Origin of the sequence: Pantoea sp. UYEF8 (genome assembly GCF_040546285.1) — a bacterium.
In the GTDB taxonomy this organism is placed as follows: Bacteria; Pseudomonadota; Gammaproteobacteria; order Enterobacterales; family Enterobacteriaceae; genus Pantoea; species Pantoea brenneri.
On sequence record NZ_JBEPNM010000004.1, the window covers coordinates 1 to 56,482 of the forward strand.

Annotated in this window: 57 protein-coding genes (1 of these 57 cut by a window edge); 21 read left to right on the forward strand and 36 right to left on the reverse strand. The window is 54.1% G+C overall.

Annotation, left to right across the window (positions count from 1 at the left end; genetic code table 11):
- Positions 1-80: 80 nt before the first annotated feature.
- The 14 genes from ABIB18_RS08970 to copC form a co-directional block, all read right to left on the reverse strand.
- Complete coding sequence (locus tag ABIB18_RS08970; RefSeq protein ID WP_354473998.1) at positions 81-629, reverse strand: class I SAM-dependent methyltransferase; 549 nt, start codon at positions 627-629, stop codon at positions 81-83.
- Positions 630-1,871: an HAD-IB family phosphatase gene (locus tag ABIB18_RS08975; RefSeq protein ID WP_354473999.1), complete on the reverse strand. Its 1,242-nt coding sequence runs from the start codon at positions 1,869-1,871 to the stop codon at positions 630-632.
- 58 nt (positions 1,872-1,929) lie between these two features.
- Positions 1,930-3,135, reverse strand: a complete 1,206-nt coding sequence (locus ABIB18_RS08980) for an acyl-CoA reductase (RefSeq protein ID WP_354474000.1) — start codon at positions 3,133-3,135, stop codon at positions 1,930-1,932.
- Positions 3,119-4,198 carry a LuxE/PaaK family acyltransferase gene (locus ABIB18_RS08985; RefSeq protein ID WP_354474001.1) on the reverse strand — a complete coding sequence of 360 codons (1,080 nt, stop codon included), beginning with the start codon at positions 4,196-4,198 and terminating at the stop codon, positions 3,119-3,121. Before ABIB18_RS08985 ends, ABIB18_RS08980 begins: the two co-directional genes overlap by 17 nt.
- The gene (locus tag ABIB18_RS08990; RefSeq protein WP_354474002.1) at positions 4,185-5,597 is read right to left on the reverse strand and encodes an AMP-binding protein; all 1,413 of its coding nucleotides are present in this window, start codon (positions 5,595-5,597) and stop codon (positions 4,185-4,187) included. The genes ABIB18_RS08985 and ABIB18_RS08990 overlap by 14 nt, the downstream gene beginning before the upstream one ends.
- A gap of 32 nt (positions 5,598-5,629) precedes the next feature.
- Positions 5,630-6,376, reverse strand: a complete 747-nt coding sequence (locus ABIB18_RS08995; RefSeq protein WP_354474003.1) for an SDR family NAD(P)-dependent oxidoreductase — start codon at positions 6,374-6,376, stop codon at positions 5,630-5,632.
- A gap of 3 nt (positions 6,377-6,379) precedes the next feature.
- Positions 6,380-6,616 carry an acyl carrier protein gene (locus ABIB18_RS09000; protein ID WP_354474004.1) on the reverse strand — a complete coding sequence of 79 codons (237 nt, stop codon included), beginning with the start codon at positions 6,614-6,616 and terminating at the stop codon, positions 6,380-6,382.
- 2 nt (positions 6,617-6,618) lie between these two features.
- Positions 6,619-7,227: an acetyltransferase gene (locus ABIB18_RS09005; RefSeq protein ID WP_354474005.1), complete on the reverse strand. Its 609-nt coding sequence runs from the start codon at positions 7,225-7,227 to the stop codon at positions 6,619-6,621.
- 55 nt (positions 7,228-7,282) lie between these two features.
- Entirely contained in the window at positions 7,283-8,440 is a 1,158-nt protein-coding gene (locus tag ABIB18_RS09010) for a DegT/DnrJ/EryC1/StrS family aminotransferase (RefSeq protein ID WP_354474006.1), read from the reverse strand.
- A gap of 755 nt (positions 8,441-9,195) precedes the next feature.
- Positions 9,196-9,333, reverse strand: a complete 138-nt coding sequence (locus tag ABIB18_RS09015; RefSeq protein WP_354474007.1) for a hypothetical protein — start codon at positions 9,331-9,333, stop codon at positions 9,196-9,198.
- 235 nt (positions 9,334-9,568) lie between these two features.
- Entirely contained in the window at positions 9,569-10,588 is a 1,020-nt protein-coding gene (adhP, locus tag ABIB18_RS09020; RefSeq protein ID WP_069728592.1) for an alcohol dehydrogenase AdhP, read from the reverse strand.
- Between the two features lie 516 nt (positions 10,589-11,104).
- The gene (locus ABIB18_RS09025; protein ID WP_031377483.1) at positions 11,105-11,452 is read right to left on the reverse strand and encodes a YebY family protein; all 348 of its coding nucleotides are present in this window, start codon (positions 11,450-11,452) and stop codon (positions 11,105-11,107) included.
- Between the two features lie 30 nt (positions 11,453-11,482).
- The gene (gene copD, locus ABIB18_RS09030; protein WP_354474162.1) at positions 11,483-12,358 is read right to left on the reverse strand and encodes a copper homeostasis membrane protein CopD; all 876 of its coding nucleotides are present in this window, start codon (positions 12,356-12,358) and stop codon (positions 11,483-11,485) included.
- A gap of 5 nt (positions 12,359-12,363) precedes the next feature.
- Complete coding sequence (gene copC / locus ABIB18_RS09035) at positions 12,364-12,741, reverse strand: copper homeostasis periplasmic binding protein CopC (protein ID WP_354474008.1); 378 nt, start codon at positions 12,739-12,741, stop codon at positions 12,364-12,366.
- Positions 12,742-12,892: 151 nt separating this feature from the next.
- Here copC and ABIB18_RS09040 point away from each other — a divergent pair, with 151 nt between their 5' ends.
- Both ABIB18_RS09040 and exoX read left to right on the forward strand, forming a co-directional pair.
- Positions 12,893-13,123: a DNA polymerase III subunit theta gene (locus ABIB18_RS09040; protein WP_031377485.1), complete on the forward strand. Its 231-nt coding sequence runs from the start codon at positions 12,893-12,895 to the stop codon at positions 13,121-13,123.
- A complete protein-coding gene (gene exoX / locus ABIB18_RS09045) occupies positions 13,123-13,794 on the forward strand; it encodes an exodeoxyribonuclease X (RefSeq protein WP_031377486.1) in 672 nt (223 codons plus the stop codon). Before ABIB18_RS09040 ends, exoX begins: the two co-directional genes overlap by 1 nt.
- On the opposite strand, the gene ABIB18_RS09050 is transcribed toward exoX, so the two are convergent.
- Positions 13,788-15,851, reverse strand: coding sequence for a prolyl oligopeptidase family serine peptidase (locus ABIB18_RS09050; protein ID WP_354474009.1), 2,064 nt, complete (start codon positions 15,849-15,851; stop codon positions 13,788-13,790). The genes exoX and ABIB18_RS09050 overlap by 7 nt on opposite strands.
- Positions 15,852-15,965: 114 nt before the next feature.
- Positions 15,966-16,622 (reverse strand): tellurite resistance TerB family protein, encoded by a 657-nt coding sequence (locus ABIB18_RS09055; protein WP_089561412.1) that lies wholly within the window; start codon positions 16,620-16,622, stop codon positions 15,966-15,968.
- 166 nt (positions 16,623-16,788) lie between these two features.
- Between ABIB18_RS09055 and purT the strand changes: the two genes are divergently transcribed.
- On the forward strand, positions 16,789-17,967 hold the full coding sequence (gene purT, locus ABIB18_RS09060) for a formate-dependent phosphoribosylglycinamide formyltransferase (protein ID WP_031377489.1): 1,179 nt from the start codon (positions 16,789-16,791) through the stop codon (positions 17,965-17,967).
- Positions 17,968-18,002: 35 nt separating this feature from the next.
- On the opposite strand, the gene ABIB18_RS09065 is transcribed toward purT, so the two are convergent.
- Positions 18,003-18,641, reverse strand: coding sequence for a bifunctional 4-hydroxy-2-oxoglutarate aldolase/2-dehydro-3-deoxy-phosphogluconate aldolase (locus ABIB18_RS09065; protein ID WP_069728594.1), 639 nt, complete (start codon positions 18,639-18,641; stop codon positions 18,003-18,005).
- Between the two features lie 201 nt (positions 18,642-18,842).
- Positions 18,843-20,318, reverse strand: coding sequence for a glucose-6-phosphate dehydrogenase (gene zwf / locus ABIB18_RS09070; protein ID WP_031377491.1), 1,476 nt, complete (start codon positions 20,316-20,318; stop codon positions 18,843-18,845).
- A gap of 366 nt (positions 20,319-20,684) precedes the next feature.
- On the opposite strand from zwf, the gene ABIB18_RS09075 reads away from it, so the two are divergent.
- The 3 genes from ABIB18_RS09075 (at position 20,685) to ABIB18_RS09085 (ending at position 24,432) form a co-directional block, all read left to right on the forward strand.
- On the forward strand, positions 20,685-21,563 hold the full coding sequence (locus ABIB18_RS09075; RefSeq protein ID WP_354474010.1) for a MurR/RpiR family transcriptional regulator: 879 nt from the start codon (positions 20,685-20,687) through the stop codon (positions 21,561-21,563).
- A gap of 107 nt (positions 21,564-21,670) precedes the next feature.
- On the forward strand, positions 21,671-23,113 hold the full coding sequence (gene pyk, locus ABIB18_RS09080; protein WP_031377493.1) for a pyruvate kinase: 1,443 nt from the start codon (positions 21,671-21,673) through the stop codon (positions 23,111-23,113).
- A gap of 86 nt (positions 23,114-23,199) precedes the next feature.
- The gene (locus ABIB18_RS09085) at positions 23,200-24,432 is read left to right on the forward strand and encodes an MFS transporter (RefSeq protein ID WP_089562028.1); all 1,233 of its coding nucleotides are present in this window, start codon (positions 23,200-23,202) and stop codon (positions 24,430-24,432) included.
- A gap of 331 nt (positions 24,433-24,763) precedes the next feature.
- On the opposite strand, the gene lpxM is transcribed toward ABIB18_RS09085, so the two are convergent.
- The 3 genes from lpxM to znuA form a co-directional block, all read right to left on the reverse strand.
- Positions 24,764-25,738 (reverse strand): lauroyl-Kdo(2)-lipid IV(A) myristoyltransferase, encoded by a 975-nt coding sequence (lpxM, locus tag ABIB18_RS09090; RefSeq protein WP_031377440.1) that lies wholly within the window; start codon positions 25,736-25,738, stop codon positions 24,764-24,766.
- Positions 25,739-25,863: 125 nt separating this feature from the next.
- A complete protein-coding gene (gene mepM / locus ABIB18_RS09095) occupies positions 25,864-27,195 on the reverse strand; it encodes a murein DD-endopeptidase MepM (protein WP_031377441.1) in 1,332 nt (443 codons plus the stop codon).
- A 13-nt stretch (positions 27,196-27,208) separates the two neighbouring features.
- Positions 27,209-28,156: a zinc ABC transporter substrate-binding protein ZnuA gene (znuA, locus tag ABIB18_RS09100; RefSeq protein WP_354474011.1), complete on the reverse strand. Its 948-nt coding sequence runs from the start codon at positions 28,154-28,156 to the stop codon at positions 27,209-27,211.
- 77 nt (positions 28,157-28,233) lie between these two features.
- Here znuA and znuC point away from each other — a divergent pair, with 77 nt between their 5' ends.
- Both znuC and znuB read left to right on the forward strand, forming a co-directional pair.
- The gene (gene znuC / locus ABIB18_RS09105; protein ID WP_031377443.1) at positions 28,234-28,989 is read left to right on the forward strand and encodes a zinc ABC transporter ATP-binding protein ZnuC; all 756 of its coding nucleotides are present in this window, start codon (positions 28,234-28,236) and stop codon (positions 28,987-28,989) included.
- Positions 28,986-29,771, forward strand: coding sequence for a zinc ABC transporter permease subunit ZnuB (znuB, locus tag ABIB18_RS09110; RefSeq protein ID WP_354474012.1), 786 nt, complete (start codon positions 28,986-28,988; stop codon positions 29,769-29,771). The genes znuC and znuB overlap by 4 nt, the downstream gene beginning before the upstream one ends.
- Here znuB and ruvB read toward each other — a convergent pair whose 3' ends face one another.
- The 6 genes from ruvB to aspS form a co-directional block, all read right to left on the reverse strand.
- On the reverse strand, positions 29,772-30,776 hold the full coding sequence (gene ruvB, locus ABIB18_RS09115) for a Holliday junction branch migration DNA helicase RuvB (protein WP_031377444.1): 1,005 nt from the start codon (positions 30,774-30,776) through the stop codon (positions 29,772-29,774). It lies immediately after the preceding gene.
- An 8-nt stretch (positions 30,777-30,784) separates the two neighbouring features.
- On the reverse strand, positions 30,785-31,399 hold the full coding sequence (ruvA, locus tag ABIB18_RS09120) for a Holliday junction branch migration protein RuvA (protein ID WP_031377445.1): 615 nt from the start codon (positions 31,397-31,399) through the stop codon (positions 30,785-30,787).
- A gap of 95 nt (positions 31,400-31,494) precedes the next feature.
- Positions 31,495-32,022, reverse strand: coding sequence for a crossover junction endodeoxyribonuclease RuvC (gene ruvC, locus ABIB18_RS09125; protein WP_031377446.1), 528 nt, complete (start codon positions 32,020-32,022; stop codon positions 31,495-31,497).
- Positions 32,023-32,058: 36 nt separating this feature from the next.
- The gene (locus ABIB18_RS09130) at positions 32,059-32,802 is read right to left on the reverse strand and encodes a YebC/PmpR family DNA-binding transcriptional regulator (protein WP_031377447.1); all 744 of its coding nucleotides are present in this window, start codon (positions 32,800-32,802) and stop codon (positions 32,059-32,061) included.
- A 233-nt stretch (positions 32,803-33,035) separates the two neighbouring features.
- Positions 33,036-33,467, reverse strand: coding sequence for a dihydroneopterin triphosphate diphosphatase (gene nudB, locus ABIB18_RS09135; protein WP_354474013.1), 432 nt, complete (start codon positions 33,465-33,467; stop codon positions 33,036-33,038).
- On the reverse strand, positions 33,467-35,245 hold the full coding sequence (gene aspS / locus ABIB18_RS09140) for an aspartate--tRNA ligase (protein ID WP_046288271.1): 1,779 nt from the start codon (positions 35,243-35,245) through the stop codon (positions 33,467-33,469). The genes nudB and aspS overlap by 1 nt, the downstream gene beginning before the upstream one ends.
- A 220-nt stretch (positions 35,246-35,465) precedes the next feature.
- Between aspS and ABIB18_RS09145 the strand changes: the two genes are divergently transcribed.
- The 4 genes from ABIB18_RS09145 to cmoB all read left to right on the forward strand — a co-directional run bounded on the left by ABIB18_RS09145 (position 35,466) and on the right by cmoB (position 38,526).
- Entirely contained in the window at positions 35,466-36,287 is an 822-nt protein-coding gene (locus ABIB18_RS09145; RefSeq protein WP_354474014.1) for a DUF72 domain-containing protein, read from the forward strand.
- A 68-nt stretch (positions 36,288-36,355) separates the two neighbouring features.
- Positions 36,356-36,751 carry an MAPEG family protein gene (locus tag ABIB18_RS09150; RefSeq protein WP_031376661.1) on the forward strand — a complete coding sequence of 132 codons (396 nt, stop codon included), beginning with the start codon at positions 36,356-36,358 and terminating at the stop codon, positions 36,749-36,751.
- An 81-nt stretch (positions 36,752-36,832) separates the two neighbouring features.
- A complete protein-coding gene (gene cmoA / locus ABIB18_RS09155; RefSeq protein WP_031376660.1) occupies positions 36,833-37,561 on the forward strand; it encodes a carboxy-S-adenosyl-L-methionine synthase CmoA in 729 nt (242 codons plus the stop codon).
- Positions 37,558-38,526 (forward strand): tRNA 5-methoxyuridine(34)/uridine 5-oxyacetic acid(34) synthase CmoB, encoded by a 969-nt coding sequence (gene cmoB / locus ABIB18_RS09160; RefSeq protein ID WP_354474015.1) that lies wholly within the window; start codon positions 37,558-37,560, stop codon positions 38,524-38,526. Before cmoA ends, cmoB begins: the two co-directional genes overlap by 4 nt.
- Before the next feature lie 16 nt (positions 38,527-38,542).
- On the opposite strand, the gene ABIB18_RS09165 is transcribed toward cmoB, so the two are convergent.
- The gene (locus tag ABIB18_RS09165; RefSeq protein ID WP_354474016.1) at positions 38,543-39,166 is read right to left on the reverse strand and encodes a LysE family translocator; all 624 of its coding nucleotides are present in this window, start codon (positions 39,164-39,166) and stop codon (positions 38,543-38,545) included.
- Between the two features lie 137 nt (positions 39,167-39,303).
- Between ABIB18_RS09165 and ABIB18_RS09170 the strand changes: the two genes are divergently transcribed.
- On the forward strand, positions 39,304-40,401 hold the full coding sequence (locus ABIB18_RS09170) for a glycerol dehydrogenase (RefSeq protein ID WP_031376657.1): 1,098 nt from the start codon (positions 39,304-39,306) through the stop codon (positions 40,399-40,401).
- A 33-nt stretch (positions 40,402-40,434) separates the two neighbouring features.
- On the opposite strand, the gene ABIB18_RS09175 is transcribed toward ABIB18_RS09170, so the two are convergent.
- Positions 40,435-41,283: a hypothetical protein gene (locus tag ABIB18_RS09175; RefSeq protein ID WP_046288269.1), complete on the reverse strand. Its 849-nt coding sequence runs from the start codon at positions 41,281-41,283 to the stop codon at positions 40,435-40,437.
- A 267-nt stretch (positions 41,284-41,550) separates the two neighbouring features.
- Here ABIB18_RS09175 and ABIB18_RS09180 point away from each other — a divergent pair, with 267 nt between their 5' ends.
- The 3 genes from ABIB18_RS09180 (at position 41,551) to ABIB18_RS09190 (ending at position 44,465) form a co-directional block, all read left to right on the forward strand.
- Positions 41,551-42,249: a DUF421 domain-containing protein gene (locus ABIB18_RS09180; protein ID WP_159223688.1), complete on the forward strand. Its 699-nt coding sequence runs from the start codon at positions 41,551-41,553 to the stop codon at positions 42,247-42,249.
- A 2-nt stretch (positions 42,250-42,251) separates the two neighbouring features.
- Positions 42,252-42,983, forward strand: a complete 732-nt coding sequence (locus tag ABIB18_RS09185; RefSeq protein ID WP_089562022.1) for a DUF421 domain-containing protein — start codon at positions 42,252-42,254, stop codon at positions 42,981-42,983.
- Between the two features lie 978 nt (positions 42,984-43,961).
- A complete protein-coding gene (locus ABIB18_RS09190; RefSeq protein WP_354474017.1) occupies positions 43,962-44,465 on the forward strand; it encodes a hypothetical protein in 504 nt (167 codons plus the stop codon).
- Between the two features lie 431 nt (positions 44,466-44,896).
- Here the strand turns inward: ABIB18_RS09190 and ABIB18_RS09195 are convergent, their stop codons facing one another.
- Both ABIB18_RS09195 and cutC read right to left on the reverse strand, forming a co-directional pair.
- Positions 44,897-44,989, reverse strand: coding sequence for a hypothetical protein (locus ABIB18_RS09195; RefSeq protein ID WP_354474018.1), 93 nt, complete (start codon positions 44,987-44,989; stop codon positions 44,897-44,899).
- A 328-nt stretch (positions 44,990-45,317) separates the two neighbouring features.
- A complete protein-coding gene (gene cutC / locus ABIB18_RS09200) occupies positions 45,318-46,070 on the reverse strand; it encodes a copper homeostasis protein CutC (RefSeq protein ID WP_046288268.1) in 753 nt (250 codons plus the stop codon).
- Between the two features lie 85 nt (positions 46,071-46,155).
- Between cutC and ABIB18_RS09205 the strand changes: the two genes are divergently transcribed.
- Positions 46,156-47,301, forward strand: a complete 1,146-nt coding sequence (locus tag ABIB18_RS09205; RefSeq protein WP_069728576.1) for a MalY/PatB family protein — start codon at positions 46,156-46,158, stop codon at positions 47,299-47,301.
- On the opposite strand, the gene ABIB18_RS09210 is transcribed toward ABIB18_RS09205, so the two are convergent.
- Positions 47,298-47,858 (reverse strand): VOC family protein, encoded by a 561-nt coding sequence (locus ABIB18_RS09210; RefSeq protein ID WP_046288266.1) that lies wholly within the window; start codon positions 47,856-47,858, stop codon positions 47,298-47,300. The two genes, ABIB18_RS09205 and ABIB18_RS09210, sit on opposite strands and share 4 nt — an antisense overlap.
- Positions 47,859-48,172: 314 nt before the next feature.
- Here ABIB18_RS09210 and ABIB18_RS09215 point away from each other — a divergent pair, with 314 nt between their 5' ends.
- From ABIB18_RS09215 to ABIB18_RS09230, 4 genes are all read left to right on the forward strand, one after another.
- Positions 48,173-48,295 (forward strand): hypothetical protein, encoded by a 123-nt coding sequence (locus ABIB18_RS09215; RefSeq protein ID WP_009089698.1) that lies wholly within the window; start codon positions 48,173-48,175, stop codon positions 48,293-48,295.
- A gap of 208 nt (positions 48,296-48,503) precedes the next feature.
- Positions 48,504-50,234 (forward strand): arginine--tRNA ligase, encoded by a 1,731-nt coding sequence (argS, locus tag ABIB18_RS09220; RefSeq protein WP_354474019.1) that lies wholly within the window; start codon positions 48,504-48,506, stop codon positions 50,232-50,234.
- A gap of 113 nt (positions 50,235-50,347) precedes the next feature.
- Positions 50,348-51,274, forward strand: a complete 927-nt coding sequence (locus ABIB18_RS09225; protein ID WP_354474020.1) for a LysR family transcriptional regulator — start codon at positions 50,348-50,350, stop codon at positions 51,272-51,274.
- A gap of 234 nt (positions 51,275-51,508) precedes the next feature.
- Complete coding sequence (locus ABIB18_RS09230; protein ID WP_354474163.1) at positions 51,509-52,507, forward strand: aldo/keto reductase; 999 nt, start codon at positions 51,509-51,511, stop codon at positions 52,505-52,507.
- 17 nt (positions 52,508-52,524) lie between these two features.
- Here the strand turns inward: ABIB18_RS09230 and flhE are convergent, their stop codons facing one another.
- The 4 genes from flhE to cheZ form a co-directional block, all read right to left on the reverse strand.
- Complete coding sequence (gene flhE / locus ABIB18_RS09235) at positions 52,525-52,917, reverse strand: flagellar protein FlhE (RefSeq protein ID WP_354474021.1); 393 nt, start codon at positions 52,915-52,917, stop codon at positions 52,525-52,527.
- Positions 52,917-55,013 carry a flagellar biosynthesis protein FlhA gene (gene flhA, locus ABIB18_RS09240; protein ID WP_031376444.1) on the reverse strand — a complete coding sequence of 699 codons (2,097 nt, stop codon included), beginning with the start codon at positions 55,011-55,013 and terminating at the stop codon, positions 52,917-52,919. The genes flhE and flhA overlap by 1 nt, the downstream gene beginning before the upstream one ends.
- Positions 55,006-56,157: a flagellar biosynthesis protein FlhB gene (gene flhB, locus ABIB18_RS09245; RefSeq protein WP_031376443.1), complete on the reverse strand. Its 1,152-nt coding sequence runs from the start codon at positions 56,155-56,157 to the stop codon at positions 55,006-55,008. Before flhB ends, flhA begins: the two co-directional genes overlap by 8 nt.
- A gap of 194 nt (positions 56,158-56,351) precedes the next feature.
- Positions 56,352-56,482: the final stretch of a protein phosphatase CheZ gene (cheZ, locus tag ABIB18_RS09250; protein WP_031376442.1), read on the reverse strand. The gene runs 511 nt beyond the window's last position; the window shows 131 of its 642 coding nt (coding positions 512-642); its start codon lies off the right edge, out of view — the gene reads right to left on this strand; it ends in the stop codon at positions 56,352-56,354.

Sequence of the window (56,482 nt, forward strand, 5' to 3'; positions counted from 1 at the left end):
ACGAAAGCAGGTATACCTGAAAGCGTGCGTATTGCCTGAAAACACAACCCGCTACGGGGGAGACTTACCCGAAATCTGATTTATTCAACAAAGCCCATCTCCATTTCAAGATCAACATGTCGATATTCAGCATAATAATTTTTATTTAACTCCTCTGACCAACCGTTGACGGTAAAACTTTCTCTCAGTCCCATCTGATGTTTGACAATCGAAACAAATTTATTGTTTTTATGTAAAAGCCCCGCAATTTTTTTATATAGTTCCTCAGCCTCCTTTTGGTTAAAATAATTCATAACACCAAAAATTGATATCACATCAAATGACCGGGTTGTAGTAAAATCCATAATATCAGTATTAATTATTTCTACGGAAGAGCTTTTGGAAATAAACTCGGTAAACCCTTGGTATTTTTCAATTGCGACGATGGTCCTGAAATCATCGACCAGAGGATTTATCATTAAGCCAGTGCCGGTTCCCAGATCCAATAAATCGTAATTTTTATCAGCAAAACCTCTCATTAGCGCAACATCGTAACAGGTAGAATCCTTTGCTTTGTTACGAGTTTCCAGCGGAGATTTGATTGTTTTAGCCATTTCCTCGTAATAATTAAGAATGTGTTTTTTACTCATCTAACCCCACTTCTCTATTAGTATTTTTGCATTGATATAGTCAGCATAGGTGTCAATATCCTGAGCTTTTATTTTTAGTGCTGGCAATGGTAGTAGATCGATAATTTGATCGAACACATTCATCGTCGTGTACTTTATTTTGTTTTTCTTCAAACAAGCAGGACCAGACCATTCATAATCCCCTGATGAATGAGAAAAATTAACAACATAACCCTTCTCGTTTACATTAACATAAACCGGGTCATCTGAAATAACCCTGCTACATCCAACATACTCACCATCGTATTCAAGGCAACGGGTAATATCATCTGGATGAACAATCAGATCGCCATCCCACGCAAGAATATATTCTTTAGCATGTCTGGCGCCAAGAAAAAGACTGGTTCCAGTTTTTGTATGAAAGTAGTCATGATTAAAAACAAAAATGACATCCTGCCTGATCTTAAGCACCGTTTCAATGACATCAGAATACTGGAAGCCGACAACAATTCGTACATCTTCGACACGTGTGAATTTCTCTAACTGCAATTCAATCAGCGACTTGTGGTTGAACTCAATTAATGCCTTTGTTTTCGCAAGCCCTAACCGTGAACCTATGCCGGCGCAACTTAATACTAATGATTTACCTGGCGAAGGCGTTTTAATTTGCTCCAGTAACCTTACCAGCGCCTTCTGGCTATATACGCAATGACTGGCGACAGTCAATAGTGTTTTTGCAGGTTCATGAACTATACCACTTGCAATGGCGATATCCGCACAGCGCATCGCTTCACTGTCATTATGCCCATCACCAATAAAAACGACGTAATAACCAGACTCTTTATAACGCAATACAATCTCTTCTTTTTTTAAAATCTTCGTTAATCTGACTAATTTATCATCAACCACCAATCCTTCTGAAGAATAATATTTGCAGCCAATATTCTTGGTTAAATCAGCGATCCATGCATCTACATTGCTGGTAACGACGCGACAAACATCAGAATTTTTTTCGATGAAGTTAACAACATCCGTTAGTAATGCAATTTTCGTCATTCTCTCCCGGATAGATGACACCGGAATTTTCTTAAGTATCTCCACCCGGCGGATAAAGCTTTCTACAAAAGGAACATTGCCTTTTATTGTCTGATTTGTGAGATCAACCATTTCTGGAGAAAGGTGAAATGACTCCCCAATTTCAGCTAAAGACTCCTCTGCTGTTATTGTGCCGTCCAGGTCGAAAAGAAAAATTATTTTTTCCATGGTTGTCTATTCCAGGCAGAAAATTCATCGTATATTTTGCATGCGTAATTTTTCATTATTAATCTGCAAACGTTGTATATCGTGATAACGAGTAGATCAGATCGTAGCCATCCCATTTGAGATTAAAATCCAGCGTCTGGCCAAGTGGAACCACCCTGTCAACGCCTGCAGGGCGATACCGTTTTAGAAAGTCTTCTATATGTTTTGAGCTAACGCCCGAAAAAGCAAGTGTCTGACAACGATTACCGCATACAGGTAAAATTTCACTGATATCATCGGCAAGATACTCCAGAAAGTATCCGCCGGCTTCAGTTTGCGTCATTGTAGACTTATCAAGTTTGTCCAGCAGAAGGCGAAAGATCAGATTAGATGCCGTTGAGGCTTTTTTTACACTGCCGCTCATTGCAGCATGGTGGCAAAAACGATCAAACTTTCTTAATGCAGTAATCGGCTGTAGTTGATATCGTTTGTTTACTAAAATTTCTAATTCAGCCCAAAAATGTGTGCGCGCTTGCTCCTTATCAGCCTTTGTTCCCAACCATACGACAAGCTGAGGAGAGGTACAGGCATTCTGATCCATCAGGTAGGTATCGTTATAGAATCCGTCTGCGACTGCACGTTTATTGATCAGTGTAAGATAATGACTGGCATCAATCAGCATCAGGGAATGACGTTTTGTAAAAGTTAAATCGAGACTACGCGAGGGTATCGGTGATTTTCGAACAGCTGAAATAGTTTCGTCCCCGCCCCAGATCAGGCGGGTATCACACCAGCCAGAGAAGATATCGGTCAAACCAGATTCTCTGGCATAACGTACCAGACAGAGATAAGGCACAATGTCAGGGCGATTTCGCAGTACATTATTTAGCTCTTCACAGATAACAGAGACCTGTGGAAAGGAGCGTGACGGCACCCGAACAAGATTACAGTTACCACTGAGTAAACCTGCAACTAAGGACCATGCAAAGTTTGTTGCAACGTTCGAGGGTGCAATATGGAAGGCTAAACCTCGTCCGGTTCGTCTCGATAAATCTGGATATGCAGACTTCTGTTTTAATAACGCCTTTTTTCGACACCAGAACGCCAGCGTAATGACATCAGGCCAGGCCTTAGCAATCGGGTTTCTAAACAGTCTCCGCGAAAACTCATCCAGAAAATCAATGATAAAATTTTCAAATGGCTGAAATGTCCGCTGAGCAAGCATCCCGTTCGCAACATGTTGATCACCCACCAAAAAGGTGACATTTTCAAAACTGTTCGGCATAGGTATCACTGCACCCTCTTAATTCGGCATTCTCTACTCGCCCGATTACGCTAAAATATTTCCCATATCGACCGCAGGGGCAATCGTCGATACCCAGAATGACCCCTCTATCTTCTGTGAGTAAAGCGTGTCCAGGATAAGATACAGGAATGACGGAGAGCACCTGAATGATGCCGGGTTCTCCATGCCGACACACTGAAAAATCGATAGGATTTCGAATAATAATGTCTGAGAAAACACTGGCATGGAGATGACCATACTCACATTGCATAAAGATTGTTCCGGTCTGTTCAACCATCCCATAATAATCGTGATTATGTGCTATTCCACACTGTCGCTGTAACGCAGCTGAAAAATACTCTGGAGATACGGCGGCTGAAATCAACTTTTTCCAGCCGCCTCCGTGTATTAATATTCCTGATGACAAATCTATTTTTTGATTGATTTGAAGAAGCTGTTTATAAAAGTGCTGCCAGATAATAAATGTAAAACCAAAAATCAATACTCTTTTCCCACGATGCTTTTGTAAAAAATGGCTGATTGCTGGCATATCCAGCGACATATCACTTTTTAATGCCCATGTTTTTTCACTGCCAAAAAGGGAGAAGCCGAGGATACCCGCTCCGCGCGCAGAAAATGAATTACGGTTAGCCATTACGTCAGGCGTATCAATGATTAACATCGGCATACGTGCCTGTCCGGTAAAATCGCTGACAATCTTAACCAATGCTTTTTGCTGATTTATTGCGGTTATCTTATCCAGACAAATTTTAGATAACTTCTGCCCACTGGTTCCGGAGGAGGTCATAATTTTTACCAGCTGTTCCTGACCCACACTGACCAACTCCATTTGCTTAAACAGCGACACCGGCAAAAAAGGGATCGTTTCCAGCGACTGTAGATGCTTCATTTGCACTCCCAGTGCATCCATAATTCTCTGATAAGCGCTACAATTTTTGTAGTGATGTCGGGTCAGTTTTTTCAACCGCTGTGTCATCAGCTTCTGCTTTTCATGCTGTTTAAGCGAAAATGGCGATAACAGCATCTCTTCACAGCAGTCCATGAGGGGATTCCAGTTTTGAATAGAGTATTTTGCCGGCAGTATTTCTGGGAATGACAGGAATTATTTTTACTTTAACCGTCGCTGGCGAGAGCTGAATTTTTTTACAGACGAATGACCTGATCACATGAGAGTATTTTTCATCAGTGATATATAAAATAACTCTTTGATCCTCTGCGACACAGACATATTCCAGAAAGGGAAAAGCGGAGTGAATGATAGCTTCGAGCTCATCAAGTGCGATACGGTGCCCAAAAAGCTTGATAAAACGACTTTTTCGCCCAACGATTGTGAAATAACCTTCTTCATCACAGCGGGCGATATCTCCGGTCGCTAACCGTCCAAGACACTCATCCCCTTTGTTGAGATCGCTCCCCGACTCAGCATAGCCGAGCATTACATTAGGGCCAAAGTAGACCAGTTCGCCGGCTTTGTTATAATCGTCAATCTCATTACCTTGATCGTCAATGATGATAAAACGCCCGCCGGGAATGGCTTTGCCTATACTGCCGATTTTATCAAGCGATCTTTCTGGCGGCAGCCATGCCATACGCGAAGTTGCTTCCGCCGCGCCGTACATTACCACGAAAGATTTATTATGCTGGCGAGCATAACTTGCAAATGCCTTGTGCAACTCTGGCGCTAACTTACCCCCCGCCTGTGTCAGTGTTTTGAGCGCGGGAAGGTGCATTTTCGTGAAACCTAACCGCCGCAACATTTCCCAGGTATAGGGCACGCCAGCCAGTGAGCTGGCAGAATACTGAGTTACAAATTGCCAAAATTCACGCTGCGTGACCGCTTTGGTTGTTAATAATAATGTGGCTCCGCGCAGTAAGTGACTGTTGATAATAGACAATCCATAGACGTAGCTCATCGGCAAATTTACTATCGCCCGTTCACGTTGATCAATTTTCAAATAGCTGGCAATACTTAATGCGTTAGCATAAATGTTGCTCATGCTTTGTCGAACCAGACGGGGACTGCCGGTTGAACCCGATGTCGATACCAGTAAAGCCAGATCTTCACTTAGAGGGAAAGTGGCCAGTCCTGTTGGTATCAGTTCATAATTTTCATACCTGAACAGTGCTGCCGGATCGGGGCCATCTTTGTGCTGCGGCCGCCAGTACCATCCAGGTCGATAAGTTACCGTTAACGTGTCAATAAACTGGTTATCCAGGTCTTTATCGAGCATTAAAGGGACTATTTTATGCGTAAGAAACGCGACATAACCCATCAGTGAAGCAAAGCTATTTTCACAAAATAAAAACACCAGGGAGTGAGATGGAATAATATCGGCAAGATGCTTTCCCTGTTCGTGAAGCTGGCCATAACTTAACTCATGCCCTTTTTCATCGATGGCAGCAATTGCCGCCGGGTTATGTTGTTCCATATCTGGAAACATGGTTTTAATAACTCCTGATGACAATTAGCAAACTATTTTAATCCACCGTCTACTCTGATAACCTGCCCGGTAATGTAGGCTGCCAGTTCTGAAGCAAGAAAAACAGCCGTCGAGGCGACTTCAGCGGGTAAACCGTATCGCTTTAATAATGTTTTATTTTTAGTTTTCTCAAGTCGCTGTACAGGCAGGCTGTGCAGCAGAGTCGTGTCGATAATGCCAGGCGCAATGCAGTTAACCCTGATGTTTTTTTCGCCCAGTTCAGCGGCTATCGATTTAGAAAAAGCAATCACTGCCGCTTTTGCAGCGCTATAAGCTGATTGACCCGCACTCCCCTCAATAGCCACTACTGAAGAGATATTGATAATGCTGCCGCTATTTTTCTTCGTCATCAATCTGGAAATATATTGTGTTAGCATGAAAATGGAAAAAAAATTCACTTCGAACTGCTGGCGCAACATCTCATCTGTCGTCATTTGAAACAGTGCGTTTGTCATAACGCCTGCGTTATTGATCAGTATGTCGACAGACGAATTATTAGCCTTTATGCTGTTAAGGGCTTTTTTCATCGCAGCATAATCTGTCATATCAAAGTAACATGGCCAGATCGTAACGCCATTTTTTTTAGCTAAACACTCCAATGCTTCCTGCCACTGGCTATCCTCACTGCGGGAGTGAGCAAAAATGTTGGCGCCATTCTCCGCGAAAGCTTGCGCTAAAGCCCAGCCAATGCCTTTACTTGCCCCTGTAATGAATACGTTTTTCCCATCGAGAAGACGCATTTCTCAAAGCACCACATCATATTTCGCTAATATTAACTTTCCTTTTTCCCATGAGGAAAAGCCAATAATATCTTCGGTGTCAAACATAATATCAAATGCTTCTTCTATTGCTGTTATGAGCATCATATGACCTACAGAATCCCACTCTGGTACATCATGATATTTCAGGGTAACCAGGTCTTTCTCTGCTAGCATAAAAATATCGAGAAAGGCCTTATTATATAATGCTATGCTTTCCATAATTATTCACTTTTTGCTGTTGGATGCTGGAAAATTTTTTTATCTTCATTGTTTCGCATCACCCTGGCGGGATTACCTAATGCAATGACATTTTCTTTAACGTCATTGAAAACAACTGACCCCATACTAATAATCACATTATTTCCTATACGTATTTTTTCTTTGGTGCAGGCATTCAGACCTATAAAAACATCCTTACCAACCTCACAGTTTCCACCCAGCATTACGCCTGGAGAAATTATGCTATTCTCACCAACATGACAGTCATGACCAATACAAACCTGCGGCTGTATAAAGGCATTATTACTTATCACACAATCGCAAGAGATAAACGCCTGTTTGCAGACTACAACGCCCTCCCCTAAAAAAGTTGAGGTGCTTATATCTACATCAGGATGTACCAGCGTAGCCAACGGAATACCACTAGTCTTTATTTTTTTTATTAATTCATTCCTGAGCATTGGTTCGCCTACTGCAACCACGCATTCAATATCTTTAATATTAACTGCTGCTCTGAATTCGATAACAGAAACATTGTTCAATAGTCGATTAGGATGAATGTCATCAATAAAAAAAATACTCGTCCAGCGCTGATCTTTTGCATTAATCACGCTGGCCAGCGCGAAAACTTCTCGCCCTAACCCCCCGCCCCATAAATTCCGAGCTTCATACTGTTTCTCGCTCTTTAACGCTATCGGAGCGAAGCTTAGCGGCCACGTTGAGAACAACGTTAATCACGCGCTGTTGATCCTCCGCAGATAAACCTGCATAGATTGGCAGGCAAAGCACCTGGTCTGCCAGTTGCCGCGATACCGGTAGATTGTCCGGATTCGCGCTTGCCAGGCCGGAGTAAACCGGAAAATCGCTGATCAGGGGAAAGAAATAACGGCGAGCCATTATCCCCTGGTTTTTTAAAGCGGCATAAAGCTCATCGCGACTGCAGTTTAAGTCCGCACCAATAAATAACGGAAAATAAGCATAGTTCCAGCTTACATGTGCATCAGGTTGAATAATTTTCACTCCTGCGAAGTGAGCAAAGGCTTGTCTGTATCGCTGGTAGCACGCTTTCCGCTGTAAGAGCGCATGATCAATATGCTTAAGCTGTAGCAATCCAAAAGCGGCTTGCAATTCGTTCATCTTGGCATTTATACCAATAGCATCTACTGTGGTTTCACTTGAAAAACCAAAGTTTTTTAAACGATCAATATGACGTTTGGTTTCCAGATCGGGACATATAATCGCACCGCCTTCAATGGTGTTAAATACTTTAGTAGCATGGAAGCTGATTATGGATAAATCACCAAAATTCAAAATTGAATTACCATCACGGGTTACGCCAAAAGCGTGCGCAGCATCATAAATTACCTTCAACCCATGCTTTTTCGCCAGCGCATCAATTTTTTCTACGTCCGCAGGGATGCCATAACAGTGAACCGGCAATATTGCCGTTGTCTGAGGTGTAATAGCCTGCTCGATTTTATTGGGATCCAGGTTTCCGGTAATAGGATCAATGTCAACAAACACCGGCTTCAGGCCATTCCAGGAAAGCGAATGAGAAGTAGCAACAAAAGAATAAGGTGTGGTAATAACTTCCCCACTAATCCGCAGTGCTCGAATCGCACACAGCAGTGCCAGCGTGCCATTCGCAAATAATGAAATGTGCTTACACCCTAAATAGTCTGCCAGAGCCTGTTCCAGCTGGCGATGGAAAGGGCCATTATTCGTTAACTGCCTGTTTTTCCAGATATCCTCCAGATATGGATAAAATTCTGATAGCGGAGGTAACAGGGGTCTGGTCACATAAATATCGTTATTCCTATCCATCCTGGTATACCCCTGTGAAACTACTGTTTAATTTAACCGATTTATTTCTGATTACTCTCATGGTTGAGAGACAATGGATTATAGCAATAATACAAAATCATTAATAACCGAAAAAGGCAACGATATCAGCCGTATTAAGCGCTTTTGACCCGACTATCTTATTAATTATGTTATGCGCTGATAAATAGAGGTTATAATCTATGTTCTGTAAATCAGGCATGATAAGGCTGGCTATAATATTTTGACCAGGTTTGAGTACAACAAATGTATGACTTCTGATTCAACGGAAAATTTGATTTTTATCTTATATATTTTAATACAACTACTTTTCCGTTTAATTTTGCATTGGTACTCAGTCAGTAAGAACCTGTCACTGTGAACATAGGCTTTTAACCAGTCACCTTATGATGAGCGGAATCAATCTTTTTTCGAAAGCGTATCGTACAACCTGATTTTTGACCGGCAGGCTTCATAACTTGTCATCATTCCCATTGTTACGTTTGCCAAATTATTACGTTTGCCAGACTGTAATACTGGCCTGCCCACGCCTGATGCGTAAACCAGCCTTTTGAACTAACCTGCTCGTGGGGGAAACTTACGGCAAGTGCTGCCGATCGGATTCGGTGCCCTTGTTAATGAGCAAATCCTGCTGATAACACCTTGCTGATTATTTTGTGTTCTGACAGTGTGCCTCGCAACGGGCATTTTATTGATTATATTTATCAGAAGACGAGTTTCCCTGGTGCAAAGCTCTGTTACTTAGTTGGATATGGCCATGAGTGATCGAATCCGGTCGATGATAAAACGCCAGTGACCGCAAGGTAAGCCAGCACCAGCATGAACAGCACAATTGCTGTTATTTCAATGGTTTTTATCCAATGATGTTTCGCCATAAATATCCCTCTTTGTGTTGTGTGTATTAGTTACTTCCCCTTCACATTATAATGTTACCGGTAAAGTGCAAGTCAGAGACACATCAGGAAACATAAAGCAGAACTTATTAATTATTGAAGGATACTGATGAGGCTGATGAGGTTTGATGGATGACTGCCCGGCCCTGCGTTATCACGCTCCAGGCGTAAAAAAGCCCGCACTGCGCGGGCTTAAATTCGGGATTGCTGGTGCTGATCAGGCGGACTGATTGGTAAAGTCGATCACCATTCTTCCGCGGATTGTTCCCTGAATCATCTCATCAAAGATGGTATTGATCTCGCCGATCTTCCTTTTGGTGACTTTAGGCACCACTTTCCCTTCAGCAGCAAACTGGAAAGCTTCTGCCAGATCGTTACGCGTTCCGACCAGCGAGCCGACCACCTGAATGCCATCAAGCACCAGTCGCGGAATATTCAGGCTCATCTCTTCAGGCGGCAGCCCGACAGCCACCACCCGACCACCGGCTCTGACCGCGTCCACGGCCGAGTTAAATGCCGCTTTGGCAACGGCAGTGACTACCGCTGCATGTGCGCCACCGGTTTTTTCCTGAATGATTGCGGCCGCATCTTCAGTAGCGGAGTTAACCACCAGATCGGCACCCATCTGTTTCGCCAGTTCAAGCTGACCATCGCTGATATCGATGGCGATCACTTTGGCGTTAAAAACATTCTTCGCGTACTGTAATGCGAGGTTGCCCAATCCGCCGAGGCCGTAGATCGCAATCCACTGACCCGGTTTAACCTCTGATACTTTCACTGCCTTATAGGTGGTGACGCCAGCGCAGGTAACACTGCTGGCGGCGTAAGGGTCAAGACCTTCAGGCACTTTAACCGAATAATCCGCTACCACAATGCACTCTTCAGCCATGCCGCCGTCAACGGTATAACCGGCATTCACCACATCGCGACAGAGTGTTTCATTTCCTGAATTACAGTATTCGCAGTGGCCGCAGCCTTTGAAGAACCACGCCACGCTGGCGCGATCGCCCGGCTTAAGCGAGGTGACATCGGGCGCCACTTCCTCAACGATACCAATACCCTCATGCCCGAGCGTCACGCCCGTTTTATCGCCAAAATCACCGTTTTTGACGTGCAGATCGGTATGGCAAACTCCGCAGCACTCCATCCGCAACCGTGCCTCGCCATTCTTCAGCGGGCGCAGAGTTTTCTCTACAACATCAACCTGGTGCTCACGCGTAGCAATTGCAGCCTTCATAAACATACCTCCCTTTGATTAAGCCTTAAGGATAAGCCAAACGCCAGTGATCACAAGTTTGCTGGCGGGCTGAGAGTGGCGGCGTTGAGGGGTTGTTCAGGTAAAGCTGCTTGTGATTGATTAACGCGCAGAACTTCTGCGCCTATCAGTCATAAACCCGATCAGCAGCTGTTGAATACACGCTGAATTAAGGCGGCACAGGTTCCGGCAGAGTAGAACAGAAGGCAGCAGTATGAGATTAACTACTTGATTTTACTAAATTAATTATTGCGAAACACCAGACAAAAAAAGACCGAATACGATTCCTATATTCGGTCCAGGGAAATGGCTCTCAGGGAGCCGTGCGCTAAAAGTTGGCATTCTTGCAGGCGGTTTCGCCTTGCAAGTTAAGATTAGAACAGCGCAGAGGTTTTGCCAGTTAACGCGAGGCTGAGGGCCGGAAACTGAAACAGTTTGTGATCGCAACGGCAGAAAACAGCAGAATTCGGGTGCAGCGCAGCACTGCACCCGGCGGGTTTATTTACCGCACAGCGCCTGGGTACGCTCAATGATCGGCTGCAGGCTCATCATATGGCCTGGATTGGCTTTATCTTCGCTCTGAATCACGCTGATCGGTTGTGCCTTCACCTGCTTGGTTTTGAACAGCTGATCCGCTTTATCATTCAACGGATACTGCATCAGGGTGCTGGGGTTGATGGCAAACAGTGAACCGTCTTTCTCACAGGTCAGCATCACCTCTTCGCGGTTAAACGGCCACTTGTCTTTGCCGATTTCAAAGCGGCTGACGGTAATGATCTGCGCCGCCAGCGCCTGGCCGCATACGGATAACAACAGGACTGCGGGAATCACTTTCTTCAGCAACATAACTTACCTTTACGCATTTCTTAATAATATTCAGGCTGGCGACAGCGTGGCAAAAACGCTGACCAGCCCAACCACTCCACACGCCAGCAGCAGTTCAAGCTGGGTCATGCGGATAAATTTTTGCTGCGTCCCACTGCCCGCCAGACGGAAGCGTGGCACCAGCCAGTAACGGTTAATCAGCGCCACCAGCACCATCAATGCCACCAGCACTACTTTCCACAGCAATAAAGCTACGTAACGTGAATCGGGCCACGCCAGCGGCCAGCCGAGGATCAGCAGGCTGTTGATCATCCCGGTCAGCAGGGTTAACGCCACGGCCAGATGACCATAACGGGAAAAACGCATCATGGTGCGGATAGCGTCTGTACGGCGATCGATCTGGCGAGCTTCACGCATCAACAGCAGCAGCGGTAATAAACCACCAGCCCAGAACGCCGCGCCAGTCAGATGTAACGCCTGACTGATCTGCTGCAGCGCGCCGGGCCCGCCTTCGCGCATCGCCGCGTGTCCGGTTAAGGCCAGAGCGGCCAGTTGCAGCACCCCCGCCAGCAGCAGTGTCTGCGCTCGTAACCGCCCCTTCAGCCATAGCCCTGCGACAGCAAAGACGCCGAACAGCATCTCCCACTGCCACACCGCGCCAAAGCGGGTGCCGAGTACCGCCAGCCAGACCGCGCTATCGGCCAGATTGGCACTGTCGCCGCTCATTAATACGTTCTGGCAGGCCAGCATCGCCAGTGCACTCAGCAGCGCCAGCCACGCGCTCCACTGCAATAACGGATTTAAGCAGATCGTCAGCCGTGGACGATAGCGCGCCGGTGCCAGCAGCGCGCAATAACATGCGCTGGCGGTCAGCAGCATCAGGGCGGCAAAATGCAACCCGCGCAGCATAACCCAGACGGAGTCCACCACGATTATTTCACGCTGAAGCGGTAGCTTCCTGAGGTTTTATGCCCATCGACCGACAGCACATGCCAGTTAACCTGGTAACTGCCAGCGTTAAGCGGCTGAGGCAGATCGATAATCAGACGACTGGCGTGCTTTGACTCAACGTGCGCTTTGCCGGTTGCTACCGGCTGTTGGGCCGCATCCAGCAACGTGACGCCGCTGAATGCCGCCTCGATATCTTCGCTAAAATTGAGCGTCAGCGCAGCCGTTGAATGGGTCACCTGCGCGTCAGCCGCCGGGTTTGATGACTGAAGATGCGCATGTGCCAGCGCAGACTGACTGAAGGCAAGGCCTGCGGCCGCCACCAGCGCAATCATCATGCGGGAAACCGGTTTTTTCTGCATAAGATCATCCTTTTAACAACCGTTGACGCGACAAACGTGGCGAAAGGATACGCTGCTCTATTTGTGGTGTCGAGGCCAGCGATGCGATCCTTAACCCTTGATTCAGACCGGCGAAAACATTACTTTTGCCCCACATCATCAGGAGAACACTATGAGCCATAACCTTGCCCAGCTATCCCGTGAAGAGAAAGACAAAATCAATGTCGATCTGGCGGCAGCGGGCGTGGCGTTTAAAGAGCGCTATAACATGCCGGTGGTCGCAGAGATGGTCGCACAGGAACAGCCAGAAGCCCTGCGCGACTGGTTTCGCCAGCGTCTGATGCACTATCGCCAGGCCTCACTCAGCCTGTCGCGTCTGCCTTATGAACCGAAGATGAAATAATGATATTACGCGTAATTGATACCGAAACCTGCGGCCTGCAGGGCGGCGTGGTAGAAGTGGCCTCGGTCGACGTGATTAACGGCCAGATAGTCAATCCGATGAGCGACCTGATCCTGCCCGACCGCCCTATCAGCCGTCAGGCGATGGCGGTGCATCGCATTACCGAAGCGATGGTGGCCGACAAGCCGACCATCGAACAGGCGATCTCGCGCTACCACGGCAGTGCTTTCTACGTGGCGCATAACGCCAGCTTTGACCGTCGCATGCTGCCGGAGATGTACGGAGAGTGGATCTGCACCATGCAGCTGGCGCGTCAGCTGTGGCCGGGGATTAAATATGGCAACCAGGCGCTGCGGCACTCGCTGAAGCTGGACGTGACGCCACCTGCGGATTTGCATGCGCACCGCGCGCTGTATGACTGTTATGTCACTGCCGCGCTGTTGATTCGCATCATGGAGACCTCGGGCTGGAGCGCCTCCGAAATGATTGTGCGTTCGCAACCGGCGGCCCAGCGCGACGATATTCTGCCGTTCGGCAAATACCGCGGCCAGGCGATTGCGGTGATCGCCCGTAAAGATCCGGGCTACCTGAAATGGATGCTGGATAACGTGACCGATTTGCGCCCGCCATTGCGGCAGGCGCTGCGTAAATATCTTAGTGAGTCTCAGTAATCTTCGGCCGGGGGTAGCGTGCCCTGCGCCAGTCCGAGAATAAAGGTGTACTCCATCGCCACCCCTTCATAGGCTTTATAGCGGCCGGACTTGCCGCCGTGGCCGGCATCCATGTCGGTACACAGCAGCAGCAGGTTGTTATCGGTTTTCAGCGATCTCAGCTTCGCCACCCATTTGGCCGGTTCCCAGTACTGCACCTGCGAGTCGTGCAGACCGGTGGTCACCAGCAGATGTGGATAGGCTTTGGCTTCAATGTTGTCGTAGGGGCTGTACTGGCGGATGTAGTGATAATATTCCGCCTGTTCAGGATTGCCCCACTCGTCATATTCACCGGTGGTCAGCGGAATCGACTCATCCAGCATGGTCGTCACCACATCGACAAACGGTACCTGTGCCACCACGCCATGGAACCGCTGCGGTGCCATGTTGATCACCGCGCCCATCAGCAGACCACCGGCGCTGCCGCCCATTGCGTAGAGTCGTTCAGGATGACCGAATCCACGCGCCACCAGCGCGTTAGTCACGTCGATAAAATCGGTAAAGCTGTTCATCTTATTCAGCAGGCGACCCGCGTCGTACCATTGCTGGCCTAACTCGCCGCCGCCGCGTACCTGGACCAGCGCATAGACAAAGCCGCGATCCAGCAGGCTGAGGCGGCTGACGCTGAAATCGGCGTCCATGCTGCTGCCGTAGGCCCCGTAGCCATATACCAGCATCGGGTTCTGACCAGGCTGATAATATTTGCGGTTATAGACCAGCGAGACCGGCACTTCCGTACCATCAGTGACTTTAATCCAGTGATGCTCACTTTTATAATCGTCCGCATTGAAGCCTTTGACCGCGCTCTGCTTGAGGATGCGGCGCTCGCCGGTATCCATATCCAGCTCAAACAACGTGGTCGGAGTGGTCATTGAGGAGTAGCCGTAGCGCAGTTTACTGGTGCGTGGCGACGGGTTGTAGGCCAGCCAGGTGACATAGGTCGGATCGTCAAAGGCGATGCCGCTGTTTTCGCCGCTGGCCCAGTTGATCTGCCGCAGGCTGGTCAGCCCGCGCTGCCGCTCCTCCACCACCAGCCAGTCGCGGAACAGCTGGAAATCTTCCATTACCACATGATCGCGCGCCGGGATCAGCGTCTCCCAGCGGGATTCCGCCAGATAACGGGTGCGATAGAGCCCGAAGTTCTTGCCGTCACGGTTCGACCGGATAAAGAACTGATGATCGTAGTGATCGAGGCTGTATTCATGATCGCGGCGACGCGGCAGGAACACATGCGGCTGCGCGTCCGGGAAGTTAGCGTCAATCAGCTGGATTTCGCTGGTGGTGGTACTGAACAGCGCAATCAGGATGAACTGCTTAGAGGTGGTTTTATGCACGCTGAGGTGAAAGGTATCATCCCGCTCTTCATACACCAGCTGGTCGTCGGACTGCGGCGTACCCAGCTCATGCCGCCATACCTGATAAGAGAGCAGCGTCTGCGGATGTTTCTGGACATAGTAGACGGTGCGGGAGTCGTTGCCCCAGGCGAAGCTGGATGAGGCGTTACTCAACACTTCGGGATACCAGCTACCGCTCTGCAGATTGCGGAAGCGGATGCCATATTGTCGCCGTGACAGGAAATCTTCGGCCAGCGCCATTACCTGATTATCCGGGCTGATGTGCAGTGCGCCCATGGTATAGAACTCACTGTGGGAGGCACGCTGATTGGCATCAAGCAGCAGCGTCCACTCATCAGTCACCTCGCTGGCAGCGGGCTGGCGATAATAAGCCGGATATTCATTGCCGCTCTGATAGCGACTCTGATAACGATACCCGTTCTTCACATAGGGCACCGAATGGTCTTCCGGCGGCAGACGGTCAATGATCTCCTTCAGCACCCGTTCCTGCAGCGGTTGCTGAGTCGACATGATTTTGCGGCCATAGTTATTTTCAGCCCGCAGGTAGTCAAGTACTTCGTTATCTTCACGTTTGTCGTCGCGTAGCCAGTAGTAGTTATCGACGCGCGTTTCACCATGCAGCGTCATCTCATGCGGTATTTTTTTTGCGATGGGTGCTTTCATGACATCCGTCTCCGTGAAAGTAATGATCTGTAAGCGTGGCACCAAAGGCGCAGGAAGCCAAGCATCAGCTGGTACGGAAACAACAAGCTGGCCACCGGAAGTGGCCAGTGAGGATTAACTGGCGGGCAAGCGGGCCTTCTCCGCCACGATATCCTGCTGGATGCCGTCACGGACATCCTGCGGGATTTTAAGCGCGTCGCCGAGCGCCGACAGGTAGCTGCGTTCCATAAAATGGTCGACGTCAATCGCGGCGCAGCTCAGGAAGTAGAGTTCCAGCGCCTCTTCTTCATTCTTGACGCCAGCCGCCAGCCACTGCGGATCGAGCGGGCGGCTCATCGCTTTCTGAATCAGCTGTTCGGCATCTTTGCCATAGCCGGACTGCTGAATATTCTGCTCAATCGCCGCACGTTCCTGATCGTCGATATGACCGTCGCTCTTTGCAGCAAACACCAGCGCAGTCACCAGACGCTCCGCCCGCAAGTCGACCGGCGTCTGCGCCACGCCAAAGTCAGGCTCATCCTGGTGGGTTTCACGCACCCGCTGTTTGTATTTATTCCACAGCAGCGCGCCGGCGGCGGCACCACCGCCAATAATCAGCGCTTTGCCACCATACCGGGTTAACAGTTTGCGCGACGACTTACTGGAAATCAGCATACCCGCCAGCCCACCTAAGGCACCCGGCGCCAGCATATCGCTTAAGCCGCCCCCGGACTGACTATTACCGCCCTTCTTTGCCAGTACCGACTGAATCTGTTGTAACCAGTTATTCATCTTCCACTCCTGTTTTAGATGGTAGTCAGCCATCCTGACGAAAAAGATGTCAGGAAACGTCAGAGCGGGAAAAGTACGGCAAAACAGCCGCCAGCGGGCAGGAAAGATGAGAACGCAAACGTTTTCGTTTATACTGCGCGCGCATTTTGACTGCTTAGGTGAATTTATGACGACTCTCGGAACAGCGCTGCGCCCTGCGGCCACGCGCGTGATGTTATTAGGTTCAGGTGAACTGGGTAAAGAAGTGGCGCTGGAGTGTCAGCGTCTGGGTGTGGAAGTGATTGCTGTCGATCGCTATGCCGATGCCCCGGCGATGCACGTGGCGCATCGCAGCCATGTGATCAACATGCTGGATGGCGACGCGCTGGCCGCGCTGATCGCCCAGGAGAAGCCTGACTTCGTGGTGCCGGAAATCGAAGCCATCGCCACCGATAAACTGGTTGAGCTGGAACAGCAAGGCCAGCGTGTGGTGCCAACCGCACGCGCCGCGCAGCTGACCATGAACCGTGAAGGCATTCGCCGTCTGGCAGCCGAAGAGCTGTCGCTGCCGACCTCCCGTTACCGCTTCGCCGACAGTAAAGCGCGTTTCGATCAGGCTGCCGCAGAGATCGGTTTTCCCTGCATCGTAAAACCGGTGATGAGTTCATCCGGCAAAGGCCAGAGCTTTATCCGCGATGCCAGTCAGCTGGACCGTGCATGGGAATATGCGCAGCAAGGCGGTCGTGCCGGTGCCGGTCGGGTCATCGTCGAAGGGGTGGTGGCGTTTGATTTTGAAATTACCCTGCTGACCATCAGTGCAGTCGATGGCATTCATTTCTGCGCGCCGATTGGTCATCGTCAGGAAGACGGCGATTACCGTGAATCCTGGCAGCCGCAGCAGATGAGCGATCTGGCACTGCAGCGGGCGCAGGCCATTGCGGCTCAGGTGGTGAAGGCGCTGGGCGGCTACGGTCTGTTTGGCGTTGAGCTGTTCATCTGCGGCGATGAGGTGGTGTTCAGCGAAGTGTCGCCGCGTCCGCATGATACCGGTATGGTCACCCTGATTTCGCAGGATCTGTCGGAGTTTGCGCTGCACGTGCGCGCTTTCCTTGGCTTACCGATTGGCGGCATCCGCCAGTATGGCCCTGCTGCATCGGCAGTGATCCTGCCGCAGCTTACCAGCCAGAATGTGCAATTCGTGAATGTCGATGCGGCGCTGGGGGCTGGTCTGCAACTGCGCCTGTTCGGCAAACCGGAGATCAGCGGTCAGCGTCGGTTAGGCGTGGCGCTGGCCAGCGGTGAGACCACCGATCAGGCGATTGCGCGCGCCGTTGCCAGCGCAGCTGCGGTGACGGTCGAGGGATAAAATCACGGCGGTGAGCCCGTGCTCACCGCCTGCTATTACTTCGCCCCTTCCACCGCCTCACGCGCCAGTCGGGTAATCCGATCCCAGTCGCCGGTTTCCAGCGCATCGTTTGGCACCAGCCAAGACCCGCCAATACACAGCACGCTTTTCAGCGCCAGATAGTCACGGTAGTTGGCCGGAGAAATGCCACCGGTCGGACAGAAACGTACCTGCGGGAAAGGTCCGCCAATCGCCTGCAGCGCTTTCACGCCACCGTTGGCTTCCGCCGGGAAGAATTTGAATTCACGCAGGCCGTAATCCATGCCGGTCATCAGTTCAGAAACGGTGCTGATGCCAGGAATTAACGGAACCGGCCCTTCCACGGCGGCTTTCAGTAATGATTCGGTGACGCCGGGGCTGATGATAAACTGCGCGCCCGCATCGGTCACTTCCTGCAACTGCTGTGGATTGATCACCGTACCGGCACCCACAATCGCCTCCGGCACCTCTTTGATCATCGCACGCAGTGCATCCATCGCCACCGGGGTTCGCAGCGTCACTTCCAGCACCCTGACGCCGCCCGCGACCAGCGCTTTGGCCATCGGCACCGCGTGTTCCAGCTTGTTTACTACGATCACCGGCACGACCGGTCCGGTGGTCAGAATCTGTTCGGCACTCGTTTTCCAGTTTTTCATCACTTCCCCTTGCTTGATAACACCGGGATTAGCGGCCCGGTCATGGAGCATCGGCTCCTGCCCTGTAATTGCGCCACTACCATACATGATCCGGTTCCTGAGCGTCTATCGCCTCAAACGATTTTTGAAACGCCAGTTCACTTTTCCAGAATTGCGCCGGACAAAAAAAAGGCCCGCACGGTGCGGGCCTTAAACGTTCAGTTATTCAAACTCGTTCCACGAACGACCATCGCGGGTGATCATCGCCACCGAGGCAACCGGGCCCCAGGTGCCGGCCTGATACGGTTTGGAGGAATCGCCATCCGCCGCCCACGCTTCAATGATCGAATCGACATAGGTCCAGGCCGCTTCGACTTCATCACGACGGACAAACAGCGCCTGAATACCGCGCATGCTTTCCAGCAGCAGGCGTTCATACGCATCGGCCAGATGTGACTGGTTGAAGGTTTCGGAGTAGCTCAGATCGAGTTTGGTGGTCTGCAGCTTATGCTTGTGGTCGAGGCCTGGCACTTTGTTCAGGATTTCGATATCCACCCCTTCGTCCGGCTGCAGACGAATGGTCAGCTTGTTCTGTGGCAGTTCTGAGTAGGAATCTTTGAACAGGTTCATCTCAGGGTTTTTGAAGTAGACCACCACTTCTGAACATTTGGTCGGTAAGCGCTTACCGGTACGCAGATAGAACGGCACGCCTGCCCAGCGCCAGTTGTCGATATCCACGCGGATGGCGACGAAAGTTTCAGTGGCGCTCGATTTGTTCGCGCCCTCTTCTTCCAGGTAGCCCGGCACTTTTTTGCCCTGCACGAAGCCGGCGGTGTACTGGCCACGTACGGTTTTCTCACGCACGTTGGTCTGATCGATACGGCGCAGTGAACGCAAAACCTTCACTTTCTCATCACGGATGCTGTCAGCGCTGAGATCAGAAGGTGGTGACATGGCGATCATGGTCAGAATTTGCAGCAGGTGGTTCTGGATCATGTCACGCATCTGGCCCGCTTTGTCGAAGTAACCCCAGCGACCTTCAATGCCCACCTCTTCCGCCACGGTGATCTGTACGTGGTCGATGGTGCGGTTATCCCAGTTATTGACGAAAATCGAGTTGGCAAAGCGCAGCGCCAGCAGATTCAGTACCGTCTCTTTGCCCAGATAGTGGTCAATACGGAACACCTGGCTCTCATCGAAATATTCGCCGACGCTGTCGTTAATTTCCTGTGAGGTTTCCAGAGAGGTGCCGAGCGGCTTCTCCATTACCACGCGCGCCGGTTTGGCATTCAGCTTCGCAGTACCCAAACCCTGACAGATGGCACCGAAGGTGCTGGGTGGCATAGCAAAATAATTGATGGTGGTGCGTTTTTTCTGATCCAGCATCTTGCCCAGTTTCGGGAAGTGCGTGGTGTCGTTGACATCGAGGTTGCAGAAGTCGAGACGGCCGCTGAGCTTATCCCACAGCGCTTCGTCAATCTTCTCCTTCATGAAGGTTTCCAGCGCTTCACGTACCACTTTGGTGTATTCCGCTTTGTCCCACTCGGCACGGCCTACGCCAATGATGCGGGTCTCTTCGTGGATCTGACCCGCTTTTTCTAACTGATACAGTGAAGGCAACAGTTTACGGCGTGCAAGATCGCCTTTGGCACCGAAAATCACCAGATCGCATGCCTGGGCTGTTTGTGTAACCGCCATTTTCCTCTCCTCGTTGCAGGATAATCCGATGGTGATGCATCCTCTGCCACCGGGTCCAGGTTGTTATTTTCTTTCAGCACAATGTACTTTTTTCCCCGCGCCAGGTAAACCGACTCGCCGGGTCAACCGCATTAACTCTGTACCGGATAGCCTCAGCGCGTGTGATGACACGTGCGTATTTCAGCTTTTTTTCTGTGTCTGATGTTGTCAGCGAAAATCCGGCCGCCGTCAAAGTATGCCAAAAAAAGCCGCACCCGACTTATCCGGCCTTGCGCCCAACCGGCGCTAACGCGATATAGTCTCTGTTAATGGCTGCCGACGACAGCAATAATTGAAATTGATAAAAGTGATAATGGTCATCCACTTATGAATATGCTGGAAAAGATTGAGGCGCAGCAGGCTGCGCTGAGTAAAGCGGAACAGAAAGTCGCCGCGCAGATTCTGGCTGCGCCACAGGCCGCTATGCATTCCAGCATCGCCACCCTCGCGCGCGCGGCGGGCGTGAGCGAACCCACGGTCAACCGCTTCTGTCACCGGCTGGGGGCTCGCGGCTTTCCCGACTTCAAACTGCAACTGGCGCAGAGTCTGGTAAAAGGCAGCAACTGGGTCAGCCGTGGCGTAGAGCAGCACGACAACGTTGAGAATTACAGCCACAAAATCTTCGATTCGGCGCTGGCTGGTTTGCAGCAGGTACGCGACCAGCTGGATACCGAACGCCTGCAGCAGGCGGTGACGCTGCTGACCGGTGCCAGTAAACTGGCGTTTTTTGGCCTTGGAGCCTCGGCGGTGGTGGCGCATGACGCCTTCACCAAATTTCTGCGCTTTGATTTACCGGTCATCTGGTCGGACGATATTGTGATCCAGCGCATGAGTTGTATAAATAGTCGAGCCGGTGACGTTTTTGTTCTCATTTCACATACTGGCCGCACAAAAAATATGGTAGAACTGGCTCGCCTGGCCCGTGTAAACGGTTCCACCGTTATTGCCATCACCTCTCCCGATTCGCCCCTTGCCGAAGAAGCCGCGCTGGCTTTAGTGCTTGATGTGCCGGAAGACACTGATGTCTATCTACCGATGGTGTCGCGCCTGGCGCAGTTGACCGTGATCGATGTGTTGGCGACCGGTTTTACCCTGGAACGCGGGACGCCTTTCCGGGAAAACCTCAAACGCGTTAAACAGGCGTTGAAAGCGTCGCGTTACGAAAAGCACGCCATTCGGGAACAAGATACACAACAAAATAATTAACATCACATTTACAATGTGAGTCGTATCACAGCCCATCGATCATATAGAATAGCTAACCATGCCGTGTCCGCCGACCAGGACCGGCTTATTTGTTAACGGAGTCCTTCATGTCAAGACGTCTCAGAAGAACCAAGATCGTAACAACCCTCGGCCCGGCTACCGATCGTGATAATAACCTCGAAAAAATCATCGCGGCCGGCGCAAACGTTGTGCGACTCAACTTCTCCCACGGCACGCCAGAAGATCACCAGATTCGTGCAGATAAAGTCCGTGAGATCGCGGCAAAACTGGGCCGCCATGTGGCGATCCTCGGCGACCTGCAGGGTCCAAAAATTCGCGTTTCTACCTTTAAAGAAGGCAAAGTTTTCCTCAATATCGGCGACCGCTTCCTGCTGGATGCCAGCCTCGGTAAAGGCGAAGGCGATAAAGAGCGCGTCGGTATCGACTATAAAGGCCTGCCGGCAGATGTGGTGCCGGGCGACATCCTGCTGCTGGATGATGGTCGCGTGCAGCTGAAAGTGCTGGAAGTTCAGGAGATGAAAGTGTTCACCGAAGTTACCGTCGGTGGCCCGCTGTCGAATAATAAAGGGATTAACAAGCTGGGCGGCGGCCTGTCGGCTGAAGCGCTGACGGAAAAAGACAAAGCGGACATTATCACCGCGGCGAAAATTAAGGTCGACTATCTGGCGGTCTCCTTCCCACGCTGTGGCGAAGACATGAACTATGCCCGCCGTCTGGCCCGTGAAGCGGGTTGCGATGCCAAACTGGTAGCGAAAGTTGAACGTGCCGAAGCAGTTGCCAGTCAGGAAGCGATGGATGACATTATTCTCGCCTCTGATGTGGTGATGGTAGCGCGTGGCGATCTCGGCGTAGAGATTGGCGATCCGGAACTGGTCGGCATTCAGAAAGCGTTAATTCGTCGCGCCCGCCAGCTCAACCGCACCATTATCACCGCCACCCAGATGATGGAATCGATGATTACCAACCCGATGCCGACCCGCGCGGAAGTTATGGACGTGGCGAACGCGGTGCTGGACGGGACCGATGCGGTAATGCTGTCGGCAGAAACCGCCGCCGGTCAGTATCCGGCAGAAACCGTCTCGGCGATGGCCAAAGTTTGCCTCGGCGCGGAGAAGATCCCCAGTGTTAACGTCTCTAAACACCGTCTGGACGTGCAGTTCGACAACGTCGAAGAGGCGATTGCGATGTCGTCGATGTATGCCGCTAACCACCTGCAGGGTGTAACCGCCATCATCACCATGACCGAATCAGGCCGCACCCCGCTGATGACCTCACGTATCACGTCGGGGCTGCCGATTTTTGCCATGTCGCGTCATGAGCGCACCCTCAACCTGACTGCGCTGTATCGCGGTGTGACGCCGGTGTTCTTTGACAGCAACAATGACGGCGTGGCCGCCGCACACGATGCGGTTAACCTGCTGCGCGATAAGGGTTTCCTGGTATCAGGTGACCTGGTTATCGTTACTCAGGGCGACGTAATGGGCGCCACCGGCACCACCAATACCACTCGCGTGCTGCGCGTGGATTAATTGCCCCCCGGGTTGACATTGCCAGTGTAGAATAAAAGACGCGACTGCCTGCCAGTCGCGTTTTTCTTTTCTGACAAGGAGGCCAGATGGCCCGTTTTCACCCCATCAGCCAGCTTACCGGCCGAATTTTGTTGTTTCCTCTGGCGTTAGTCCTGTTCGAATTCGCAACCTATATTGCCCATGACATGATCCAGCCCGGCATGCTGATCGTCACCACGGAATTTGACGTCGGCCCGGAGTGGGTATCGACCTCGCTGACCGCCTACCTGATTGGTGGCGTAGTGCTGCAGTGGTTGCTCGGTCCGCTCTCTGATAAGTTTGGCCGCCGGCCGGTGATGCTTTCCGGCATCCTGTTTTTTGCCGCCGCCTGCATTCTCACCCACTGGGTCAGCTCGATTGAGGAGTTTGTCAGCCTGCGCTTTGTGCAGGGCATCAGCCTGTGCTTTATCGGTGCGGTCGGCTATGCCGCGATTCAGGAGGCGTTTGATGAAGCGCTGGCGGTAAGGATGATGGCGCTGATGGCTAACGTTGCGCTGCTGGCCCCGCTGGCCGGTCCGCTGGCGGGCGCGGCGTGGCTGACCGTTGGCAGCTGGCGCAGTATGTTCTGGCTGTTCGCCGGCTGTAGCCTGCTGGCCTTTGTCGTGCTGTGGCGGGTGATGCCGGAAACTGCCGGCGATCGCAGTCATTCCATCGCCCTGCCGAATCTGGCGCGTAACTACCGGCGACTGATGAAAGATCGGCTGGTGATGTCTGGATCGTTCGCCATCGGGCTGGTGTTTATCCCGATCCTGACCTGGGTAGCGCTGTCGCCGGTGATCCTGATGCATGACGAAGGGCTGTCGCGCATGCAGTACGCGCTGCTGCAGCTGCCGGTATTCCTGGCGATGATTGCCGGTAATCTGACACTGAGTAAGCTGGCGGGACGGGTGCCGATTGAACAGCCGGTGAAGTTTGCTGCCTGGCCGATTCTGATCGGGTTGAGCCTGGCGCTGCTGGCCAGTTTGCTCAACAGTCACGGCTACCTGCTGATTACCGCCGGTCTCAGCCTGTACGCTTTTGGTGCGGGCATGGTGAATGCCGGACTCTACCGCCTGACGCTCTACGCCAGTGATGAAGGCAAAGGCAGCGTGGCGGCGATGCTGGGGATGATCAGCATTCTGACGCTGGCAATCGGCATTGAACTGGCGAAAAGCGGCTATTTCAGTGGTGGTACGTTGTGGTTCTGTCTGATCAACTTTATCAGCGGCGTGCTGTGGTTTGGTCTGGTGATAGTGTTTATGCGGGAACGCAAACGGCGCAGCAGGCTGGAAGCGTTATAACAAGGCCGCAACCACGGGTTTGCCTTACGCAGCCAGCAGAGAAACGCTAAGCGACCGGAGCAGACGCCCGGGAAGCATAGCGGGCGATGAACAACAATGCCGGGAGCGTTTTTGAACAATGCAAAGCGTGGGCCCGCTGCGGGCGCACCTCAGGGACCAGGTACGTCATTGCCCGCGCTGAGCCTGCCATGGCTGGCGGGTTTTGCGTCTTAGCGGGGCGTATACTCCCTGAGCCTGCTCTGTACGATCTGACCGTGTTCCCTGAGCATTCTCGATCTCACCGCTATCCACGCCAGACGTCACAAAAAAGGCCGCTTTCGCGGCCTTGTTGCTATTTGCGTGGGTAGAGCTCTTTACGTGAATAGGGCTCCATATCCCCATCTTTGCGCGTTTTCAGCAGTTTCAGGATCCAGGTGTACTGTTCCGGATGCGGGCGCACGAAAATTTCTACTTCTTCATTCATCCGGCGCGCCAGCTGATGGTCATCCGCGTCAAGCAGATCGTCCATTGGCGGCCGCACATAGATTTCCAGCTTATGCGTGTCGCTGTTATAGACCGGAAACAGCGGCACAACGCGGGCGCGGCACAGCTTCATCAAACGACCCAGCGCCGGCAGCGTCGCTTTATAAGTAGCGAAGAAGTCGACAAACTCGCTGTGCTCGGCACCATGATCCTGATCGGGCAGATAGTAGCCCCAGTAGCCCTGACGAATCGAGCTGATAAACGGTTTGATGCCGTCATTACGGGCGTGTAACCGGCCGCCATAACGGCGACGCGCGGTGTTCCAGGCATAGTCCAGCAGCGGATCGCTTTGGTTGTGAAACATCGCCGCCATCTTCTGTCCTTCCGACGCCAGCAGCATGGCGGGAATATCCACCGCCCAGCCGTGGGGCACCAGGAAAATGACATTCTGCTGCTCCGCCTGCATCTGGTCGATTATTTCACGACCGTGCCACTCTACACGCTGGCGAATTCGCGCCGGATCGCGCAGCACTAATTCGGTCATCATCGCCATCGCCTGCGGTGCCGTGGCAAACATCTCATCAACCAGCGTGGCACGCTGGGATTCACTCAGTTCCGGCAGGCAATAGTAAAGGTTAATCAGGGCGCGTCGACGGGCACCTTTCGCCAGTTTGCCGGCAAAGCGGCCTAACCGACCCAGCAGCGGATCGCGCACTTTCGGCGGTAACATCGCCATACCGGCCAGGCCACCAATCGCCAGCCAGCTTCCCCAGTATTTAGGTTTGAGAAATGAACGTTCAAAAACGGGAATAAATTCAGCGTTATTTTTTTTTCGGGTTTCCATGCACTCGCCTCAAACAATGACCGGCTAATGATAGTGACGACGGGCAAATTTGCAATCATCGTGCGCCAGATATAAAAAAACCGACGGGATTGCCGTCGGTTTCTGCGCGATTTGGCGAAATTCGCTTATTTCAGGCCCAGCTGAGGCAGCCAGGATTTCACCTGCGCCATATACTCGCTGCGTTCTTTGCCGGTCAGTCCTTCCATCCGCGGCAGCTTGGCCGTTAACGGGTTGACCGCCTGATTGTTGATCCAGATTTCAAAGTGCAGATGCGGCCCGGTTGAACGTCCGGTATTACCAGACAGCCCGATGCGGTCGCCACGCTTCACTTTCTGGCCCGGCTTCACCAGCACTTTTTTCATGTGCATGTAGCGCGTCATGTACTGACGTCCGTGACGGATCGCCACGTAGTTACCGGCCGCCCCGCCATTCTTCGCTACCACGATTTCACCGTCGCCCACCGCCAGTACCGGCGTGCCGATCGGCAGCGCAAAGTCGACGCCTTTATGCGGCGCAATGCGTCCGGTTACCGGGTTCAGACGGCGCGGATTGAAGTTAGAGGAGACGCGATACTGCTTCACCGTCGGGAAGCGCATAAAGCCGCGCGCCAGGCCGGAGCCGTTGCGATCGTAGAACTTACCGTCTTCGGCGCGGAAGGCGTAATAGTCTTTGCCGCCGCTGCGCAGGCGCACCCCGAGCAGCTGGCTCTGGGCACTTTTACCGTCGAGCATTTCACGCGACATTAAGACGCTGAACTGGTCGCCGGCCCGCAGCTTACGGAAATCCATCTGCCACTGTAGCGCCTTAATCACGCCGCTGGCTTCCGCACTGGTTAACCCGGCCCGCTGGGCGCTGGCGGCAAAACTGCCGCGCACTTCGCCCTGCAGAACGCTGTTACGCCATTCGCCCTTCTGCATCTCCGCTGCCATTTTAAAGCCACCTTTATCGGTGCGCTCATAGGTGCGGGTTTCGCGACGGGAAATCTCCCAGCTCAGGGTTTTCAGGCTGCCATCATCGGCCAGCGTCCAGCTCAGCTGCTGTCCGACCTGCAGGTTACGTAAATCCCGATCGCTGACCACCAGCGAATTGATGTCACTGATGTCGATGCCATACTGATTCAGCGCACTGCTCAGCGTATCACCAGAAGAGACGGTATATTCGTGGACGCCCGGCGTGTCAGGCACGCCAGTATCATCCTCATCTGCTGGCAGCTCTTCATCCGGTTCCGGTGTGCTCTGATCAATCGGCTCACTGGCTTCCGGCAGCAGGGTGCGGAGTTCATTTTTATCCAGCTCGATAGTTTTGACGATAGGCGTCACATCATCGGTGGGGTGGTAGACGTAAGGCCGCCAGACGGCGACGGCCAGAGTAATAACAGTTAACGATCCCAGCATAACGCGGTGGGGGCGCGGCAAATTATTAAATGCGAGGGCGACAGAGCGGGCTATCTGCTGCACTTTTACCTATTCCTCATGCTCCATTCAGGCAGCTTACATACTGGCTCGACAGCTGTGAGAGGAATTTCACATAGCTATCTTTAGCTAAGCTGATGTCTGTTCCCAGCGGATCGAGCGTGCCTTTACGCACCTGCGTTCCGCGGGCGACAGCATCGATGACTGCTGGCCTGAATTGTGGCTCAGCAAAGACGCATACCGCCTTCTGCTCAACCAACTGTGTTCGTATCTGGTGTAAACGCTGGGCGCCCGGCTGAATCTCAGGATTGACGGTAAAATGCCCGGTGGGCGAGAGACCGTAGTGTTTTTCAAAGTACGTGTAAGCGTCGTGAAAAACGAAATATCCTTGATTTCTGACCGGTGCGAGTTGTGCGTTAACGCGTTTGTCCGTGTCCGCCAAAGTTACCTCAAACTGCTGGAGGTTGGCGTCAAGTTTGGCTTTATCTTGCGGCATAAGTTCCAATAATTTTTCATGGATTGCAACCGCGGTTTTGCGTGCGATCTCCGGTGACATCCACAGGTGCATATTAAACTCGCCGTGATGATGATGATGGGCATCGGCGTCCGGCTGTTCGGATTTTTCCGCTGTGTGTTCATCTTCATCTTCACCACCGCTAATCAATAGCGGTTTCACCCCATTGATATCGACGATTGCCAGATTTTTTTTCGCTGGCAACTCAGCCGCAGACTTCGCCATAAAGGCTTCCATTTCAGGCCCGACCCATACCACTAAGTCCGCGTTTTTTAAGCGTTTTGCATCGGATGGATGCAGGGCGTAATCGTGCTCTGAGGCGCCGTCTGGCAACAGCACATCAACCGGCGTCACCCCATCGGCAATCGCTGCCGCGATAAAACCCACCGGCTTGAGTGAAGCGACCACATTTGCCTGCGCAGAAAAGGTTAAAGAAGCTGTAACGGAGAAAGCAGTTAAGGCGAAAAGTGCGCCCTTTTTAATATGTAACATTATGCGTCATTCCATCGTGACCTGGGTGTGGGATGTGATATTATAACATTCGAAATTCTGTGCAACCTGTAAATACTATGACCTCACTTGTTACACTCGAAAACGTTTCGATCAAATTTGACCAGCGCAACGTGCTGTCTGGCGTCAGTCTGGCGCTGCAGCCGGGGCGCATTCTGACGTTGCTGGGACCAAACGGTGCGGGTAAGTCGACCCTGGTGCGTGTGGTGCTGGGTCTGCTCGCGCCGACCAGCGGCACGCTCAGGCGTGATCCGGCCCTGCGTATTGGCTATGTGCCGCAGAAACTGCACATCGACCCGACGCTGCCGGTCACGGTGGAACGCTTTATGCGCCTGTCGCGTGGCAGTAAAAGCGCAGAGATCCTGCCAGCCCTGAAACGTGTTCAGGCCGGTCACCTGCTCAATGCGCCACTGCAAAAACTCTCCGGTGGTGAAACCCAGCGGGTGTTACTGGCGCGCGCCCTGCTCAACCAGCCCCAGTTACTGGTGCTCGACGAGCCGACTCAGGGGGTTGACGTCAATGGCCAGGTGGCGCTGTACGATCTCATCGACCAGCTGCGTCATGAACTGAACTGTGGCGTGTTGATGGTCTCCCACGATCTGCACCTGGTGATGGCCAAAACCGATGAGGTGCTGTGCCTTAATCACCACATCTGCTGCTCCGGGACCCCGGAAGCGGTATCGCAACATCCCGAATTTATCGCGATGTTCGGTCCGCGCGGCGCACAACAACTGGCCATTTATCGTCATCATCATAATCACCGTCACGACCTGCAGGGACGAATCGTTTTACGCAAAGGACAGGGTTCATCATGATTGAGTTGTTATTACCGGGCTGGATAGGCGGCGTGATGTTAGCGCTGGCTGCGGGCCCGCTGGGGTCGTTTGTCGTCTGGCGCAAAATGTCCTACTTCGGCGATACGCTGGCCCATGCCTCGCTGCTCGGCGTCGCGTTTGGCCTGCTGTTCAACGTTAATCCCTATTACGCCGTGATCCTGGTGACGGTCTGTCTGGCTCTCGGGCTGGTATGGCTGGAACGACGTCCACATCTGGCGATCGATACCCTGCTCGGCATCATGGCGCACAGCGCGCTGTCGCTGGGTCTGGTGGTGGTCAGCCTGATGAAGAACGTGCGCGTCGACCTGATGGCCTATCTGTTTGGTGATTTGCTGGCGGTGACGCCGGACGATCTGTGGATGATGGGCGGCGGCGTGGTGGTGGTGTTACTGGTGATGGCGTGGCAGTGGCGTTCGCTGCTGTCGATGACCATTAGCCCGGAACTGGCGCAGGTGGATGGCGTCAATATTCAGCGAACCCGCCTGATTCTGATGCTGGTGACCGCGCTGACTATCGGGGTGGCAATGAAGTTTGTCGGCGCGTTGATTATTACCTCGCTGCTGATCATCCCGGCCGCCACCGCCCGACGTTTTGTCCGTTCACCCGAGGGGATGGCTGGCGTGGCGGTGATTATCGGCGTGCTGGCCGTCACCGGCGGCCTGACCTTCTCCGCCTTCTACGACACGCCCGCCGGTCCGTCGGTGGTACTGAGCGCCGCGATCCTGTTTATTATCAGCATGGTGCGCAAACCGGTGGTCTGATCAGACCTCGCGGGTAATGCCAAAATGACGATAAGCATGCTGCGTGGCCATCCGGCCGCGCGGTGTGCGCTGAATGAATCCCTGCTGGATCAAAAACGGCTCGATCACATCTTCAATCGTTTCACGCTCTTCGCCAATCGCGGCAGCCAGGTTATCCAGTCCGACCGGCCCGCCCATGAACTTATCGATAATCGCCAGCAGCAGCTTGCGGTCCATATAATCGAACCCTTCGCTGTCGACGTTCAGCATATCGAGTGCGCTGGAGGAAACCTCGCCGCTCAGCTCACCGTTAGCCCGCACTTCGGCAAAATCCCGCACCCGGCGCAGCAGACGGTTGGCGATACGCGGCGTACCGCGTGCGCGACGGGCGATCTCTAACGCGCCCTCGTCGCTCAGCGCCAGCCCCAGACAGGCGGCACTGCGGCCAACAATGTGCTGCAGATCTTTCACCTGATAGAACTCCAGCCGCTGCACAATGCCGAAGCGATCGCGTAACGGCGAAGTGAGTGAACCGGCGCGGGTGGTGGCACCAATCAGGGTAAACGGCGGCAGATCGAGCTTAATTGAACGGGCAGCCGGACCTTCACCAATCATGATATCCAGCTGATAATCTTCCATCGCCGGGTAGAGAACTTCCTCTACCACCGGCGACAGGCGGTGAATTTCATCGATAAACAGGACGTCATGCGGTTCAAGGTTGGTCAGCATCGCCGCCAGGTCACCGGCTTTCTCCAGCACCGGGCCAGAGGTGGTGCGCAGATTAACCCCCATTTCATTGGCGACGATGTTCGCCAGGGTGGTTTTGCCAAGCCCCGGCGGACCAAAAATCAGCAGATGATCGAGTGCATCGCCGCGCAGCTGCGCTGCCTTGATGAAAATCTCCATCTGCTCACGCACCTGCGGCTGGCCGACATACTCGGTCAGCATTTTCGGGCGAATGGCGCGATCGAGACTCTCTTCTTCGTTAACGCTTACAGCAGAGACCAGGCGGTCGGCTTCTATCATGACTTACCTCAAATGGCGGCGCGTAGCGCTTCGCGGATCAGCGTTTCGCAATCCGCATCCGGTCGACCGACTTTACTGATCATACGACTGGCTTCCTGCGGTTTATAACCCAGCGACACCAGCGCTGCAACCGCTTCGGCTTCGGCATCGTTGGTTTCCGGTTCGGCATTCGGCGTGGTAAGCGTAAAGGCGGAATCGCCGCCAAACAGATCGCCGTGCATCCCCTTGAAGCGGTCCTTCATCTCGACCACCAGACGCTCAGCGGTCTTCTTGCCTACGCCCGGCAGTTTCACCAGCGAGGCAATCTCCTCTTTCTCGACCGCAGTAACGAACTGCTGCGCCGACATGCCAGAGAGGATCGCTAACGCCAGTTTCGGGCCGACGCCATTCACCTTAATCAACTCACGAAACAGCGCACGTTCCTGCTTGCTGTTGAAGCCGAACAGCAGCTGCGCATCTTCGCGCACCACGAAGTGGGTAAAAATCACCGCTTCGTGATTCAGTTCAGGCAGTTCATAAAAACAGGTCATTGGCATATGGACTTCATACCCTACGCCGTGTGCCTCAAGCAGCACCAGCGGCGGCTGCTTTTCCAGAATATTGCCCCGTAAACGACCTATCACCTGAATGCTTCCTTAACCAACCAATGTGGCGGATTTTATAACATAAAAAAGGCTGGATGAATATCCAGCCTGTGCGTGTGCCGGCAACCGCGCGGCTAACCTGAACGTAAACGCCCGCGGGTCAGCACCAGCTTGCTGTCGCTCATCCGTGCGGCATTCTGCGACACGTGGCAATGAGTAATGGCGATTGCCAGCGCATCGGCAGCATCGGCCTGCGGGTTGGCGGGCAGCTTCAGCAGGGTGCGCACCATGTGCTGCACCTGGCTTTTTTCGGCGCTGCCAATCCCGACTACCGTCTGTTTAACCTGACGCGCAGCGTACTCAAACACCGGCAGATCGTGATTGACCGCGGCGACAATGGCCGCGCCACGTGCCTGGCCCAGTTTCAGCGCAGAATCCGCATTCTTCGCCATGAACACCTGTTCGATGGCGAAGTAATCGGGCGAAAACTGGGTGATGATCTCGCAGACGCCCGCATAAATTAACTTCAGACGGGCGGGCAACTCAGTGGTATTAGTGCGGATACAGCCGCTGCCCAGATAGGTGAGCTGGCGGCCGGTCTGACGAATGACACCATAACCGGTGATGCGCGAACCGGGATCGATACCCAGAATAATCGACATTAAGCCTCTCCGGTTAAGGGGGGCGGGTCAGCGCCATTACAGCGTTTCCGCCACCTCGTCGGAGATCTCACCGTTGTGATAAACCTCCTGCACATCGTCGCAATCTTCCAGCATGTCGATCAGACGCAGCAGTTTCGGTGCCGTTTCCGCATCCATTTCCGCTTTAGTAGACGGGATCATCGACACTTCAGCGGTATCCGCTTTCAGGCCGACCGCTTCCAGCGCATCACGCACCGCGCCCATCTCTTCCCAGGCGGTGAAAACGTCAATCGCGCCATCGTCGTAGCTGACCACATCTTCAGCTCCGGCTTCCAGCGCAGCTTCCATCACCGCATCTTCATCCTGACCCGGCGCATAGGAGATCACCCCTTTTTTGCTGAACAGGTAGGCAACAGAGCCGTCAGTACCGAGGTTTCCGCCGGTTTTGGTGAAGGCGTGACGCACTTCGCCCACGGTACGGTTGCGGTTGTCGCTCAGGCACTCGATCATGATGGCCGAGCCGCCCGGACCGTAGCCTTCATAGATGATGGTTTCCATGTTGGCGTTGTCATCACCGCCGACGCCGCGCGCGATGGCGCGATCCATGGTTTCACGCGTCATGTTGTTGGAGAGCGCTTTGTCCATTGCGGCACGCAGGCGTGGGTTCGAGCCCGGATCGCCGCCGCCCAGTTTGGCCGCCGTCACCAGTTCACGAATGATCTTGGTGAAAATTTTGCCCCGCTTCGCGTCCTGTGCCGCTTTACGGTGCTTGGTATTTGCCCACTTACTATGTCCTGCCATGTTACTTTTTCTCCGAACTTAGCATGGTGCAGGCTATCCTGCCGCCGGGATTGTCCCGCTGGCCGGCTCGCAACTCACGTACACAGTACGCTGGCTACGTCGCGCTGGCGGTGAACAACCTCACGGCACCGGGTACGCCTGACTGTTCAATACGTTGGTGTAGTCCTGTTAAAACTCACCAGATTCATAAATTTAATCGATTCGCCGCCGGAAAAATGCGCGGCAGCAGCGATTCAGGTAAATTCTTCAATCGCCTGGCGATTACTCCAGGACTTGGTGAGCGCAGCCGCTTCTGCCGATGCCAGCCAGCGAAACGCCAGATGCTCGGTCAGTGCAATTGCCCGCTCTGCTGGCAACCGCAGCCGGAACCAGTGTTCGTGATTATGGGTGACACCGGGTGCGTAGCGATGGCGATAGTGCGGAAAGATTTCAAAGTCGATCTGACGCTGACAATCTTCCACCTCCAGCCGTTCCGCCAGCACGTCAATGCCCAACTCCTCGCCCACTTCACGCCGGGCAGCGGCCAGCGGCGTTTCATCCGCCTCCAGGCTGCCGGTTACCGACTGCCAGAAGGCCGGATCGTCCTGCCGCTGCAGCATTAACACCCGGCCAGTGTCGCGCGCCACAATGACCACCAGCACTGAAACCGGATGTTTATAGCCCATTATTTAGTCTCAGGCTTTTCTTTTTTTACCACCTGAATGCCCAGCTCCAGCAGCGAGGCGGGATTCGCTTCGCTTGGGGCTTCGGTCATCAGGCAGGCCGCAGCGGTGGTTTTCGGGAACGCAATCACGTCACGAATGTTATCGGTACCGGTCAGCAGCATGGTCAGACGATCCAGACCAAATGCCAGGCCCGCGTGTGGCGGCGTACCGAACTTCAGCGCATCCAGCAGGAAGCCAAACTTCTCGCGCTGCTCATGCTCTTCAATACCCAGAATGCTGAACACCGTCTGCTGCATTTTGCCGTTATGGATACGCACCGAGCCGCCGCCGACTTCATAGCCGTTGATCACCATGTCATAGGCGTTAGCCACTGCACGGGTCGGATCGGCGGCCAGCTCATCGGCGCTCATCTCTTTCGGCGCGGTGAACGGATGGTGCATCGCCGCCAGGCCGCCCTCTTCGTCCTCTTCAAACATCGGGAAGTCGATCACCCACAGCGGAGCCCAGGCTTTCTCATCGGTGATGCTCAGATCGCGGCCCACTTTGAGACGCAGTGCACCCAGCGCATCGGCCACCACTTTGGCGCGATCGGCACCAAAGAAGATGATGTCGCCATCCTGCGCGCCGGTGCGGCTCAGAATGCCTTCGACGATCTCTGCGTTGAGGAACTTCGCGACCGGACTCTGCACCCCCTCCAGTCCATCAGCACGCACGTTGACTTTCATCCACGCCAGACCTTTGGCGCCATAAATCTCAACGAATTTGCCGTATTCATCAATCTGCTTACGGCTCAGCTGCGCGCCAGCTGGCACACGCAGTGCCGCCACGCGGCCTTTGGCATCGTTCGCCGGACCCGCGAAGACCTGGAATTCGACATTTTTCAGCAGGTCGCCAACGTCCACCAGCTCCATCGGGTTACGCAGGTCGGGCTTATCGGAGCCGTACCGGTGCATCGCTTCGGCAAAGGTCATCTGCGGGAACTCACCGAGATCCACACCCTGTACCGCCTGCCACAGATTACGGATTAAACGCTCCATCACCTCACGCACCTGCGGCGCGGTCATGAAGGAGGTTTCAACGTCGATCTGGGTAAATTCCGGCTGACGGTCGGCGCGCAAATCTTCGTCACGGAAGCATTTAACAATCTGGTAGTAGCGATCGAAGCCCGACATCATCAGCAGCTGTTTGAACAGCTGTGGCGACTGGGGCAGCGCATAGAACTTGCCTTTATGAACCCGGCTTGGCACCAGATAGTCGCGCGCGCCTTCCGGCGTGGCTTTGGTCAGCATCGGGGTTTCGATATCGAGGAAGCCTTCATCGTCCATAAAACGGCGCACGAAGCTGGTGATTTTCGCGCGGGTTTTCAGGCGGGTCACCATCTCAGGACGACGCAGGTCCAGATAGCGGTACTTCAGGCGCGCTTCTTCGCTGTTGTTCTGGTTAGCATCCAGCGGCAGCGGCTCAGAACGGTTGATGATGTTCAGCGCATGGGCAAACACTTCGACTTCGCCGGTCGCCATCTCGCTGTTTTTATTCTTATCGTCACGGGCACGCACGGTACCGGTAATCTGGATACAGAATTCGTTACGCAGTTCAGAAGCCAGCTTAAACGCGTCCTGACGATCGGGATCAAAAAATACCTGCACGATGCCTTCACGGTCGCGCATATCGATAAAAATCAGGCTTCCCAGATCGCGACGGCGGTTTACCCAGCCGCAAAGAGTGACTTGCTGACCCACATGAGACAGATTGAGCTGTCCGCAATATTCTGTACGCATAACACTATCCTTTTAACTTCGCCGCTGCAGCTGACAGCATCCGGCCGCGTAACCTGATGCGATGCTGTCGCAAAAATGGCGGTCATTATAATGGAAAAAGGCAAACAGGATAAGTAGAGCCGCGCCAAAGCGGCGATTTCATCCGCAGCGGGCCTGTTTGCACCGGGGCGTGACCTTAGAGGATAATCGCAAATCTTAACTCAGAGCCAGGAGAGAGGGTGTGACACTTCGTATTGGCCTGCCCCAGTGGCAGCATTCGCACTGGAAACGCTGGGGCATTGAGAGCCTCGCGGATTATGCCCGCTATTTTCACTGTGTCGAAGGCAATACCACGCTGTACGCGCTGCCGACAGCCGATACCGTGCTGCGCTGGCGTGAGATGACCCACGACGACTTTCGCTTCTGCTTTAAGTTTCCCAATACCATCAGCCATCAGGCGGCGCTGCAGCACAGCGACGATCTGCTGACCGACTTTCTGCGCCTGATGGAGCCGCTGGCCGATCGTATCGGTCAGTACTGGCTGCAGCTGCCCGCCACCTTTTCGCCAGCGCAGCTTAACGATCTCTGGCGCTTTCTGGACAGCCTGCCCGCGCGTTTTGAATACGGGGTCGAAGTGCGTCACGCGGCGTTCTTTGCCAAAGGTGAAGCCGAGCGGGCGCTGAATCGCGGTCTGCTGGCGCGTGGCATTAACCGGGTGGTGCTGGACAGCCGCCCGGTCCACGCCTCAACCTCGCAAAACCCGGCGGCGCTGGCGGCGCGCGCGCAGAAGCCCCGCGTGCCGCCGCATGCTGTACGCACCGGCTCGCAGCCGATGGTGCGGTTTATCGGCAGCGACAGCGTCGAAGAGAGCGTGCCGCTGTTTCAGATCTGGCGGCCAAAGTTAACCGAATGGCTGCAACAGGGCGACGCGATGCTGTTTCTGCACACCCCGGATATGGGCCAGGTATTTCCACTGGTGCAGGCGTTATGGCCGCAGTTGCAACAGATTGATCCGCGGATTGGCAGCGGTCCCGACTGGCCGCAACAGGATTCACTGTTTTAATCAGTGGACAGGACAGCGCCCTCCGCGCTGGTTAGAATAGCCGCCTTACTGATGCTGATGGAGTCACAATGGTTAGCGCGTTATACGTGGTGTGGGGTGCGTTGCTGGTCATGAAGTTTACGCTGGATGTGGTGCGTTACCGCCGCTTCTATCGGGTGGCGTATGGCGATGGGGGTTATCATGATTTAAAAATGGCGATACGCATTCACGGCAACGCCATTGAAACCATCCCGCTGGCGCTGCTGTTGCTGGTGATGATGGAGATGAACGGTGCCGATATCTGGATGGTGCACCTCACCGCCCTGCTATTTTTTATCAGCCGCCTGCTGCACGCCTGGGGTCTGCGCCACAGCGCCATGCCGGGCCGCAAATATGGCATGCTGCTGACGCTGTTTTCGTTGTGCGGCATGGTGATTTTTAACCTGATCTACCTGCCATGGGAACTGGTGGTGACGCTACACTGAGTGTTGCCGGGTTAAGGGGTGCAGCCCGCCCTACTTTCTGCCAGAATAGCGCCCTTTCCGTCGTCTCTTCGGATTTTCGATATGTCTGACCGCGATCAACTCTTCTCAGCGCCCATTGCAAAACTGGGCGACTGGACTTTTGACGAGCGCGTAGCTGAAGTCTTTCCCGACATGATTCAGCGCTCGGTGCCGGGCTATTCCAACATCATCTCGATGATTGGCATGCTGGCAGAACGTTTTGTGACGCCCGACAGCCAGGTTTATGACCTCGGCTGCTCGCTCGGCGCGGCCACCCTGTCGGTGCGCCGCAATATTCAGGTGCCCGGTTGCCAGATCATTGCGGTGGATAACTCCCCGGCCATGGTTGAGCGCTGCCGTCGTCACATTGATGCCTTTCGCGCTGACACGCCGGTAACGGTGCTGGAAGCGGATATCCGCGATATTGCGATTGAAAACGCCTCGCTGGTGGTGCTCAACTTCACGCTGCAATTTCTTGAGCCACCGGCGCGGTTAGCGCTGCTGGAGAAAATCTGGCACGGGCTGAAGCCTGGCGGTGCGCTGGTACTGTCAGAGAAATTCAGCTTTGAAGATGCCGAAGTCGGTGAACTGCTGTTTAACATGCACCATGACTTCAAGCGCGCCAATGGCTACAGCGAGCTGGAGATCAGCCAGAAGCGCAGCATGCTGGAAAATGTGATGCTGACCGATAGCGTAGAAGCGCACAAAGCCCGCCTGAAACAGGCCGGTTTCTCGCACGCCGAACTCTGGTTCCAGTGCTTTAACTTTGGTTCTCTGGTGGCATTGAAATGATCGACTTTGGCCGTTTTTATCAGCAAATTGCCGTCGGTCCGCTGGCGAAGTGGCTGGAAGTGTTGCCGGCGCAAATCAGCGAATGGCAACGGGAAAACCTGCATGGACACTTCCGCGACTGGTATAAGTCGCTGGAATATCTGCCGCAGCTCGAACCGCAGCGGCTTGACCTGTTACACAGCGTCAGTGCTGACCGCGATGACATCAGCGATCGCCACCGTCAGGGCATTGAGAAACTGCTGCGCAATCTGATGCCGTGGCGCAAAGGGCCTTACTCACTCTACGGCACCGAAATCAATACTGAATGGCGCTCCGACTGGAAATGGGATCGCGTATTGCCGCATATCTCCTCGCTGGCGGGCCGGACGGTGCTGGATGTGGGCTGCGGCAGCGGTTACCACATGTGGCGGATGATTGGCGCCGGTGCCCATCTGGTGGTTGGTATCGATCCGATGCAGCTGTTTCTCTGCCAGTTTGAGGCAGTACGTAAGCTGCTGAATGACGATCGCCGCGCCCATCTGTTGCCGCTGGGCATTGAGCAGTTACCGGCGCTGCAGGCGTTCGATACGGTTTTTTCAATGGGCGTGCTCTATCATCGCCGTTCCCCGCTCGACCATCTGCTGCAGCTGAAAAATCAGCTGGTGAGCGGCGGCGAACTGGTGCTGGAAACGCTGGTGATCGAAGGTGATGTGAATCAGGTGCTGGTGCCCGGTGAACGCTATGCGCAGATGCGCAACGTGTTCTTTATTCCGTCGGCCGAGGCGCTGAAAAGCTGGCTGGAGAAGAGCGGTTTTGTCGATGTGCGCATCGTTGATTTCGCCCGCACCACCACCGAAGAGCAGCGTCGTACCGACTGGATGACCAGCGAATCGCTGGCCGAGTTCCTCGATCCTGACGACGCCAGCAAAACGGTCGAGGGTTATCCTGCCCCGCTGCGCGCGGTGCTGGTTGCCACCAAACCTTAAAATCCTTCCCTGAAGCTTAGCGGCGGGACAAAGCCAGTTTCGCCGCGAAGCCAATGAACACACAGCCGGTCAGGCGATCCATCACTTTCAGCACCCGTGGCTGGCGCAGATGGCGGGCGAAATAGTGGCTGCCACCAATCAGCACCGCATTCCACACCAGTCCCAGCAGCATGTGCGTCAGCGCCATCAGGCTACACCACAGCGCCACCGATGCCCCGGCCGGAATAAACTGCGGCAGAAAACTGACATAAAAGATCCCCACTTTTGGATTCAGCAGGTTGCCCAGCAAACCGCGGCTGAAGCAGGCAAGATAGCCCTGTTGCAGCACCGGTTGCCCGCTCTGAATCATTGGCTGCTGGCGCGGTTTCAGCAGCAGTTTCAGTCCCAGGTAGAGTAACCACGCCGCGCCCAGCCACTTCAGCAGGTTGTAGGCCATTTCAGACGCCAGCAGCAGCGCGCCTAATCCTAATCCCACCGCGACGCCCCACACCAGACAACCGAGCGTCACGCCCAGCGCCGTTACGCTGGCGCGCTTCGCGCCCTGGGCCACCGCCGAGCGCAACACCAGCGCGGTATCAAAGCCCGGCGTCAGGGTCAGAACAGTAATCGCAAACAGAAAAGAAAACAGCGTGGTGCTCATCAGGATCTCCTGGAAGATGGCGGGCTGGCCGTAGCTTAACAGGGTTCCGGCGACATCTCATTGGTGATTCCCCCGCCCGTTTGCCGACTTTGTGCCAGGCTAACAGCGGTTTATCTTCATATTAAGGAGTTGTGATTATGAGTAAATTTATCTTCTCTTCACCCCGCAAATATGTGCAGGGCGCTGGCGTACTGGATGAGCTGGGGCCTTACATCGCCGAACTGGGTGACAACGCTTTCCTGGTGGCGGATGAAATCGTCTGGAAACTGATTGGCGAGCGCACGCAGCAGGCACTGCAAAAGGCGGGCGTTAATTTTAACTGGCAGCAGTTTAATGGCGAAGCCTCCAGTAATGAGATTACCCGACTGAGCCAGCTGGCGAAAAACCAGGGCTGTAATGTGGTGGTCGGGCTGGGCGGCGGTAAAACGCTGGATACGGTGAAGGCGGTGGCGGATGAGCTGAAGCAGCCGGTGGCGATCGTGCCAACTATTGCCTCAACGGATGCACCCTGCAGCGCGCTGTCGGTGATCTACACCGACAGCGGCGTGTTTGAGAGCTACCGGTTCTACAGTAAAAATCCAGACCTGGTGCTGGTGGATACCGCGGTGTGCGCCAGCGCGCCGGCGCGGCTGTTTGCATCCGGTATCGCCGATGGCCTGGCAACCTGGGTCGAGGCGCAGGCGGTGGCCCGTTCGCACGCCAAATCGATGGTGAACGGTGATCCTACCCTCGCCGGTCTGGCGATTGCCCGCGCCTGTGAAGAGACGCTACTGACCTGGGGCTACAGCGCCTTCGTGGCGGTAAGCGAAAAACGGGTAACGCCAGCGGTCGAGGCAGTGGTTGAGGCAAACACCCTGCTCTCTGGTCTGGGCTTCGAAAATGGCGGCCTGGCGGCGGCTCATGCCATCCACAATGGCTTTACCGCGATTGATGGCGATATCCATCACCTGACGCACGGTGAAAAAGTCGCTTACGGTACGCTGACCCAGATGGTGCTGGAGCGGCGTCCGGACGATGAGATTGCGCGCTACATTCGTTTCTATCGCGCCATCAACATGCCGACCACGCTGAAGGAGTTGCATCTGGAGAATGAGAGCTGGGAAAATCTGGTCAAAATAGGGGCGCTAGCCAACAGCGAGGGGGATACGCTGAAGAACCTGAACCCGAACCTGTCGCCGGAAGATATTGCCCACGCGCTGCTGGCGCTGGATGCGTTCAGTAAGACGGTGGAATAACGCCTCGCGGGCGATGGATAGTGCGATCGCCCGCTACTCTTCTGCCGCAGGCTGGCCCCAGTACTCATATTTATAGGCGGAGCTGAGATGACGTTCGATGGTGCCGCGGGTAAACACTTCGGTTTCGTGCAGGTAGCTCAGGGTACAATTCCCGACCTGATCCCACGACTGACACTCATCGACGGTGCGGATGGTACTCAGCGGCGTGGTCGCGGTGCCGTTCAGGCGCAGCTCCCGCCACTGGTTATCGTAGGTGTAGCTATCGGTGCTGCGGGTTGAGGTGGTGCGGGTCACCAGCCCCTGCGGATTCCAGCGGTAGTGATACTCTCCGTTGGTCAGCTGATCGCTGCCACGCGCCACGCTTTTTTGCAGCCGGAACTGCGGATCGTAACGATAGGTGGTGTCCGTAAAGCCACTGGTGCCCATGCTGGTAAATTTATCCGAGGCGCTGGTGATGTTGCCGTTTTTCCCCTTCTGCCAGTTGATCGTCCCCTGCCGGTTATCGACCACCACCTCTTTTCCCTCTTTCAGCACCTTCACCAGATAGGCATACTCCGCCACCCAGCCACCCTGCACCCGGGCGATGTGCTGCTCCATACTGAGGATCACGTTGCGTTCATTCTTGTCGTAAGTGACATCGGCCACCAGCAGATCGCCGCAGGCATCGAACTGACCCAGCACGCGCTTTTGCGAATTCACATCTTTGCCAAATTCTCCGGCAATCACCTGCTTAACGGCACCCTTTGCGCTGCCGCCCAGCAGGATCCAGTTATTACTGCTGGCAATAGCACCACTGTGCGGGCCGCACTGACTGGCCGCAACCAGCGGAGTGCTCAGACCAGCCAGTAACAGGCTTACAGCAACAATCGGTTCGCATTTCATAAGGTAAGTTCCAGACAACGTTGGGTTAAGTGTAAACGCTGCGGCGGCGAATGGCGGCCTAAGGCAAAAATTTCAGTTGGCCGCCCGCGCCGGTTATTTCGCTGTGAAGCAGTCTCTGCTGTGGGTGCAGAGCGCTGAAGACACCGGGCTTTTTGAGGCTTAATCCAGACGGCACAAGGGCTGCAGGCCGGTTGACCGTGCGGCAGAATAGATTTCACACGATATACTTTTTCACTCTGCTATTCGTCGATAGGGGTACGGTGAGTCATGAAGCAGGATGAAATCGTGTTGTCCGATATTGCACGTCTGGTTTTTGGTCAGAATCCTCCCACGTTTCTGCTGGAGGTGATTGGGCGCGCAGTGATCTGCTTTGTCCTGATTATTATCGCATTGCGTCTGCTGGGTCGTCGCGTCGCCTCGCAATATACGCTGTTCGAACTGTCAGCGGTGGTCACCCTGGCGGGGACCATGGGCGTCCCGTTGCTGGATGACAAGCGCGGGCTGTTGCCGCCATTGGTGATCATTGCCAGCCTGCTGGCGTTGCAGCATCTTGCCGGCCATCTCAGCATGCGCTCCCGCCGGTTCGATCGTCTGCTGGCGGGTAGCGAACGGGTGGTGCTGGATGAAGGTCGACTGAAGCTGGAGACGCTGCGCGCCACCGTGCTGTCGCGCGAAAAACTGTTCTCACTGCTGCGCGGTCGTGGCGTTCAGCATCTGGGGCAACTCAGCCGGGTATACATTGAGCCTTCCGGTGCATTAACCCTGGTGTGGAGCGATACCCCGCGTCCCGGTCTGGCGATTGCGCCCCGCGGCGATGACGCCCTGATTGCGGCGATGGCAACCGATGAGCATCAGGTCTGCTTTTCCTGCGGTAACCTGGCGGACCGCAATACGCCCGCCGATAGCGCCTGCCACTGTTGCCACGCGCACCACTGGCTCCCCGCCTCAACCTCGCTGGAGGACTAACAATGCGTGACCTTATGCACCGCTGGCTAATCGGTGAAGCGCCCTGGACCTTTGCCGGTGAGGTGCTGCTGCGTTTTTTGTTCATCTATCTGGTTTTACTGCTGGTGCTGCGGCTGATGGGCCGTCGCTTTGCCGGTCAGTTAAGCATTATCGATCTGGCGATAATGATCATGTTGGGTGCCGCGATTGGTGCGCCCTTGCAGACGCCTGAAAAGGGCATTCTGACCACCATCGTGTTGCTGATTACGCTGCTTGGCTGTTTTCGCCTGCTCTCCTGGAGCACCTTTTTCTCGCATCGGCTCGAAGTGCTGACCCAGGGCGATGCCACGTTGCTGGTGATGGATGGACGACTGGCGCTGGAGCATCTGCACCACGCTGAATTTTCGCGCGATCGGGCATTCTCGGAACTGCGTTCAATGGGCGTTCAGCATTTGGGTGAGGTCCGGCGCGCCTGGCTGGAACCGTCTGGCCGGGTCAGCCTGTTGCTCTATCAACAGCCGCGTAGCGGACTGTGGCTGCTGCCTGAACAGAATGAGACCTTCAACCAGCATATAGCGGTGGATGGCTGTTTCGCCTGTGGTCACTGCGGTTACGTGGTGCAGAGTGAGCAGCAGCCTGACCAGCAGTGTGACTACTGCGGCCAGCGGGCGTGGCGTCAGGCCGTGAAGCGGCTCGGGGTGGAGAAAATCTACCACCCGCATCAGAAGGAGCATCCGCGCGAAGCCGGTGAATAGAAGCCGGTGAATAAAGGAAAAAAGAGGAACTGCAGGCAAAAAGAACCCCAGCAAGCATACTGCGAATCGTATTTTCAATAATAATATTGAATGCTTATATAACAACAAGTTAAAATATGATGGTGCATTTTTTACTTGCAGATTACTGTGCATTATTACAGTATTATTTATCCTTTTTGTATGTTCAGGTCCCCCTGTAGGCCCCCCTGACAATCCATAGCGAGTAACCAAGAAATGGCTTTCTATAGCATAGAGAAACGGAAGACCTCCACAGGAGAGATCAGATACCGCTGCACAGTTGGTGTTAAAAATAAGCGCAGGTAAAAAAAGAAGACGTTCGCCAGGCAGTCGGACGCCAAAAACTGGGGCGTCAACCTGCCTTTTGGCCTTTCAGTGTATCCGGTAGGCCAGTAAGACATTTTATATGCCGTTACTCACAACCAACGCTGCGTAGCGCTATTTTGAAAATTTGCTGGCAACCGGCTTTGCTGCATCTGGTTTAGCGTCCTTCTTTTAGCAAATTTTTAGGGACTGATTCGGATTCATTTTTACCGCCAGGTATTAACTTTTTTCCGAGCGTCGTCATGGTCGTCAACTTAATTTTCCCTTGTTGAAACTAATAAAAGCGATGGTGCCAGGTGATTAGCAGGTTGCGCCCCCTTGAAGGGTACGGTGTGGGCCGAGCACCCACCCTTTATCGCCGCATCTTTTTTCTAAATACCGGAAATAAGCGACAGCGCGAATTTTCGTTTCTGGGCTGTAAACATGTTTACTTTCTGCAAAAGGAAATATTTTCTGTGCGTTAGAGTGCGCGAGATTTTGCGTTCAAACGACAAAATCTTTTGCTCCTTCCACTACAAAACAAACCTTCCGCCACCAACCATTAACAGATCGATATGGTTCGCCATTGAGTTATCATTAGCTAAATTGTTAACATTAGCTTTTCAACGTAGGTAGTTTTAATGAATAGGCTTAATTATGTTCAAATGGATTTCCAATAAACTCTTCAAGCAACCCTCAGCAGTAAGCAAAAATCGCCGCTTTACTGAAGGAGAGGTGAAGGTTATTAAGATCGCTCATGAAGTCGTACTATCCCAGCTTTTGCTCTGTACATCTGTTACCGAACGCGGCTTAATTGCAAATCGCGAAGTAGTTACTCCGTGGGTCGTTGGCTACATGGTTGGAACACTCGATTATGCGAGTCGTCAGATTCTGAATGAACCACATACAGATTTTGATATCGTTGCTCTGTTCATTGAGTCTCATTTTTCACCAAAGCAAGAGAAAACAGCCTTCGCAATATTTATCGCGGCTCAGGATGCCATGAAAACAGGTAGTGATCCGTTTATGTCCGGTGCTCATTATATTGAAGGTGCGAAAGCGGGTTATCAGCAATTTGATGATGAAGTTAAATCATCTACATATATGCCACTGGTTGAAGCTCTGATGAATTCTGGCTATCCGAAAAATAGAGCCGCTTAACGCTTTATATCGGCTGCTGTATTTTTATGATGGCAGCCATCAGCACTACGGCTTAAAATTTGCCAGTTGGCATCGGTGTCTTAATCTTCCTTAGCCGCCAGGATTCCGCTAGTGGCGTGGTGTCGAATAACTACGACACAGTCTGAAATCGCCACCGCTTTAGCTGAACGGTCATCAATAGAAACCACCAGCGCACCGGCCGGAAGAAATTTTAAATGATGATTACGTGAGCAATATTGTGTAGTAGAACGCCCTGCCACGCTTGATTATCAGGCACAAGAACTCTTCAGGGATGTTCTTTCACCTGCCACCCACTTTGTTATGAACCTCAATGCGGATACACAATACCTGAAACCAGGCCAGATTTTTCATGTTTGTTATTCTCGGCTTGCTATTACCTTAATATTAAAAGGCCCAGCATAGGGCCTTTCTCAGTTCCGGTTATCCATTTCTAAGCGTACATCCAGCATTGCCATGCAGCCATCAATGAACTCTTCGGCCATCTGAAAGTTTATCTGGATCATCTCCTGCGATAGCTTCAGCTTTCTGCCCGGCGTCCACTTTCCGATGTCTTTGAGTTAGTCTAACTGCAAAGCGTGTTCGTCAGGATGCTTTTGCATCAGTCTGTTTATATGAAGGTATCAATGATAAGCGCATCGTTCTCTGTTCAGATTCAGATTCAGATTCAGATTCAGATTCAGATTCAGATTCAGATTCAGATGATGCCACTGGCTCTTTCGGGGAGTAACCCTTTGTTTTAGATAAAAAGAACCCCAGCAAGCATACTGGGGTTTGGTACTTGCAAACATCACGTCAATGATCGGCGTGCTGCGCGGCAAAATCGGAAGTGATTCAGGCCACCCGGACGGTGCTCATCTGCATCACGCTTTTCATCGCCTCCACCACATCGCCATCAACGCAATAGCGGCTGAACTCATCGGTTTCGGCTTCAGAACACATGGAAACACCCGCTTTGCGGTAGCGCATCGGCGAAGCGATCAATCGGCTTGCCGAGCTATGGACTTCACGTATTCCCATGTCGAGGAACTTTTGCAGGTTACTCAGACGAACACCGGCACCTGCCATAATGATAGGACCCGTGCTCACTTCATTAAGTTCCTTCAGCAGTGCAATTCCATTCTCCGCGCTCTGCTGCTGCCCTGAAGTCAGAATGCGGGCTACGCCAAGATCGGTCAACTCCTCCAGCGTGCGTTTCGGACTATGGCAGAGGTCGAAGGCTCGGTGGAAGGTCACCGCCAGGCCATCGCACAGCGCCATGATTTGCCGCATCTGCCCACGATGGACGTGCGCATCTTCGTCGAGCATGCCGATTACCAGGCCCGGAAAGCCGAGTTCGCGAATCAGGGCTACGTCAGATTTCATCGCCTCGAATTCACGTGCGGTATAGCAAAAGTCGCCGCCGCGCGGCCGGACGATGGGATGAACCGGAATTGAAACTTCACGCCGGGCAGCATTCAGCATGCCGGCGGACGGGGTTAAGCCCCCTTCACGTGGCGCGGCACAGAGTTCAACCCGATCGGCGCCGGCCTGCTGCGCGGTCACTGCGCAATCCACGCCATAGCAGCAAATTTCCAGTGTGGTCATTCTCTTCTCCTTTACATGACTCTGGTTCAAGGCAGATTCATCAGTTAGTCTGGCTGCTGGAATGAGTTTACCGGGAAAGTTAACTATGGCATTCAATTTCGACCAACGGATAGACCGTCGTCACAGCGATAGCCTTAAATGGAACAAATATGCGGACCAGGACATTCTGCCGTTGTGGGTGGCAGATACCGATTTTCGATCGCCTGATTGTGTCATCGAAGCGATAAAAGCCCGTGCCGAACATGGCATTTTTGGTTATGGCGATAAGCCCACTGGTTTTATCGACAGCGCCGTGGAGTGGCTGGCCTCGCGCTATAACTGGCACGTTAATCCCGAGTGGATTGTGGTACTGCCGGGCGTGGTGTGCGGGTTAAATCTGGCAGTACGGGCATTCACCGCGCCGGATCAACTGACCATCGCCCCCACGCCAATCTATCCGCCCTTCCGTAGCGCGGCAAAACTGGCGGAGCGCGGGCAACTGAATCTGCCGCTGAGCCTGCAACAGGGACGCTGGCTGCTGGATCTGGCGGCGGCCGACGGTCAGATGACCGGTAAAGAGCGGCTGCTGATGCTGTGTAACCCACAGAATCCGGGCGGAACGGTCTACCGCCATGACGAACTGCAGGCGCAGCTGGAATTTGCCCGGCAGCATGACCTGATTGTCTGTTCCGATGAAATCCACAGTGATTTGCTGCTGGAGCCCGGCGTACAGCATATTCCGTTTGCCAGCCTGAGCGAAGAGGCCGCCCAGCGCTCTGTTACGCTGATGTCGCCATCCAAGAGCTTTAACATCGCCGGTCTGGGTGCCTCGATGGCGATCATCCCCAACGCTGAACTGCGCGCCCGCTTTAATAAGATGAGACGGGGCATTGTGCCCGATGTCGATATTCTGGCCTTAGCGGCGGCAGAAGCCGCCTGGCGCGACGGCAGCGCCTGGCTCAGCGCGCAGAATGCCTACCTGCGCAGCAACCGTGACTGGCTGGTGTCGCAGGTCAACAAGCTGCCCGGCTTATCCCTGATCGCACCGGAGGCGAGCTACCTCGCCTGGATCGATGCGCGCGGTCTCGGGGTAGCCAGTCCGGCGCTCTACTTTGAAAAACATGGGCTGGGACTGTCAGCAGGACGCGAATTTGGCAATGACCAGTTTGTCCGTCTTAACTTTGGCTGTACCCGCGCCCTGCTGGATGAAGCGGTCGCCCGACTGCAGCGCGCCGTTGCCGCCCGGCCTTAGTCCTGCTCGCTGGCGACAATCTCTTCCAGTCGCCATGGATGAAATTTAATCGTTGTCTGCCCATCCGTCACCGCCAGGGTCGGATTGGGCAGACGCTCATTTTCGCCCTGTGGCGAGCTGGTCTTGAACGAAATCCCCGGCTGCGTCAGCGCCTCATCCGATAATAACGCCATGGCACGCACGCCCAGCGTCTGATGATCGCCGCGCAACACCACCTCGACATGCTCCCATCCCTCATGACGGTAACGCTTCTCGCCCGGCCACGGCAGTTCGACCACATCCAGCGCCCAGCCCGCCACCTGCAACGGTTGATGCAGTTTAAACAGGCAAATTGGCCGGCCATTAATCATCGCCTGAGAAAACTGGGTGCCAATCTGCTGCAGCCCTTGCTGCCAGCGCACTGCGGTCGCGTCCTGATGACAACGCACTGCAATGTGATCGGCTTCAAGATCGTTAAGGCATAAACCCAGTCGCTGGGCAAAATTTTGCAACGATTCTTCAAAACGTTGCAAATCTGTCTTTAAATCGTCCAATTCAGCGGGAAAAGGTCTGGTCACAACGGTAAATCCTCTCGATTTGTTTAATCTTTTTTAACATTAGAACCTGTTGCCTGCTCTGCCCTGAGCGCCACAAAATGATCAGATTCATCTTATTTAGCCCATTATTTCCGGCAAAAGCGTATAAGAACAGCTTTCAATTCGGATTAATCCCCTCTTTAGGTCCATGAGTTAATTGATGAAAGTGACCTAAACATATGATTTTAATCACCTTCTTTAATACAATAAGATAACTCTTATTTGATAGTGAAACAATTGCAGCCACCCCCTGTTTCTTATAAATTTGACCTAACACAACCAAAAGGAATGGCTCTATGTCTATGCTCATCGTTGTCGCTGTCCTGATCGCACTGATGGGATTTGCAATTTCCCGCCATTGGAAGGTGCGTGAAGATAAAAGCGTCAAGAACCCTCGCCGTCACCTGCGACGTCGTTAACGCCACAGGGAAACATCTTCGGCTCTGTTTCCCCGCTTCATCCAACTGCTGACGCCCACTGACATTTCACGTATACTTTTCCCCTCATTTTTTTCCATTTTGTCTGCGCCCTCCACTGCTGTCGCGCCATTGCGCAGTGCTGCCAGGCAAGATGATGACGGCTCGGATCCAGTGATTCGGGCGTTGTTCAGCACATGAAGGTAACCCGGTGAATATTCAGTCTCTTCTTTCCGCAAAAGTCAGTCAGGCAATGGTTTTAGCCGGCGCTCCCGCCGATTGCGAACCGCAGGTTCGTCAGTCCGCCAGGGTCCAGTTTGGTGATTATCAGGCCAACGGTATTATGGCCGTGGCGAAAAAGCTGGGGCAAGCACCGCGACAATTAGCGGAAGCAGTGATCCAGCATCTCGACCTGACCGGCATCGCCAGTAAAGTTGAAATTGCCGGACCGGGCTTCATTAACATTTTCCTCGATCACCAGTGGCTGGCGACCCATGCGCGTGAAGCGCTGAGCCTGCCGCGCCTCGGTGTACAGCAGGTTGAACTGCAGACCATCGTGGTCGATTACTCTGCACCCAACGTGGCCAAAGAGATGCACGTCGGCCACGTGCGCTCCACCATTATTGGCGATGCCGCGGTCCGGACGCTGGAGTTTCTCGGCCATCGGGTGATTCGCGCCAACCACGTCGGCGACTGGGGCACACAGTTTGGTATGCTGATCGCCTTCCTTGAGAAGCAGCAGAACGAGCATCACGCTGAAATGGCGCTGGCCGATCTGGAAGCGTTCTACCGCGAAGCCAAGCGTACCTACGATGAAGACCCGGCGTTTGCCGAGCGCGCACGCAGCTACGTGGTCAAACTGCAGGGCGGCGACGAATATTGCCGTCAGATGTGGAAAAAGCTGGTCGACATCACCATGAGTCAGAACCAGAAAATTTATGACCGCATGAATGTCACCCTGACGCGTAAAGATGTGATGGGTGAAAGCCTCTACAACGATATGCTGCCAGGCATTGTCGCTGACCTGAAGCAAAAAGGGTTAGCGGTAGAAAGTGAAGGCGCTACCGTGGTGTTCCTGGATGAGTTCCAGAACAAAGAAGGCGAACCGATGGGCGTGATCATCCAGAAAAAGGATGGCGGCTATCTCTATACCACCACCGACATCGCCTGTGCCAAATACCGTTATGAAACCCTGAAAGCCGATCGGGTGCTCTACTACATCGATTCACGTCAGCATCAGCATCTGATGCAGGCCTGGACCATCGTGCGCAAAGCCGGTTATGTTCCGGAGTCAGTACCGCTGGAGCACCACGCCTTCGGCATGATGCTGGGCAAAGATGGTCGTCCTTTCAAAACCCGCAGCGGCGGCACCATCAAGCTGGCCGATCTGCTTGATGAAGCCTATCAGCGCGCCTATAACCTGGTTCGTGAAAAGAACCCGGAGATGAGTGAAGAGGAAGTGAAAACGCTGGCGGAAGTCGTCGGCATCAGTGCCGTGAAGTACGCTGACCTGTCAAAAAGCCGCACCACCGATTACATCTTTGACTGGGATAACATGCTGGCATTTGAAGGCAATACCGCGCCTTACATGCAGTACGCTTACACCCGTGTGCTGTCGGTATTCCGTAAAGCGGGCATTGATGCCGCAGCGCTGGACGCAGAGATTGTGATCAGCGAAGAGCGTGAAGCGCAACTGGCAACCCGCCTGTTGCAGTTCGAAGAGGTGATCACCCAGGTTGCGCGTGACGGCACGCCACACGTGATGTGCGCCTATCTGTACGATCTGGCGGGTCTGTTCTCCGGTTTCTACGAGCACTGCCCGATCCTGACCGCCGAATCGGACGCTACCCGCCTGAGCCGACTGCAGCTGGCGGCGCTGACCGCGAAGACGCTGAAACAGGGTCTGGATACGCTGGGTATCGATACCGTCGAACGCATGTAAACCGCCTGCGGCGCTGCGGCAGACGATAACCGTTGCCTCAGCGCCGTGCGCCAGCCTGACAGCGTCCTTTCCCGGCGATTCAGGACGCTGCCGCCGATCGGCAGGATGACGCAATGAGTATGCCCGCGCACCTTATCAACACCCATCTCCCCAGCATTGAGCAACTGCAATGTTTCCTCGCGGTGGTCCATGAACTTAACTTTCGCCGGGCGGCAGAACGCCTGCGGATGACCCAGCCGCCATTAACCCGGCAGATCCAGTGTCTCGAAGCGGTGCTGGAACAGCAGTTATTTCACCGAACCACCCACGATGTCAGCCTGACCGATGCCGGACGTAACCTTATGGTGAAGGCTGACGCTATCCTCAGACAACTCAGCGAACTGAAAACCGAGGCCGCCATGACGCCGGGCCGTTTACGCATTGGCCTGACGCGGACGCTTAATTTCGACTTTATTGAGGCAGTCAGGGCTCAGCTCAGCCAACTGAAGATAGAGGATGAGATCGAAACGCCCGATCTAAGCTCGGCGCAACTGCTGCAGTGCCTGGCAAAAAACCGGCTGGATCTGATTATCACCGGCGAGAAAGGGCCGGATGCAGACCAGTCGGCAAACTATGGGTGGATCTGTCGCGAACCGCTGCGGGTGGCGCTGCCAGCGCTGCACCCGGCCAGCCTGCAATCACAGGTTGCGCTGGACGATCTGGCTGACCTGCCGCTGTTCTGGTTCCCGCGTAGTGCCAATCCGCTGTTTTACGATAAGTGTGAACGCTACTTTTCGCAGTTGCGGGTCACGTTTAAACGGGTCAAAGAGCCTGACGATTCGCTGGTGATGCTGTCACACATCGCCCGGGGCAAAGGCTTCGCGTTGCTGCCCCAGTCAAAATGCACCTTCAATCAGCAAGGCCTCTGTTATCGGGAACTGACCGATTCTGCCGCCCAGCAGTTAAATATCGATCTGTATGCGGTAATCCGCGCGGATGAAACGCGCCAGGCCGTGCGGGACGCCCAGGCCTTATTGTGTCGCCCGCTGCAACCGGAATAAGTCATCGCTGGCTGCCATAAAGCATCACTGCGGCCGATAAACCTGGCCAGAATGATGCCGCTTTCGCTTACTTTTCAAACTATTACGCCACGTAAATCTGCCCTGCTACGCCATCAATCCCACCTGTCCCTAACGCTGTTGCCAGCTGGCTGATACCTTTACTGAATAACCAAAATGCGAATTCATTAACGGAAAGCGCGGTGGAATAATCGGGTCAACTTATCAGGAGGCATGATGAAAACCCGAACTCTCACGCAGGATTTGAACGTCAGTGCAATTGGCTATGGTGCAATGGGACTGAGTGAATTTTATGGCAAGACCGACGACAGCAGCGCGCTGCAACTGCTTAATTCTCTCATCGATCTGGATATCAATTTTATCGACACCGCAGACCTGTATGGCCGCGGCCACAATGAGCAGCTAATCGGCGAGTTTCTTGCCCGGCTGGATACGCGCAGCCGGCAGCAGATAAAGGTCGCCACCAAATGCGGTATTGAGCGTGCTGCCGATCAGGCCTATGCCCGCGTCATCAATAATCAGCCCGATTACCTCATTCAGTGCTGCAACGCTTCGCTGAAAAGGCTGGGCGTCGAGCAGATCGATCTGTTTTACCTTCATCGCGTCAGCGAGTCCACGCCCATCGAGCACAGCATGGACTGTCTCAGCCAGCTGGTTAAGCAAGGGAAGATTCGACATGTCGGTCTGTGTGAAGTGTCAGCAGCCACCCTACAGCGAGCACATGCGGTTCATCCGGTCGCCGTGTTGCAGACAGAATATTCTTTATGGACCCGGGATATTGAAGCGGAGATCCTGCCGATGGTGAAAAAACTCGACATCGGACTGGTGCCCTACTCTCCGCTCGGCCGCGGTTTTCTGACCGGCAAATACCTTAACAACAGCGACTTTGCCGCAGACGACTTCCGTAAAAATAATGACCGCTTCCAGCAGGCCAGCCTCGATCATAACGCGCAGTTGCTGGAGGTTGTGCGGCCGCTAAGCCAGAAGTATCAATGTACGGTGGGTCAGATTGCGCTGGCGTGGCTGCTGGCGCAGTATCAAAGAATTGTGCCAATTCCTGGCACCAAACGGCTGGCTTATCTGACGGAAAATGCGGAGGCCAGTGAAGTGGTACTGGAGGCGGCTGATGTCGCGTTACTGAACCAGATTCATCAGCAGGTGGAGATTAAAGGCGGCAGGTATTCGGCCGAAGGGATGAAAGGCGTCAATGCCTGATACGCCTCATCCCGTCGCTACTGGTAATTCACCATCACTGCGCTGCTGACGACCCGCAAGCCCGGCGGCAGCGCGCCGCTGCCGGCAAAACCAAACACCATATGCAGCGTTTCATCGGCGCTGAGATGTGCCAGGCCACGGGTGGTGCCGCTGGCGCCTTCCAGCGTAGTACAGCGTTGCGCGCCGCACAGCCGCACTTCCAGCCCGGACGGGGCCGGTTTGCTCAGTTGATAACGCCAGTTAACCACGCTGATCACGCCGCTAAGGTTAGCCGGTGCCGTCAGCGGCTGGCTGCGTTGCCAGCTGCCGCGGTTGGCCAGCAGCGGACCACTGGCGCTGGCCTGCCACGCACCACCGGCCGCCTGAGCCAGCAGCGGCAGCATTAATCCCAACGCCATCATCCAGCGCATTATTTGCCTCCGATGGTGGCGGTCATGCGAATCTGACGGTTGTCGCTCAGTTCGAGGTTAGACAGCACCACCAGCTGCGGCAGATTGCGACGCAGGAAGCGGGCCAGCAAGGCACGTAGCGGATGATTGACCAGCAGCACCGGCGGTGCGCCGAGCATTTCCTGACGCTGCAACGCCGCCTGCGCCTGGCTTAACAGCCGATCGGCCAGACCTGGCTCCAGTCCACCACCGCCCTGCAACGCCTGCAGCAGCAAGCGTTCCAGCGTGGCATCCAGTCCGATCACCTGCACTTCATCATTGCCGGGGAACCACTGCTGAGTAATGGCGCGACCCAGCGCCACGCGCACCACGCTGGTCAGCTCCTGCGGATCGCTCTGTACCGGCGCATGCTCGGCCAGAGTTTCGATGATGGTGCGCATATCGCGAATCGACACCCGCTCCACCAGCAGGTTTTGCAGCACCTTGTGCAGCGTGGTCAGGCTGATCACGCCCGGCACCAGATCTTCGGTCAGCTTCGGCATCTCCTGGGTCACGCGATCCAGCAATTGCTGCGCTTCCTGACGGCCAAACAGCTCGCTGGCGTATTGCCCAATCAGGTGATTCAGGTGCGTTGCCACCACGGTACTGGCTTCAACCACGGTAAAGCCCTGGATTTGCGCCTGTTCTTTGAGCGCGCTGTCAATCCAGACGGCCGCCAGCCCGAACGCCGGATCGACGGTTGCTTCACCCGGCAGACTGCCCGCTGCGGTGCCCGGGTTAATCGCCATCCAGCGGCCCGGGTAGGCATCGCCGCTGCCGATTTCGACCCCTTTCATCAGAATACGGTAGCGCGCCGGCGGCAGTTCCATGTTGTCACGGATATGCACCACCGGCGGCAGGAAGCCGACATCCTGCGCCACCTTTTTACGGATACTGCGGATACGGCCCAGCAGCTCACCATTTTGCAGATGATCGACCATCGGAATCAGGCGGTAACCTACTTCCATCCCCAGCGTATCTTCCAGTTGCACATCGGTCCAGGAGGCTTCTGCGCTGGCCGGTGTTTCCGGGGTTTTAGTCAGGCTGCCCGGCGTCGCTTCCATCTTCTTGTTCGGCTGCATTTCCCGACCGCGCAGCCACCAGGCCAGACCGAGTAAGGCAGCGGTAAACAGCAGGAAGACGAAGTTTGGCATGCCGGGTACCAGCCCGAGCAGGCCGATGACGCCGGCACTCAGCATCAGCACGCGCGGATCTTTGAACAGCTGGGTTACCATCTGCTCGCCCACGTCCTGATCGGTCGCCACACGCGTAACGATTACGCCCGCGGCGGTGGAGATCACCAGCGCCGGGATCTGCGCCACCAGACCATCACCGATGGTCAGCAGGGTATAGGTTTCCGCCGCGTGCCCCACGTCCATACCGTGCTGCACCACGCCGACCAGCAGGCCGCCGATGACGTTGATCACCATGATCATGATACCGGCGATGGCATCGCCGCGGACGAACTTACTGGCACCGTCCATTGAGCCGTAGAAGTCCGCTTCCTGGGTCACTTCTGAACGGCGACGTTTGGCTTCATCTTCGCCGATTAAACCGGCGTTAAGGTCGGCGTCGATCGCCATCTGCTTGCCGGGCATCCCGTCAAGCACAAAGCGCGCGCCCACTTCGGCGATACGGCCAGCACCCTTGGTGATAACCATAAAGTTGATGATGACCAGGATGATGAACACCACGATACCGATAGCGAAGTTGCCGCCGACCAGGAAGTGGCCAAAGGCCTCAACCACCTGACCTGCTGCTGCCGCGCCGGTATGCCCTTCCATCAGAATAATACGGGTCGAGGCGACGTTCAGCGCCAGACGCAGCAAGGTAGAGAACAGCAGAATGGTCGGGAATGCCGCAAACTCCAGGGTACGCTGGGTGAACATCGCCACCAGCAGCACCATGATCGACAGCGCAATGTTAAAGGTGAACAGCAGATCGAGGATGAACGGCGGTAACGGCAGCACCATCATCGACAGGATCATCAGGATCAGTACCGGACCCGCCAGCACCTGCCACTGCATATCTTTAAAGTTGCCCGGTAAACGTAGTTTTGCGGCCAGGTTATTAGCCATCGTTTTTGCTCTCTCCTGCAAAGTCCATCTCTGCCGGGACCGGCAGGTTTTTCGGTTTGGCTGGGATCAGGCCGCCTTCGCGCTTCCAGCGGCGCGACTGCCAGACCCAGGCCAGCACTTCCGCCACGGCCGCATAGAGCGCGCCCGGAATGTGCTGTCCAATTTCAGTGTGTCGGTATAGCGCACGCGCCAGCGGCGGTGCTTCCAGAACCGGAATGCGGTGTTCCGCACCCAGTTCACGAATTCTCAGGGCGATTTCGCCCGCGCCCTTGGCAATCACCTTCGGTGCGCTCATCTTCTTCTCGTTGTACTGCAGCGCCACTGAATAGTGCGTCGGGTTAGTGACGATCACGTCGGCTTTGGGCACATCGGCCATCATCCGGCGGCGGGCCGCGGCGCGCATCTGCTGGCGGATACGCCCTTTGACGTGCGGGTCGCCCTCCTGCTGTTTGTGTTCGTCGCGGATTTCCTGACGCGACATGCGCAGCTTTTTGTAATAGCTGTAGAGCTGCCAGAAAACGTCGTAACCGACCATCGGCACCAGCCCCAGCATCACCAGGGTGCAGCAGATGGCAATCATATCCATGCCGTGCACCAGCGCGTTGATCGGAGATTCGCTGATCAACCGCAGCATCTCCGGCCAGTGGATCCAGATGTACCAGCAGGCAACACAGCCCACCAGCACGGTCTTGAGGATGCCTTTGAACAGCTCCGTCCAGGCCTGGGCGGCAAACATTCGCTTGAAACCGGCCAGCGGGCTGAGCTTGGTAAAATCGACTTTGATCGATTTGCCGCTGATCACAATACCGCCCAGCAGCATCGGCGCAGCAATCGCCACCAGCACCAGTCCGCCCATCAGCGGCAGCAGCGCCATTAACGCCTGGCCGATCAGGCTGCCGATATGGCTGATGATGATTTTATCGTCGGTCACCATGCCGTGATCGAAACGCAGACCGGTGGCCACCATGCCCGCCAGACGGTGCGCCATCATGGTGCCGCCCATCCACAGAATCATGATGCCGGCCAGCAGCATCAGTAATGAGGTCAGTTCGCGCGAACGCGGGATCTGCCCATCTTCCCGCGCCTTTTCAAGTCGGTGCGCGGTGGGCGATTCTGTTTTGTCCTCGTCGCTTTCTTCAGCCACGACAAACCTCGGTTGGCAGGAATTCTGAGCATAGAATGCCAAAACTGGCTGGGGTTAAAGCGCAGATAAGACGGGAAAAACAGGCGTTCTTTGGCGGATGAGTTTAATAAAGCAGAGCGGGCCCACCGTCTGGTGGCCCGGTGAGAGAAAGGGACGGCAACGCAGCCCGCCAGCCCGCAGGCTGACGGTCGCGATTAAAACCCTAAGCTATCCAGCAGGTCATCAACCTGATCCTGGTTCGCTACCACGCCCGGTGCATCGGTGTGGATCTGCGGACCGTTCAGCAGGCTGGTGCCTTCCTGACGCTTCTCGGCACTGACTTCCG

What these genes read in the sequence shown, in the direction of transcription:
- ABIB18_RS09075 (WP_354474010.1), top strand. Translation starts at nt 20,685, where the DNA reads ATGAATATGCTGGAAAAGATTGAGGCGCAGCAGGCTGCGCTGAGTAAA.
- ABIB18_RS09085 (WP_089562028.1), top strand. Translation starts at nt 23,200, where the DNA reads ATGGCCCGTTTTCACCCCATCAGCCAGCTTACCGGCCGAATTTTGTTG.
- ABIB18_RS08990 (WP_354474002.1), bottom strand. Translation starts at nt 5,597, where the DNA reads ATGTTTCCAGATATGGAACAACATAACCCGGCGGCAATTGCTGCCATC.
- lpxM (WP_031377440.1), bottom strand. Translation starts at nt 25,738, where the DNA reads ATGGAAACCCGAAAAAAAAATAACGCTGAATTTATTCCCGTTTTTGAA.
- purT (WP_031377489.1), top strand. Translation starts at nt 16,789, where the DNA reads ATGACGACTCTCGGAACAGCGCTGCGCCCTGCGGCCACGCGCGTGATG.
- znuC (WP_031377443.1), top strand. Translation starts at nt 28,234, where the DNA reads ATGACCTCACTTGTTACACTCGAAAACGTTTCGATCAAATTTGACCAG.
- aspS (WP_046288271.1), bottom strand. Translation starts at nt 35,245, where the DNA reads ATGCGTACAGAATATTGCGGACAGCTCAATCTGTCTCATGTGGGTCAG.
- flhA (WP_031376444.1), bottom strand. Translation starts at nt 55,013, where the DNA reads ATGGCTAATAACCTGGCCGCAAAACTACGTTTACCGGGCAACTTTAAA.
- copC (WP_354474008.1), bottom strand. Translation starts at nt 12,741, where the DNA reads ATGCAGAAAAAACCGGTTTCCCGCATGATGATTGCGCTGGTGGCGGCC.
- ABIB18_RS09230 (WP_354474163.1), top strand. Translation starts at nt 51,509, where the DNA reads ATGAAAACCCGAACTCTCACGCAGGATTTGAACGTCAGTGCAATTGGC.
- adhP (WP_069728592.1), bottom strand. Translation starts at nt 10,588, where the DNA reads ATGAAGGCTGCAATTGCTACGCGTGAGCACCAGGTTGATGTTGTAGAG.
- cutC (WP_046288268.1), bottom strand. Translation starts at nt 46,070, where the DNA reads ATGACCACACTGGAAATTTGCTGCTATGGCGTGGATTGCGCAGTGACC.
- cmoB (WP_354474015.1), top strand. Translation starts at nt 37,558, where the DNA reads ATGATCGACTTTGGCCGTTTTTATCAGCAAATTGCCGTCGGTCCGCTG.
- ABIB18_RS09000 (WP_354474004.1), bottom strand. Translation starts at nt 6,616, where the DNA reads ATGGAAAGCATAGCATTATATAATAAGGCCTTTCTCGATATTTTTATG.
- ABIB18_RS08975 (WP_354473999.1), bottom strand. Translation starts at nt 1,871, where the DNA reads ATGGAAAAAATAATTTTTCTTTTCGACCTGGACGGCACAATAACAGCA.
- ABIB18_RS09040 (WP_031377485.1), top strand. Translation starts at nt 12,893, where the DNA reads ATGAGCCATAACCTTGCCCAGCTATCCCGTGAAGAGAAAGACAAAATC.
- ABIB18_RS08970 (WP_354473998.1), bottom strand. Translation starts at nt 629, where the DNA reads ATGAGTAAAAAACACATTCTTAATTATTACGAGGAAATGGCTAAAACA.
- ABIB18_RS09175 (WP_046288269.1), bottom strand. Translation starts at nt 41,283, where the DNA reads ATGAAATGCGAACCGATTGTTGCTGTAAGCCTGTTACTGGCTGGTCTG.
- ABIB18_RS09165 (WP_354474016.1), bottom strand. Translation starts at nt 39,166, where the DNA reads ATGAGCACCACGCTGTTTTCTTTTCTGTTTGCGATTACTGTTCTGACC.
- ruvB (WP_031377444.1), bottom strand. Translation starts at nt 30,776, where the DNA reads ATGATAGAAGCCGACCGCCTGGTCTCTGCTGTAAGCGTTAACGAAGAA.
- ABIB18_RS09015 (WP_354474007.1), bottom strand. Translation starts at nt 9,333, where the DNA reads ATGGCGAAACATCATTGGATAAAAACCATTGAAATAACAGCAATTGTG.
- ABIB18_RS08985 (WP_354474001.1), bottom strand. Translation starts at nt 4,198, where the DNA reads ATGGACTGCTGTGAAGAGATGCTGTTATCGCCATTTTCGCTTAAACAG.
- ABIB18_RS09215 (WP_009089698.1), top strand. Translation starts at nt 48,173, where the DNA reads ATGTCTATGCTCATCGTTGTCGCTGTCCTGATCGCACTGATGGGATTT.
- ABIB18_RS09010 (WP_354474006.1), bottom strand. Translation starts at nt 8,440, where the DNA reads ATGGATAGGAATAACGATATTTATGTGACCAGACCCCTGTTACCTCCG.
- flhE (WP_354474021.1), bottom strand. Translation starts at nt 52,917, where the DNA reads ATGCGCTGGATGATGGCGTTGGGATTAATGCTGCCGCTGCTGGCTCAG.
- ABIB18_RS09050 (WP_354474009.1), bottom strand. Translation starts at nt 15,851, where the DNA reads ATGAAAGCACCCATCGCAAAAAAAATACCGCATGAGATGACGCTGCAT.
- ABIB18_RS09185 (WP_089562022.1), top strand. Translation starts at nt 42,252, where the DNA reads ATGCGTGACCTTATGCACCGCTGGCTAATCGGTGAAGCGCCCTGGACC.
- ABIB18_RS08995 (WP_354474003.1), bottom strand. Translation starts at nt 6,376, where the DNA reads ATGCGTCTTCTCGATGGGAAAAACGTATTCATTACAGGGGCAAGTAAA.
- exoX (WP_031377486.1), top strand. Translation starts at nt 13,123, where the DNA reads ATGATATTACGCGTAATTGATACCGAAACCTGCGGCCTGCAGGGCGGC.
- cmoA (WP_031376660.1), top strand. Translation starts at nt 36,833, where the DNA reads ATGTCTGACCGCGATCAACTCTTCTCAGCGCCCATTGCAAAACTGGGC.
- ABIB18_RS09150 (WP_031376661.1), top strand. Translation starts at nt 36,356, where the DNA reads ATGGTTAGCGCGTTATACGTGGTGTGGGGTGCGTTGCTGGTCATGAAG.
- zwf (WP_031377491.1), bottom strand. Translation starts at nt 20,318, where the DNA reads ATGGCGGTTACACAAACAGCCCAGGCATGCGATCTGGTGATTTTCGGT.
- znuA (WP_354474011.1), bottom strand. Translation starts at nt 28,156, where the DNA reads ATGTTACATATTAAAAAGGGCGCACTTTTCGCCTTAACTGCTTTCTCC.
- ABIB18_RS09170 (WP_031376657.1), top strand. Translation starts at nt 39,304, where the DNA reads ATGAGTAAATTTATCTTCTCTTCACCCCGCAAATATGTGCAGGGCGCT.
- ABIB18_RS09055 (WP_089561412.1), bottom strand. Translation starts at nt 16,622, where the DNA reads ATGAATAACTGGTTACAACAGATTCAGTCGGTACTGGCAAAGAAGGGC.
- ABIB18_RS08980 (WP_354474000.1), bottom strand. Translation starts at nt 3,135, where the DNA reads ATGCCGAACAGTTTTGAAAATGTCACCTTTTTGGTGGGTGATCAACAT.
- znuB (WP_354474012.1), top strand. Translation starts at nt 28,986, where the DNA reads ATGATTGAGTTGTTATTACCGGGCTGGATAGGCGGCGTGATGTTAGCG.
- ABIB18_RS09025 (WP_031377483.1), bottom strand. Translation starts at nt 11,452, where the DNA reads ATGTTGCTGAAGAAAGTGATTCCCGCAGTCCTGTTGTTATCCGTATGC.
- ruvC (WP_031377446.1), bottom strand. Translation starts at nt 32,022, where the DNA reads ATGTCGATTATTCTGGGTATCGATCCCGGTTCGCGCATCACCGGTTAT.
- ABIB18_RS09205 (WP_069728576.1), top strand. Translation starts at nt 46,156, where the DNA reads ATGGCATTCAATTTCGACCAACGGATAGACCGTCGTCACAGCGATAGC.
- nudB (WP_354474013.1), bottom strand. Translation starts at nt 33,467, where the DNA reads ATGGGCTATAAACATCCGGTTTCAGTGCTGGTGGTCATTGTGGCGCGC.
- ABIB18_RS09190 (WP_354474017.1), top strand. Translation starts at nt 43,962, where the DNA reads ATGTTCAAATGGATTTCCAATAAACTCTTCAAGCAACCCTCAGCAGTA.
- pyk (WP_031377493.1), top strand. Translation starts at nt 21,671, where the DNA reads ATGTCAAGACGTCTCAGAAGAACCAAGATCGTAACAACCCTCGGCCCG.
- ABIB18_RS09130 (WP_031377447.1), bottom strand. Translation starts at nt 32,802, where the DNA reads ATGGCAGGACATAGTAAGTGGGCAAATACCAAGCACCGTAAAGCGGCA.
- ABIB18_RS09225 (WP_354474020.1), top strand. Translation starts at nt 50,348, where the DNA reads ATGAGTATGCCCGCGCACCTTATCAACACCCATCTCCCCAGCATTGAG.
- ABIB18_RS09180 (WP_159223688.1), top strand. Translation starts at nt 41,551, where the DNA reads ATGAAGCAGGATGAAATCGTGTTGTCCGATATTGCACGTCTGGTTTTT.
- ABIB18_RS09065 (WP_069728594.1), bottom strand. Translation starts at nt 18,641, where the DNA reads ATGAAAAACTGGAAAACGAGTGCCGAACAGATTCTGACCACCGGACCG.
- ABIB18_RS09195 (WP_354474018.1), bottom strand. Translation starts at nt 44,989, where the DNA reads ATGATCCAGATAAACTTTCAGATGGCCGAAGAGTTCATTGATGGCTGC.